The organism is Ruegeria sp. CJ3, from assembly GCF_056536725.1.
In genome coordinates this window covers 1-57,671 of the sequence record NZ_JBQFQE010000001.1, presented here as the reverse complement: position 1 = coordinate 57,671, position 57,671 = coordinate 1, and the positions used below count along the sequence as shown (strand labels likewise).

The 57,671-nt window shown below is 59.8% G+C and carries 53 protein-coding genes (1 of these 53 running past the window's edge); 32 read left to right on the top strand and 21 right to left on the bottom strand.

Annotated features, from left to right (window positions below):
- The 7 genes in view from ACR0J1_RS00265 to selD are tightly spaced (at most 7 nt apart) and all read left to right on the top strand, a layout consistent with a single transcriptional unit that may run on beyond the window.
- On the top strand, positions 1–382 hold the 3' end of the coding sequence (locus tag ACR0J1_RS00265) for a monovalent cation/H+ antiporter subunit A (RefSeq protein WP_480730330.1). Its footprint begins 2,495 nt before the window's first position; only the last 382 of its 2,877 coding nucleotides appear in the window; the start codon falls outside the window, past its left edge; its stop codon occupies positions 380–382.
- The gene (locus ACR0J1_RS00260; protein ID WP_480528605.1) at positions 382–741 is read left to right on the top strand and encodes a Na+/H+ antiporter subunit C; all 360 of its coding nucleotides are present in this window, start codon (positions 382–384) and stop codon (positions 739–741) included. Before ACR0J1_RS00265 ends, ACR0J1_RS00260 begins: the two co-directional genes overlap by 1 nt.
- Positions 738–2,282 carry a monovalent cation/H+ antiporter subunit D gene (locus tag ACR0J1_RS00255; RefSeq protein WP_480730332.1) on the top strand — a complete coding sequence of 515 codons (1,545 nt, stop codon included), beginning with the start codon at positions 738–740 and terminating at the stop codon, positions 2,280–2,282. Before ACR0J1_RS00260 ends, ACR0J1_RS00255 begins: the two co-directional genes overlap by 4 nt.
- Positions 2,282–2,779, top strand: a complete 498-nt coding sequence (locus tag ACR0J1_RS00250) for a Na+/H+ antiporter subunit E (RefSeq protein ID WP_480730333.1) — start codon at positions 2,282–2,284, stop codon at positions 2,777–2,779. The genes ACR0J1_RS00255 and ACR0J1_RS00250 overlap by 1 nt, the downstream gene beginning before the upstream one ends.
- The gene (locus ACR0J1_RS00245; RefSeq protein WP_480528602.1) at positions 2,776–3,048 is read left to right on the top strand and encodes a K+/H+ antiporter subunit F; all 273 of its coding nucleotides are present in this window, start codon (positions 2,776–2,778) and stop codon (positions 3,046–3,048) included. Before ACR0J1_RS00250 ends, ACR0J1_RS00245 begins: the two co-directional genes overlap by 4 nt.
- A 7-nt stretch (positions 3,049–3,055) precedes the next feature.
- Positions 3,056–3,442 (top strand): Na+/H+ antiporter subunit G, encoded by a 387-nt coding sequence (locus tag ACR0J1_RS00240; RefSeq protein WP_480528601.1) that lies wholly within the window; start codon positions 3,056–3,058, stop codon positions 3,440–3,442.
- 6 nt (positions 3,443–3,448) lie between these two features.
- On the top strand, positions 3,449–5,608 hold the full coding sequence (gene selD / locus ACR0J1_RS00235) for a selenide, water dikinase SelD (RefSeq protein ID WP_480730335.1): 2,160 nt from the start codon (positions 3,449–3,451) through the stop codon (positions 5,606–5,608).
- On the opposite strand, the gene mnmH is transcribed toward selD, so the two are convergent.
- Entirely contained in the window at positions 5,599–6,651 is a 1,053-nt protein-coding gene (gene mnmH, locus ACR0J1_RS00230; RefSeq protein ID WP_480730337.1) for a tRNA 2-selenouridine(34) synthase MnmH, read from the bottom strand. The genes selD and mnmH overlap by 10 nt on opposite strands.
- Positions 6,652–6,796: 145 nt before the next feature.
- Here mnmH and ACR0J1_RS00225 point away from each other — a divergent pair, with 145 nt between their 5' ends.
- Positions 6,797–8,449: a tetratricopeptide repeat-containing sulfotransferase family protein gene (locus tag ACR0J1_RS00225; RefSeq protein ID WP_480730338.1), complete on the top strand. Its 1,653-nt coding sequence runs from the start codon at positions 6,797–6,799 to the stop codon at positions 8,447–8,449.
- Positions 8,450–8,496: 47 nt separating this feature from the next.
- Here ACR0J1_RS00225 and ACR0J1_RS00220 read toward each other — a convergent pair whose 3' ends face one another.
- Positions 8,497–10,080, bottom strand: a complete 1,584-nt coding sequence (locus ACR0J1_RS00220) for a bifunctional metallophosphatase/5'-nucleotidase (protein ID WP_480730340.1) — start codon at positions 10,078–10,080, stop codon at positions 8,497–8,499.
- 108 nt (positions 10,081–10,188) lie between these two features.
- On the opposite strand from ACR0J1_RS00220, the gene ACR0J1_RS00215 reads away from it, so the two are divergent.
- The 4 genes from ACR0J1_RS00215 to arsC are packed head-to-tail and all read left to right on the top strand — an operon-like array spanning position 10,189 to position 12,348.
- Positions 10,189–10,527: a DUF952 domain-containing protein gene (locus ACR0J1_RS00215; RefSeq protein ID WP_480528595.1), complete on the top strand. Its 339-nt coding sequence runs from the start codon at positions 10,189–10,191 to the stop codon at positions 10,525–10,527.
- The gene (locus tag ACR0J1_RS00210; RefSeq protein ID WP_480730341.1) at positions 10,524–10,955 is read left to right on the top strand and encodes a DUF1330 domain-containing protein; all 432 of its coding nucleotides are present in this window, start codon (positions 10,524–10,526) and stop codon (positions 10,953–10,955) included. The genes ACR0J1_RS00215 and ACR0J1_RS00210 overlap by 4 nt, the downstream gene beginning before the upstream one ends.
- Positions 10,952–12,010, top strand: a complete 1,059-nt coding sequence (locus ACR0J1_RS00205; RefSeq protein ID WP_480730417.1) for a quinone-dependent dihydroorotate dehydrogenase — start codon at positions 10,952–10,954, stop codon at positions 12,008–12,010. Before ACR0J1_RS00210 ends, ACR0J1_RS00205 begins: the two co-directional genes overlap by 4 nt.
- Positions 12,007–12,348 carry an arsenate reductase (glutaredoxin) gene (gene arsC / locus ACR0J1_RS00200; RefSeq protein ID WP_480730342.1) on the top strand — a complete coding sequence of 114 codons (342 nt, stop codon included), beginning with the start codon at positions 12,007–12,009 and terminating at the stop codon, positions 12,346–12,348. Before ACR0J1_RS00205 ends, arsC begins: the two co-directional genes overlap by 4 nt.
- On the opposite strand, the gene ACR0J1_RS00195 is transcribed toward arsC, so the two are convergent.
- From ACR0J1_RS00195 to ACR0J1_RS00185, 3 genes are read right to left on the bottom strand one after another with little or no spacing between them, the layout of a single operon-like run.
- Positions 12,345–13,661, bottom strand: coding sequence for an MATE family efflux transporter (locus tag ACR0J1_RS00195; protein ID WP_480730343.1), 1,317 nt, complete (start codon positions 13,659–13,661; stop codon positions 12,345–12,347). The two genes, arsC and ACR0J1_RS00195, sit on opposite strands and share 4 nt — an antisense overlap.
- Before the next feature lie 2 nt (positions 13,662–13,663).
- Complete coding sequence (locus tag ACR0J1_RS00190; protein WP_480730345.1) at positions 13,664–14,179, bottom strand: PaaI family thioesterase; 516 nt, start codon at positions 14,177–14,179, stop codon at positions 13,664–13,666.
- A 1-nt stretch (position 14,180) separates the two neighbouring features.
- On the bottom strand, positions 14,181–14,600 hold the full coding sequence (locus ACR0J1_RS00185) for a PaaI family thioesterase (RefSeq protein WP_480730346.1): 420 nt from the start codon (positions 14,598–14,600) through the stop codon (positions 14,181–14,183).
- 117 nt (positions 14,601–14,717) lie between these two features.
- Here ACR0J1_RS00185 and ACR0J1_RS00180 point away from each other — a divergent pair, with 117 nt between their 5' ends.
- From ACR0J1_RS00180 to ACR0J1_RS00145, 8 genes are all read left to right on the top strand, one after another.
- Positions 14,718–15,086, top strand: coding sequence for a MerR family transcriptional regulator (locus ACR0J1_RS00180; RefSeq protein ID WP_480528588.1), 369 nt, complete (start codon positions 14,718–14,720; stop codon positions 15,084–15,086).
- A 174-nt stretch (positions 15,087–15,260) separates the two neighbouring features.
- Entirely contained in the window at positions 15,261–15,662 is a 402-nt protein-coding gene (locus ACR0J1_RS00175; RefSeq protein ID WP_480529280.1) for a MerR family transcriptional regulator, read from the top strand.
- Between the two features lie 38 nt (positions 15,663–15,700).
- Positions 15,701–17,482 carry an acyl-CoA dehydrogenase C-terminal domain-containing protein gene (locus tag ACR0J1_RS00170; protein ID WP_480730347.1) on the top strand — a complete coding sequence of 594 codons (1,782 nt, stop codon included), beginning with the start codon at positions 15,701–15,703 and terminating at the stop codon, positions 17,480–17,482.
- 53 nt (positions 17,483–17,535) lie between these two features.
- Positions 17,536–17,748 carry a hypothetical protein gene (locus tag ACR0J1_RS00165; RefSeq protein ID WP_480730349.1) on the top strand — a complete coding sequence of 71 codons (213 nt, stop codon included), beginning with the start codon at positions 17,536–17,538 and terminating at the stop codon, positions 17,746–17,748.
- A 276-nt stretch (positions 17,749–18,024) separates the two neighbouring features.
- Positions 18,025–18,663: a glutathione S-transferase family protein gene (locus ACR0J1_RS00160; protein WP_480730350.1), complete on the top strand. Its 639-nt coding sequence runs from the start codon at positions 18,025–18,027 to the stop codon at positions 18,661–18,663.
- A gap of 11 nt (positions 18,664–18,674) precedes the next feature.
- Complete coding sequence (locus ACR0J1_RS00155; protein WP_480730352.1) at positions 18,675–19,886, top strand: acetyl-CoA C-acetyltransferase; 1,212 nt, start codon at positions 18,675–18,677, stop codon at positions 19,884–19,886.
- A complete protein-coding gene (locus tag ACR0J1_RS00150) occupies positions 19,886–20,374 on the top strand; it encodes a cupin domain-containing protein (RefSeq protein ID WP_480730353.1) in 489 nt (162 codons plus the stop codon). The genes ACR0J1_RS00155 and ACR0J1_RS00150 overlap by 1 nt, the downstream gene beginning before the upstream one ends.
- A complete protein-coding gene (locus ACR0J1_RS00145) occupies positions 20,367–22,568 on the top strand; it encodes a 3-hydroxyacyl-CoA dehydrogenase NAD-binding domain-containing protein (protein ID WP_480730354.1) in 2,202 nt (733 codons plus the stop codon). Before ACR0J1_RS00150 ends, ACR0J1_RS00145 begins: the two co-directional genes overlap by 8 nt.
- Before the next feature lie 46 nt (positions 22,569–22,614).
- Here ACR0J1_RS00145 and ACR0J1_RS00140 read toward each other — a convergent pair whose 3' ends face one another.
- Complete coding sequence (locus ACR0J1_RS00140; protein ID WP_480730356.1) at positions 22,615–23,310, bottom strand: Hint domain-containing protein; 696 nt, start codon at positions 23,308–23,310, stop codon at positions 22,615–22,617.
- Between the two features lie 412 nt (positions 23,311–23,722).
- Here ACR0J1_RS00140 and ACR0J1_RS00135 point away from each other — a divergent pair, with 412 nt between their 5' ends.
- The gene (locus ACR0J1_RS00135) at positions 23,723–24,736 is read left to right on the top strand and encodes a hypothetical protein (RefSeq protein ID WP_480730357.1); all 1,014 of its coding nucleotides are present in this window, start codon (positions 23,723–23,725) and stop codon (positions 24,734–24,736) included.
- A 3-nt stretch (positions 24,737–24,739) separates the two neighbouring features.
- Here ACR0J1_RS00135 and upp read toward each other — a convergent pair whose 3' ends face one another.
- The 7 genes from upp to ACR0J1_RS00100 all read right to left on the bottom strand — a co-directional run bounded on the left by upp (position 24,740) and on the right by ACR0J1_RS00100 (position 31,180).
- Positions 24,740–25,372, bottom strand: coding sequence for a uracil phosphoribosyltransferase (gene upp, locus ACR0J1_RS00130; protein ID WP_480730359.1), 633 nt, complete (start codon positions 25,370–25,372; stop codon positions 24,740–24,742).
- Complete coding sequence (locus ACR0J1_RS00125) at positions 25,369–26,355, bottom strand: adenosine deaminase (RefSeq protein WP_480730361.1); 987 nt, start codon at positions 26,353–26,355, stop codon at positions 25,369–25,371. The genes upp and ACR0J1_RS00125 overlap by 4 nt, the downstream gene beginning before the upstream one ends.
- Positions 26,352–27,563, bottom strand: coding sequence for a phosphopentomutase (locus ACR0J1_RS00120; protein ID WP_480730362.1), 1,212 nt, complete (start codon positions 27,561–27,563; stop codon positions 26,352–26,354). Before ACR0J1_RS00120 ends, ACR0J1_RS00125 begins: the two co-directional genes overlap by 4 nt.
- A complete protein-coding gene (locus ACR0J1_RS00115) occupies positions 27,560–28,867 on the bottom strand; it encodes a thymidine phosphorylase (RefSeq protein ID WP_480730364.1) in 1,308 nt (435 codons plus the stop codon). The genes ACR0J1_RS00120 and ACR0J1_RS00115 overlap by 4 nt, the downstream gene beginning before the upstream one ends.
- Positions 28,868–29,284: a cytidine deaminase gene (locus ACR0J1_RS00110; protein WP_480730366.1), complete on the bottom strand. Its 417-nt coding sequence runs from the start codon at positions 29,282–29,284 to the stop codon at positions 28,868–28,870.
- Positions 29,285–29,358: 74 nt separating this feature from the next.
- On the bottom strand, positions 29,359–30,456 hold the full coding sequence (locus ACR0J1_RS00105) for a cupin domain-containing protein (RefSeq protein ID WP_480730368.1): 1,098 nt from the start codon (positions 30,454–30,456) through the stop codon (positions 29,359–29,361).
- A complete protein-coding gene (locus tag ACR0J1_RS00100; protein ID WP_480734483.1) occupies positions 30,425–31,180 on the bottom strand; it encodes a hypothetical protein in 756 nt (251 codons plus the stop codon). Before ACR0J1_RS00100 ends, ACR0J1_RS00105 begins: the two co-directional genes overlap by 32 nt.
- A 96-nt stretch (positions 31,181–31,276) precedes the next feature.
- Between ACR0J1_RS00100 and ACR0J1_RS00095 the strand changes: the two genes are divergently transcribed.
- The 3 genes from ACR0J1_RS00095 to ACR0J1_RS00085 all read left to right on the top strand — a co-directional run bounded on the left by ACR0J1_RS00095 (position 31,277) and on the right by ACR0J1_RS00085 (position 37,334).
- A complete protein-coding gene (locus ACR0J1_RS00095) occupies positions 31,277–33,550 on the top strand; it encodes an NADP-dependent malic enzyme (RefSeq protein ID WP_480730372.1) in 2,274 nt (757 codons plus the stop codon).
- Positions 33,551–33,844: 294 nt separating this feature from the next.
- Positions 33,845–35,734 (top strand): propionate-CoA ligase PrpE, encoded by a 1,890-nt coding sequence (prpE, locus tag ACR0J1_RS00090; RefSeq protein ID WP_480730373.1) that lies wholly within the window; start codon positions 33,845–33,847, stop codon positions 35,732–35,734.
- A 160-nt stretch (positions 35,735–35,894) separates the two neighbouring features.
- A complete protein-coding gene (locus tag ACR0J1_RS00085; RefSeq protein ID WP_480730375.1) occupies positions 35,895–37,334 on the top strand; it encodes an amidase family protein in 1,440 nt (479 codons plus the stop codon).
- 252 nt (positions 37,335–37,586) lie between these two features.
- Here the strand turns inward: ACR0J1_RS00085 and ACR0J1_RS00080 are convergent, their stop codons facing one another.
- Positions 37,587–38,348 (bottom strand): NAD kinase, encoded by a 762-nt coding sequence (locus ACR0J1_RS00080; protein WP_480730376.1) that lies wholly within the window; start codon positions 38,346–38,348, stop codon positions 37,587–37,589.
- Between the two features lie 168 nt (positions 38,349–38,516).
- Between ACR0J1_RS00080 and glyA the strand changes: the two genes are divergently transcribed.
- Positions 38,517–39,812, top strand: coding sequence for a serine hydroxymethyltransferase (gene glyA, locus ACR0J1_RS00075; RefSeq protein WP_480730378.1), 1,296 nt, complete (start codon positions 38,517–38,519; stop codon positions 39,810–39,812).
- A 792-nt stretch (positions 39,813–40,604) separates the two neighbouring features.
- Positions 40,605–42,086 (top strand): hypothetical protein, encoded by a 1,482-nt coding sequence (locus ACR0J1_RS00070; RefSeq protein ID WP_480734484.1) that lies wholly within the window; start codon positions 40,605–40,607, stop codon positions 42,084–42,086.
- Between the two features lie 235 nt (positions 42,087–42,321).
- Here ACR0J1_RS00070 and ACR0J1_RS00065 read toward each other — a convergent pair whose 3' ends face one another.
- Positions 42,322–42,696, bottom strand: coding sequence for a hypothetical protein (locus ACR0J1_RS00065; protein ID WP_480730382.1), 375 nt, complete (start codon positions 42,694–42,696; stop codon positions 42,322–42,324).
- An 89-nt stretch (positions 42,697–42,785) separates the two neighbouring features.
- On the opposite strand from ACR0J1_RS00065, the gene ACR0J1_RS00060 reads away from it, so the two are divergent.
- On the top strand, positions 42,786–43,544 hold the full coding sequence (locus ACR0J1_RS00060; RefSeq protein ID WP_480730384.1) for an alpha/beta fold hydrolase: 759 nt from the start codon (positions 42,786–42,788) through the stop codon (positions 43,542–43,544).
- On the opposite strand, the gene ACR0J1_RS00055 is transcribed toward ACR0J1_RS00060, so the two are convergent.
- The 6 genes from ACR0J1_RS00055 to ACR0J1_RS00030 all read right to left on the bottom strand — a co-directional run bounded on the left by ACR0J1_RS00055 (position 43,545) and on the right by ACR0J1_RS00030 (position 52,494).
- On the bottom strand, positions 43,545–43,730 hold the full coding sequence (locus ACR0J1_RS00055) for a hypothetical protein (RefSeq protein ID WP_480730385.1): 186 nt from the start codon (positions 43,728–43,730) through the stop codon (positions 43,545–43,547).
- An 85-nt stretch (positions 43,731–43,815) separates the two neighbouring features.
- Positions 43,816–44,208, bottom strand: a complete 393-nt coding sequence (locus ACR0J1_RS00050; RefSeq protein WP_480730387.1) for a rhodanese-like domain-containing protein — start codon at positions 44,206–44,208, stop codon at positions 43,816–43,818.
- 87 nt (positions 44,209–44,295) lie between these two features.
- Complete coding sequence (locus ACR0J1_RS00045; RefSeq protein ID WP_480730389.1) at positions 44,296–45,639, bottom strand: HlyD family type I secretion periplasmic adaptor subunit; 1,344 nt, start codon at positions 45,637–45,639, stop codon at positions 44,296–44,298.
- Between the two features lie 3 nt (positions 45,640–45,642).
- A complete protein-coding gene (locus ACR0J1_RS00040; RefSeq protein ID WP_480730390.1) occupies positions 45,643–47,565 on the bottom strand; it encodes a type I secretion system permease/ATPase in 1,923 nt (640 codons plus the stop codon).
- Between the two features lie 424 nt (positions 47,566–47,989).
- The gene (locus ACR0J1_RS00035) at positions 47,990–49,933 is read right to left on the bottom strand and encodes a type I secretion protein (RefSeq protein ID WP_480730392.1); all 1,944 of its coding nucleotides are present in this window, start codon (positions 49,931–49,933) and stop codon (positions 47,990–47,992) included.
- A gap of 131 nt (positions 49,934–50,064) precedes the next feature.
- Positions 50,065–52,494 (bottom strand): beta strand repeat-containing protein, encoded by a 2,430-nt coding sequence (locus tag ACR0J1_RS00030; protein WP_480730394.1) that lies wholly within the window; start codon positions 52,492–52,494, stop codon positions 50,065–50,067.
- Between the two features lie 614 nt (positions 52,495–53,108).
- Here ACR0J1_RS00030 and ACR0J1_RS00025 point away from each other — a divergent pair.
- From ACR0J1_RS00025 to ACR0J1_RS00005, 5 genes are all read left to right on the top strand, one after another.
- Positions 53,109–53,870, top strand: a complete 762-nt coding sequence (locus tag ACR0J1_RS00025) for a helix-turn-helix transcriptional regulator (RefSeq protein WP_480730396.1) — start codon at positions 53,109–53,111, stop codon at positions 53,868–53,870.
- On the top strand, positions 53,863–54,360 hold the full coding sequence (locus ACR0J1_RS00020; RefSeq protein ID WP_480730397.1) for a hypothetical protein: 498 nt from the start codon (positions 53,863–53,865) through the stop codon (positions 54,358–54,360). The genes ACR0J1_RS00025 and ACR0J1_RS00020 overlap by 8 nt, the downstream gene beginning before the upstream one ends.
- A gap of 226 nt (positions 54,361–54,586) precedes the next feature.
- Positions 54,587–54,847: a hypothetical protein gene (locus ACR0J1_RS00015; protein WP_480730399.1), complete on the top strand. Its 261-nt coding sequence runs from the start codon at positions 54,587–54,589 to the stop codon at positions 54,845–54,847.
- 16 nt (positions 54,848–54,863) lie between these two features.
- Entirely contained in the window at positions 54,864–55,751 is an 888-nt protein-coding gene (locus tag ACR0J1_RS00010) for a tyrosine-type recombinase/integrase (RefSeq protein WP_480730400.1), read from the top strand.
- Positions 55,752–55,807: 56 nt separating this feature from the next.
- Positions 55,808–57,259, top strand: coding sequence for a hypothetical protein (locus ACR0J1_RS00005; protein WP_480730402.1), 1,452 nt, complete (start codon positions 55,808–55,810; stop codon positions 57,257–57,259).
- Positions 57,260–57,671 lie beyond the last annotated feature (412 nt).

Below are 57,671 nucleotides of genomic sequence, written 5' to 3'. Positions count from 1 at the left end.
TGCGTTCCTGATGCAATACATGGCCAGCGGCTATACATGGGCCATCGAACGGCAGCGGTTCTACTACCACGGCTCGATTGGCTGGGGCGTGCTGATCGCGGCGGCCACCGGTCTGGGCGCGTGGTTCAATGAGCGTCCATTCTTGACCAGCGATTTCGGCTATCTGCACTGGCCACCGCTGGAAGAGTTCGAATGGGCCACCGCCATTCTGTTCGACACCGGCGTGTTCCTTGCGGTTCTGGGCGCGGTGATGCTGGCGCTAGACAGCCTGTCGCGGTTCGCATGGCAGCCCGGTATGGCACAAGAGTTCCCGATGGATATCAATCCGCTGCGGGACGACCCTCCGGAAGAAGACAAAGACAACGAGAAGGAGCCCGCCTGATGGAAGCGCTCGTAGCCTCTGCCGTAGGCGTGATGACCGCTGCCGGGATCTTTCTGATCCTGCGTCGCCGCACCTTTCCCGTCATTCTCGGCCTGTCACTGCTGACCTATGCGGTGAACGTGTTCCTGTTCGCAACCGGACGGCTGGCGCTGGATGCACCCGCCGTTCTGAACAAATACGAAGAAGTCCCCTATACCGATCCCCTGCCGCAGGCGCTGGTGCTGACGGCCATCGTGATCTCGTTCGGGATGACGGCAGTGATCGTCATGATCGCGCTCAGCGCCTATCTGTCCTCAAAGGATGACCATATCGACATGACCGCAAGCGACAGCGTGGACGCGCCGGGAGAAGACGCATGAACCACTGGATCGTTGCGCCGGTCGTTCTGCCCGCAATTCTGGCCCCCTTCATCATCATGGTCCTGCGGTACCATCTGGACCTGCAGCGCATCTTCTCGGTCGCCGGTGTGGTCGGGCTGCTGGGCATCGCGCTGACCATCACCGCGCAGGCTTCGGGCGGTGATATTCAGGTCTATGAACTGGGCGACTGGCCCGCGCCCTTTGGCATCGTGCTGGTGCTGGACCGGTTGTCGGCCATGATGGTGACCCTGACGGCGCTGCTGGCGCTGCCGATTGTGCTGTATGCCATTGCGTCAGGCTGGGATGACCGGGGCAAGCATTTCCACGCGCTGTTCCACTTTCAGCTCATGGGCGTATGCGGCGCCTTCCTGACCGGCGACGCCTTCAACCTGTTCGTGTTCTTCGAAGTACTGCTGATCGCGTCCTACGGTCTGATGACTCACGGCGGAGGCGCGGTGCGGCTGAAGGCGGGCGTGCAATACGTTGCCTATAACCTGCTGGGCTCGACCCTGTTCCTGTTTGCGCTGGGCACGATCTATGCCGTGACCGGCACCCTGAACATGGCCGATATCGCCGTGCGGGTGGCCGAATTGCCCGCTGACGATACCGCCCTGCTGCGGGTTGGTGCGGTGCTGCTGCTGCTGGTGTTCTGCATCAAGGCCGCCGTTCTGCCGCTGCATTTCTGGCTGCCCGCCAGCTATGCCAATGCCCCTCTGCCAGTGGCCGCTCTGTTTGCAATCATGACCAAGGTGGGAGCCTATTCGATCCTGCGGGTCTATACGCTGGCCTTCGGTCCCGATGTTGCCGTGACCAAGGGGCTGGTCGGCGACTGGCTGCAACCCGCCGCCCTGCTGACGCTGGCCGTGGGTACAATCGGCATCCTCGGCGCGCAGCATATCGCGCGCATGGTGGCGTTCTGCGCCATTGCGTCGATGGGGACATTGCTGATCGCCATTTCGCTGTTCACTGAGGACGCCACCGCCGCCGCGCTGTATTACATCTTCCACTCGACACTGGCGACCGCGCTGCTGTTCCTTGTGGCCGATCTGGTGATGACACGTCAGGGCGGTGCCATCGCGCCCAAACCCCCGATGCCGCAAAGCGGACTGATCTCGGCGCTGTTTTTTGTCGGGGCCATCGCGCTGGCTGGGATGCCGCCACTGTCGGGGTTCATCGGCAAGCTGCTGGTGCTGGACGCCTCGCGCGATGCGCCGGATGCCAATGCGATCTGGGCGGTGGTCCTGATCGGGTCGTTCGTCACCATTGTCGGTCTGGCCCGCGCCGGGGCGCTGATCTTCTGGAAAAGCCACGATGCCCGGTACACCCCCGAACCAGGCCCCGACAACGACCAGGGGACCCGGTCGCAGGCAGCCCCCGAACCTCAGCCCGGGCTGGCCTTCACCGCCATTTTCGGCACCGTTCTGGGCCTCGTCCTGCTGACGTTGTTCGCTGGCCCCGCGCTGGACTATGCCAGCAAGACCGCCGTGCAATTGTTCACTCCGGATGACTACATCTCCGCCGTTCTGGGAAGGGAAGAGTAATGAAGCTGCTGCACCGGATATTTCCTCACCCGCATATGACCTTTCTGCTGACGATTGTGTGGATACTGCTGGCGAACAGGCCTTCGCTGAACTCGCTGGTGTTCGGGCTGATCCTTGGGATCATCATCCCCTTCATCACCCAGCCATACTGGCCCGACCGCCCCAAGCTGCGCAACTGGCCGATGGTGGTGGAATACATGCTGGTGGTGCTGGGGGATATCGTGATGGCCAACATCACCGTGGCCCGCATCATCCTGTTCAAACGCGACGCAGACCGCAGTCCGAACTGGGTCTGCGTCCCACTGGAACTGCGCACGCCCGAGGCGATCACCGTGCTGGCCGGAACGATCACAATGACCCCCGGCACGGTCAGCTGCGACCTGTCCGCCCAAGGCCACAACCTGCTGGTCCATTGCCTTGACGCGCCCGACCCCGACGCAGTGCGCGACGAGATCAAAAACCGCTATGAGCGCCGTCTGATGGAGATTTTCGAATGATCATGACCTATGCCATCTCGTTTGGATTTGCCTGTTTCGGAGCCGCCATCATGATGTGCCTGTGGCGGATCATCACCGCCGACGGGGTGGGAACCCGCGTTCTGGCGCTGGATACGATGGTCATCAATACTATCGCCCTGATGATCCTTTATGGCCTGAAACTGGGCACCGAGATTTTCTTCGAGGCTGCGATGATCATCGCCATGCTGGGTTTTGTCTCAACCGTGGCCTATGCGCGCTTTATGCTGCGCGGCAACATCATCGAGTGAGGGCGGCATGGAGACCATCTTTGAACTGCTGATTGCCTTCTTCCTGATCGTCTCGGGCATTTTCGGCTTTGTCGGATCGTTTGGTATGATCAAGCTAAAGGACCCCATGTCGCGCCTGCACGCGCCGACCAAGGCGACCACGCTGGGCGTGGGCGGAGTGCTGCTGGCCTCGATCTGCCATTCGGTCCTGATCGAACAGCATCTTTCCCTGCATGAGCTGCTGATCACGCTGTTTCTGTTCCTGACCGCGCCAATCACAGCCCTGTTCATTGCCAAATGGCACATTCACCGCCATGAAAAGCCCAGCGATCTGCCGGACGCGGGCGAGGATGAGCTTTGGGCCACCCATGCGGTCGAGCAGGTCGAGGACGTCCCCGACCACAGCACGAACTGAGAAGCCATGCACACACCTCCGCTGCCCCTGACCCGCGATCTGGTTCTGATAGGCGGAGGCCACACCCACGCGCTGCTGCTGCGCAAATGGGGCATGAACCCGCTGCCCGGCGCGCGCGTCACGGTGATCAATCCCGGCCCCACCGCGCCTTATTCCGGCATGCTGCCGGGTTTTGTCGCCGGTCACTATGACAGGTGGGAGCTGGATATCGATCTGGTCCGGCTTGCCCGCTTTGCCGGGGCGCGCGTCATATTGGGCGCGGTTGACGGCATTGATCCCGACGCGCGTCAGGTCCACGTGCCCGGTCGCCCGCCGGTGGCGTTTGACGTGGCCTCGGTCAATGTGGGCATCACGTCCGACATGCCCACCCTGCCGGGTTTCGCTGAACACGCGGTTCCGGCCAAGCCTCTGGGTCCCTTTGCGGCGCAATGGGCCACCTATCTCGCCGGGTCCGGCCCGGCAGCGATAGCGGTCATCGGCGGCGGTGTCGCGGGCGTCGAACTGGTCATGGCGATGGCGCACGCCCTGCGCAGCAAGGGGCGCTCGGCGCAGGTTACCTTGATAGACAGTGCCTCGGCCCTGACTGCGACAGTTCCGAAAGCCAGCGCAACGATCCGACAGGCGATGCAGGACCTCGGGATCGAGGTGCTTGAGCAAACGGCGATCAAGCAAATCTCGGCCGGGCAGATCGAACTGATCGATAGCCGGACGATTCCCGCCGATTTCATAACCGGTGCAGCTGGCGCGCGACCCTACGAATGGATGTCCAACAGCGGTCTGGATCTGCACGACGGCTATATCCGCGTGAACGGCTATCTGCAGTCCAGCGATCCGGTCATTTTCGCCGCCGGAGACTGCGCTCATCTGGCCGAAAACCCGCGCCCCAAGGCCGGAGTGTATGCGGTGCGTGAGGCCCCGGTTTTGTTCGACAATCTCAGGGCCGCCTTGGGTGCAGGTCGAATGCGCCGCTATTCGCCGCAGAAGGATTACCTGAAACTGATCTCGCTGGGCGGTAAATCCGCGCTGGCCGAACGGTTGGGCACCTCGTTCAGCGGCCCCCTGATGTGGAAATGGAAGAACCACATCGACCAAAGTTTCATGAACCGCTTCCGCGACTTGCCGCAGATGCAGCCCCCCGCCCTGCCCCGGCTGCGCGCCGCCGGGATGCACGAGGCGTTGGGTGACAAGCCGATGTGCGGCGGCTGCGGTGCCAAGATCGGGCGCGGCGCGCTGCAGGCTGCGTTGCGAGACTTGCCCGCGCCGGACAGGCCGGACGTGACGCCTCTGCCCGGGGATGATGCGGCTTTGCTGACGACGGGTGGCGTGCGGCAGGTCGTGACCTCGGACCATCTGCGCAGCCTCACCGACGACCCGGTGCTGATGACACGGATCGCCGCCGTCCATGCGCTCGGCGATATCTGGGCCATGGGGGCGCAACCGCAAGCGGCTACCGCGACGATCATCCTACCCCGTATGTCGGCAGAGTTGCAGCAGCGGACCATGGCTGAAATCATGGCCGCCGCCAGCGACGCAATGCGCCACGCCGGGGCCGAGATCGTCGGCGGCCACAGCTCTCTGGGCGATGAGATGACCATCGGGTTCACCGTAACCGGCCTGTGCGAGGCAGAGCCGATCACCTTGGGCGGCGCACAGCCCGGCGATGCACTGATCTTGACGAAACCCCTGGGCAGCGGCGTCCTGATGGCCGCCGAAATGGCTGGACAGGCCGAGGGGGCCTGGGTCGCCGCGGGTCTTGCACGGATGGTGCAGCCGCAAGGGGACGCGTCGCGTCTGCTGCAGGATGCTCACGCCATGACCGATGTCACCGGCTTTGGTCTGGCCGGCCACCTTCACGGCATGTGCGAGACCTCAAGCTGTGGCGCAACACTGGATCTGGGTGCGATCCCGGTGATGGAGGGCGCGCTGGAGTTGAGCCAACGGGGCATCCGCTCGACGCTTTATCCCGACAACCGCGCGATCACGCCCGACCTGCCCGACGGGGGCAAGGCCGACTTACTATATGATCCGCAAACCGCCGGTGGCCTGCTGGCCGCGGTCCCGGCAGATCGGGCCGGGACCCTGTGCGCCGCGCTGCAGGCAGCGGGCTATCCCGCCGCCATCATCGGGCATATAGATCGGGAGCACGGATTGCGGCTTCAAAGCTGATCCAATACCTGCGCAATCTGCGCAGCTGTGGCCGACAGGCCCTTGTCGTCAAGCGCTGGGGCTTCGATCTCGGCAAGAATGCCCGCTGTCCGGGTCCGGCTGGATTTGGCATAGGCCGGGTCATAATGCTGTTCCATCAAGGCTTGCGTCAGCGCCCGTTTGTCCCCGGCGTCGATCAGGGCCAGCCAACCATCCACCACCTCATGCCCGCGATGATGGCGCAACGGCGACAGCCGCTCGCGCAGGCGGTCGCTGTCGGACAATATGTCATCGTAGGCCGCCACCAGATAGGTCGTTCGCGCGCTGATCGAGGCCGACACAACCACCCTTGGCGCGGCCCGCATAGCGGCCCAAAGGCTGGGTGGCAGGATCAAGCCGCCGATCTTCGAGGATTCGGCCTCCACCACAACAGGACGGGCAGGATCAAGTGCGCACAGCGCCCGGGCCAGCACCGACTCGAACGCCTTCTGGCTGGGTTGGCCACCCGGCATCTGACCCAGCAACGAACCCCGGTGATTGGCCAGCCCCTCAAGATCTAGAACCTGAACGCCCTGCCCCTGCAGATGCGACAGAAGATCGGTCTTGGCCGTGCCCGTGTAGCCATCCAGCGCCACCAGCCGATGCGGCAGCGGATCTTCATAGAGATACCGGTTCACCAGCCTGCGATAGGTGCGATAACCGCCATCGACCACCTCGGCCCGCCAGCCGATCTGCTGCAGCATCCACGTGAACGAGCCCGACCTCTGCCCGCCGCGCCAGCAATAGACCAGAGGCCGCCAGCCGCCTTCGTGGTGGCTGAGGCTGGTTTCGATATGGTTTGCGGCGTTGCGAAACACCAATGCAGCACCCAGTTTGCGCGCCAGAAACGGGCTTTGCTGAACGTAAATCGTACCCACCCGCGCGCGTTCTTCATTGTCCAGAACAGGCAGGCTAATGGCTCCGGGCAAGTGATCCTCGGCAAATTCCGCCGGGCTGCGCACGTCAATAACCGCGTCGAAACCATGGGTGTAAAGCTGCGGCAGGTCGGAAAATGTCAGAGCCATATCAGCGGTCTAACCTGTGCGCGGGAGAAAGGGAAGAACACCCTACCGCTGCAGCCCGGCAGAGCATCGGTTGCAAACCACTTGCGCTTGGGCCATGAACCAACGGCATTTGGCATCCAGGGACATCGGGAGCAATCGGGCTGAGATGGCACAGAAACAGGTGAACCCCCTCAAGAACAAGGCGCTGAACGATCTGGAGGCGGGCAAGTTTCCTCAGGCACTCAAAAAGGCGCAGCTTGGGATCAAGAAGTTCCCGGGGGATGCCGACTATCACGCGATTGCGGGTTTCGTACTGACCGAGATGAAGCGGTACAAACAGTCCATTCCACATTTCGCTGAGGCCGCCCGGATGAGCCCCGGCGATGCGCAATTCGCCGAAAACCTGGCAAATGCGTTGATGCAGACGGGCCAGATTCCGCGAGCGCTGTCTTATGCTGAACACAAGCTTCGGCAGTTTCCCAACAACCGGGAATTGCTGCGCGTGATCGACGAAATCCAGCTTAAGGGGCAGAACTGGCGGATGATCATCGATCATGCCTCGCAAAAGCTGCAGAAGGATCCCGACAATGCCGACCTGCTGTCGGCCCGCGGCCGCGCCTATGGTCGCATCGGCTTTGTCGAACAAAGCACGCAAGATATCGCACGCGCCTATGCGCTGGCACCGGCGAATGAGGATATCGCCCTGCAGCAGGCCATCGACCTGCATCAGGCGGGCAACAAGGATGGTGCCGACGCGATCCTGTGGGGTCTGTTCGAGGCCAACTCCAAAAGCGCGCCGGTCCTCTATCAGTTGTCATCAGGCGCTGACGACAGCCGGATTGCAGACCTGGCCAAGGCCGTCGACGCGGCAATCGCGACAAGCGATCACGTCGATCAGGTGCTTGAATTTGCAAAGGCAAATCTGACGGCACGCAGCGCCGGCCTGGATGCGGCCTTGCCGCAGTTTGCACGCGCCAACGCGGCCCAGAACAAGGCCAATCCCTACGACCCGGCCACCGAAGAGAAGATGTATCAGGCCATCCGCGACCTGTTCCCCACAGACGCGTCACCTGCGTCGACCGAGGTAACTGCGGGCCCCCGGCCTATCTTCGTTGTCGGCCAGCCCCGTTCAGGCACCACGCTGATGGAGATGATGCTGAGCGTCGCCCCAGACATCGCCGGATGCGGCGAACTTAGGCTCGCTGCCGACCTGTCGCGACCGGTCCTCGAGTCGGGCAGCCCCTTCGATGCAGTTGCTGCTGCGGAATTTGCTCAGCACTATCGCAAGCTGATGCCGCCCCTGCCCGATGGGGCCACAGCCTTTGTCGACAAGATGCCACATAACTATCAACAGGTCGGCTTCCTTCTGTCCGCCTTTCCCGATGCCCGGGTGATCAACATGGTGCGGGATCCGCGTGATGTGGGGTTGTCGAAGTGGACCCGACGCTTTCCGGCACCGGGTATGCGCTATGCCTGCAACCTTGCGGCGATTGCGCACTCGGCCAATCTGTACCGGCGATACATGGCGCACTGGAACCTGATGTTCGCCGACCGCATCCTGACCGTCAGCTACGAGGGCCTTGTCACCGATCCCGACTCCCACAGCAGAACGGTTGCCGAATTCTGCGGCATCGAATGGGACCAGCGAATGCTGCATCCCGAGAGGAACACCAGCCCAGTGCGTACGGCCAGTATCGATCAGGTGCGCCGGAAAATCTCGACCGGTTCCATCGGGCGCTGGCGTGATGTGGCTGGCCACCTGCGGCCGATGTTGGACGGCCTCGACCCAGCGCTCTGGCCGGAATATGCGTTCGACTGAACGAAAAAGGCCGCCCACTGGGCGGCCTTCGACGTAATTAGGTCAGATCATTTCTGTTTGATACGGCCATCCAGATAGGGCTTGTACGGCGCATTTTCGGCCAGGTATTCGGCAGTGACATCCGCCAGATCGGGTCCGAAATCATAGGCGTTCTTGTCATCGCCCGAAAAAACGGAATAGCCGTCACCGCCGTTGCGGACATAATTGTTGGTGACCACCAGATAAGTCGCTGCCGGATCGATCGGTTCAAAACCGCCATCCTTTGCGACCATTACCTCGGTGATGCGACCTTCATTGGGGGCAACCGAGGGGTCCCATGTGAAGGTCATGCCTGCTACCTGCGGGAAGCGGCCTTTGACCTCTTCCACCTGGCTCACACCGTTCTCCAACGCATCGATGACGCCTTGCCCGCTGATCTCAAAGGTCGAAAGCGTGTTCTGGAACGGCAGCACCGTCAGCACTTCGCCCATGGTCACCTCACCTTCATCGATCGAGGCCCGCAGACCACCGGCGTTGGCAATCGCGATCTGCGCGCCTTGATCGGCAACACGCGCAAGCATTGCGTCGGCGACCAGATTGCCCATCTCACATTCCTGCACACGACAGATATCCCGAGACCCCTCGATGGCAGCGCCAGAATTAGCAACGACGCGCTGCTTCATCTCTTCAATCGGGGCACCCATTTCCGCGACGCGCGCGGCGATATCCGCGTCTGGGGTGACTGAGGCGTCAAGCAGGATCGGCTCACCCTCTGCAGAAATCAGGTTGCCATCGTCGTCGAAGGTCAGCGTGATTTCACCCAGATATTTCGAATAGGCATAGGCCTGAACAACCGGTACGTCGCCAACCATTGTCGGGTAAGCCCCTGCCGCATCTTCATCCGTGTTCGACAGCAACGTGTGCGAGTGGCCGCCGACCACCAGATCCAAGCCCGGCACTTTCTCGGCGATCTCGATATCTTTGGCCAGGCCCACATGGTTCAGCGCGATGATGATGTTCACGCCTTCTTCCTGCAAAGCGGCGACATCCGCGTTCAGGCTGTCGATCTCATCCTGGAACACGACATCTTTGCCGGGGCTGGAGGTTTCCACAGTATCCGTCGCCAGCGCCGAAATGATGCCTATTTTCTGGCCGCCAACGTCCAACACAACGTGGTTGTCCACCTTGCCTTTCAACTCAGCCGACGAGGACAGATCCAGATTGCCCGAAATCACCGGGAAACTGACCGTATCAATGAAAGCTGCCAAACCCGCAGGACCATCGTCGAATTCATGGTTGCCCACCGCCATCACGTCATAGCCGATGGCCTCCATGAACTCGGCCTCTGCAGCACCTTTATACGTGGTATAGAACAGCGAGCCCTGAAACGGATCGCCCGCATCCAGAAGCAGCACATTCTCATCGGCCAACTCAGCGCGCTTTGCGTCCACCAGAGTTTTCAGGCGCGCGACTCCGCCGAAACATTTGCCCTCGGCCTCGCCTTCGGCGTCGCAGGTCGAATCGTATTTGTTAATGGACTCGATCCGGCTATGCAGATCGTTGGTGTGCAGAATGGTCAGCTTGTATTCGGCTGCCGCCATGCCGGCTGTCAGGCCCAGAACCGCGGCCGAGGCCAGAAAACGGGTGAACATCGTGTAACTCCCTGTGATTGACGGGCGCGATGGTGCGCCCTGCGCGACAAAGAGTCAAAGGGGGAAATCCGGCTTGATTCTGCCCGCTGCGCGGGGCATCAGGACGCCATGCTGATTTACAAGATTTTTCGCGCCGACGAATGGGCGACCCTGCAGTCGCGCGGGGCGTCGGATGGTGCGCCCATCGATGTGTCCGATGGCTATGTTCACTTTTCGACCGCCGAACAGGCGGCGGAAACCGCAGCCAAGCACTTTGCCGGTGCCCAAGGCCTGACCCTGCTGGCCTGCGACGCCGACGCCATGGGCGATGATCTGAAATGGGAGGTCTCGCGCGGGGGCGCATTGTTCCCGCATCTGTATCGCCAGATTCGCATGTCCGATGTTGTCTGGGCTCGTGACCTGCCCTTTGACGGCCAAACCCACCAATTCCCGCAGGAGATGGAATGACACGCTTCGTCGACCCGGATCGCGCGCAGTTCGAGGCCTTCAAGGACCTGAACCGCGACGATCCGATCGAGATGCTCAATCTGGTCAAGTTCCGACCCAAGGCGCTCTATCCTGCAGATCATGCTCTGGCCGATGCCGCGCTGACCGGAGCGCAGGCCTATCGTAACTACGGTGCCGAGACAGCACCGATCCTTGCCCGCCTCAAGGCGTCTATCCTGTGGCGGGGCGACTTTCAGACCACTCTTATCGGCCCGCGAGACGAGGCCTGGGATGCGGTATTCATTGCCCGCTATCCCACCGCCCATGCGTTTCTGGAAATGGTGACCGATCCCGTTTACCGCGCGGCTGTGATACATCGGCAGGCCGCGGTCGAAACCTCGCGCCTGATCCGGTGCGCGCCACAAGAAAAGGGAAGCTCGTTTTGCTGAAACTGGTCGAGAAGGTCGGGCTTGGCGCCCTGCACCGCTTTGATCCCGAAACCGCACACACACTATCGATCAAAGCGCTGTCGCATGGCCTTGCGCCGACCGCCGGGCTGGTCACGTCTGAGCGGCTGCGAACCAGTATCGCCGGGCTGGACCTGCCCAACCCGGTGGGTCTTGCAGCCGGGTTCGACAAGAACGCCGAGGCGCTGGGCGCACTGTCGCGCGCCGGGTTCGGGTTCATCGAGGTCGGCGCCGTCACGCCCCGCGCCCAACCCGGCAACCCCAAACCGCGCCTGTTCCGCCTGACCGAGGACGGCGCCGCCATCAACCGCTTTGGGTTCAACAATGACGGCATGGAGGTCGTCGGCAAGCGGCTGGCACGCCGTCCCAAGGATGCGGTGATCGGGTTGAACCTGGGGGCCAACAAGGACAGCGACGACCGGCCCGGGGATTTCGTGAAGGTTCTGAATCATTGCGCCGCCCATCTGGATTTTGCCGTGGTCAACGTGTCGTCGCCCAACACCGAAAAGCTGCGTGAACTGCAAGGCAAGGCCGCGCTGAACGCCCTGCTGAGCAATGTCATCGAAACCCGCAATGCGCTGCCCCGCCCGATCCCGGTTTTCCTGAAGATCGCCCCGGATCTGACCGAGGCCGAGTTACAGGATATCGCCGATGTCGCCCGCGAAACCGGCGTGGACGCTGTGATCGCAACGAATACCACCCTGTCGCGCGACGGCCTGCGCAGCGCGCAGAAGGATCAGGCCGGGGGGCTCTCCGGTGCGCCCCTGTTTGAGAAATCGACCCGCGTTCTGGCGCAGCTCAGCCAATTGATGGGCGGAGAGGTTCCTTTGATCGGCGTCGGCGGCGTGGGCACTGCCGAACAGGCTTATGCCAAGATCTGCGCCGGTGCCTGGGCCGTGCAGATATACACGGCGATGGTCTATGGCGGGCTGTCTCTGGCCGCCGACATTGCCAAAGGGCTGGACGCGCTGCTGGCTCGTGATGGGTTCTCATCGGTCGCGCAGGCGGTCGGCTGCAAACGCGAGGACTGGCTGTGATCGAATACTGGCATAATCCCCGCTGCTCCAAATCCCGCACCGGGCTGGCGTTGTTGCAGGACAACGGCGTGCAGCCGCAGGTGCGCAAATACCTTGAAGATACACCCTCGACGGATGAGATCAGGGCGGTACTGGTCAAGCTGGGTATCCCAGCGATCAGCCTGATGCGCACGGGTGAAAAGGTATTCAAGGAACTGGGTCTGACCAAAACCTCGCCGGACGAGGCGCTGATTCAGGCGATGGCCGCGCATCCGATCCTGATTGAACGCCCTCTGGGTATTGCAGGCGACAAAGCCGCAGTTGGCCGTCCGCCCGAGAACCTGCTGGACCTGCTTTAGACGATCTGCGCCTCCAGCCGCGGGTACCTCCACCCCAACGTGATGCCGCGCGCGATGTTCAACACCATCAGCGCGGCCCAGAGCCCGTGATTGCCCATCGTGGGCACCAGCACGAACAGCGCCGCCACGTAGATCGCAACCGACTGGATCATCGCGTTGCGCATGGCGCGGGTCCAGGTGGCCCCGATATAGATGCCGTCGAACATCCAACTGGCCACTCCGACCACCGGGGCAAGCGCAGCCCAGAACAGATAGTCTCGCGCGGCGGTGCGCACCTCGGGCGAAGTCGACATAAGGTCGATCAGCGCAGGCCCCGCCAGATAGAACACCAACCCCAGCGCAGCGGCCCCGCCAACGCCCCATTGCGAGGCCATGATGGATGCGCGCCGCACCTTTAGCCGGTCGCGCGCACCGACCGCGCCGCCGACCAGCGCCTCAGCCGAGAAGGCGAAACCGTCCAACGCAAAGGCTGTGATCTCAAGGAATTGCAGCAGCACCTGGTTGGCGGCCAGATTCACGTCTCCCAAATCGGAGCCCACGAACAGAAAGGTGGTGAACGCGCCCGTCAGCAGAACCGAACGCACCATGATATCGCCGTTCACTTGCATCATCCGGCGCAGACGGCTGGCGTCGAAAATACGCGGCCAGTCCCGCCATTGATTGCCACCGAACGCATCACCACACAGCCACAAACCCAGCGCGAGGCCGGTCCATTCCGCGATCAGGGTCGCTATGGCTACGCCCTCAACTCCCCAGCCGAGGCCCAGCACGAACCATAAATCCAGCACGATATTCAGACCATTCATCCAGACCTGCAGGATGAACACCCCCCGCGTGCGCTCGACTGCGATCAGCCAGCCAGTCACCGCGTAAAGGGCAATGGTCGCAGGCGCGCCCCAGATGCGGATTTCAAGATAAGCGCGGGTCAACGCCTCGACTTCGGCGCTGGCGGGGGACAAGGCAAAGGCCCCGAGGAACACCCAGACCTGAGTGGCAATAAAGAACAGCCCCGCCGTGCCACCCAACAGCAGGCCACGCATCAACAGCGCTCCGGTCTCAGCCGTATCGCCGGCCCCGCGCGCCTGCGCAGCCAGCCCGGTGGTGCCCATGCGCAGGAAGCCGAAAACCCAATAGATCGTCGACAGGATCACCGCGCCCATGCCGACCGCGCCGATGGGGGCCGCCTGCCCCATCTGGCCCACGACACCTGTATCCACGGCCCCAAGGATCGGCACCGTTGCGTTCGACAGCACAATCGGCAGCGCGATTTTCAATACGCGCCGATGGGTGATGGGCGCGGCGGCGGCGTCCACGCTTAGACCTTTGTCGGAGGCTGCGGCATCAGGAAATGCCCCGTACCCTGCGCAAACAGCTTGGCGTGATTGTCCTGCCACGCCTCGACCCGGACCGAAGCATAGCGCCGTCCAGACCGGTTGATGAACGCCCGCGCATAGGCATCACGCGGCAGGCCCGAGCGCAGGTAGTCGACAGTGAAATCGATGGTCTTGGGAAAGCGGATGTTTTCGTCGGTCAGAATGTCCTCGGCACCGATCTCGCCGCTTTCGATCCTTGGGAACATATGCTCCCAACTCAGAGTGATGACAGCGGTGACTTCCAGAAAGGCCGCCGTTACGCCCCCGTGGATGGCGGGCAAGAATGGATTGCCGATCAGTTTTTCGTCAAAATTCAACACGCCGGTCAATTCATCCCCGCGTCGGTCAAAAGTGATGTTGAGAAACCGGATATACGGCACGCCTTCGACCAGCGCGGTCAGCGCGGCGTCGCGGCGGTGCTTGACCACCTGCATGGGTTCGGGACGGGGACGCGCCATGTCAGTTGCCCTCCACGGTGAACGCGCCCGAGGCGGTGGCAACAGGCCTGTCGCTGTCGTCGTCTGTTGCGGTTGCGCGCACAAAGGCCACGTTGCGGGTTATGTGATAGCAGGTGGCGCGGGTGCGGATGTTCTGCCCCGGCGTTGCGGCGCGCATGTAGTCGATGCGCAGATCGATGGTCGCGGTGCCGCCGGGGGCAGATGGGTGACTCATCACAGCCGCACCGCAACAGGTGTCCAGCATGGCCGACACAGCGCCACCATGGATCACCCCGGTGCGAGGATCACCAATAAGCTGTTCGTTGTAGGGCATCGAGATTTCGGCCTCGCCCTCTCCGATATGGGTCAGATCGAGCCCCAGGGCCTTGGCGTGCGGAATCGCCTCGATGAATTGCCGCGCTAATGCTGTCTTGTCGACCATGGGGTTGGGTCCTGTCCTTGTATCTGCCTCTTTATGGGCCTGCCTTTGCACCAAGGGCAAGCCTGCCTGTTGCGCTTGCCGAAGCGACACCATAGGTTGCAGCCAAGGAGACCCCGAATGTCCGACACCCGTTTGTCATTCAAAGAAATGTGCGCCGAGTTCGACGTGACCCCTCGCACCCTGCGCTATTACGAATATATCGAATTGCTGCAGCCTGACCGCGAAGGTCGGGCCCGGTATTATGGCCCGCGCGAATGCGCCCGGATGAAGTTGATCCTGCGCGGCCGCAAGTTCGGTTTCCCACTGGAAGAGATTCGCCAGTGGCTGCTGATTTATGAAGATCAGGGCAACCAGGCGCAGATGGCAACCTTCATCGAGATGGCCGACCGCCAGATGGAAGAGTTGCGCCAGCAGCGTACCCAGTTGGATGAGGCGATGGACGCGTTGCAGCAGTTGCGCGACCAGACGGTTGAACTTCTGAAGTAGCCACCTGCCCCTACGGCAAGAAAATTACCTGAAATCGCCCCTTACGCGACCGGATGTTACGTCAACCCAATTGTGACGCAGCGTCCGGATTACGTAAACGTCACTTGTGTGTTGTAAAACGTTCATCGACTGCGCAACTCAGTGCTCATGACGCCAGTGATGAGAGTTTACGACATGACCGAAGACCTGATGACCATACGTGAAATGTGCGAGACCTATGACGTCACGCCCCGCACTTTGCGGTTTTACGAGGCCAAAGAGCTTTTGTTTCCGATCCGCGAGGGTCAGAAACGGTTGTTTACCAAACGCGACCGCGCGCGCCTGAAGCTGATCCTGCGCGGCAAGCGCTTTGGCTTCAGCCTGGAAGAAATCCGCCAGCTGCTGGATCTGTACCATGTGGGCGACCAGCAGGTGACGCAGATGTCGCGCACCTATGAGATCGCCTGCGAACGTCTGGCCGACATGGAGTCGCGCCGCGAGGAGCTGACGCAGGCCATCGACGAGTTGAAAGAGCAGTTGCGCTGGGGCGAGAAAGTTATCGCCTCGATGAAACAGGAAAAGAAGGCGGCTGAATAAGCCTGACCTTTCGGACATATGAATTAAGGGAGCTTCACATGCCCGTCTACACCGCGCCAACCAAAGATACTCAGTTCATTTTGCATGACGTTCTCAAGGTCTCGGAGTCCGATATCCCGGGGTACAATGAGCTTGATGCCGACTTCACCGGCGCCGTGCTGGAAGAGGCCGGCAAGGTGGCCACCAACGTGCTGCACCCCCTGAACGTGGTGGGCGATACCGAAGGCTGCCGGTTGGAAAACGGTGTGGTGTATACGCCCACGGGCTTCAAGGACGCGTTCGAGCAGATGAAGGAAGGCGGCTGGCCCGGTCTGGACATGCCCGAGGAATATGGCGGCCAGAACATGCCCTATGTCATCGGGACGGCCGTGGGCGAGATGTTCTCGGGCGCGAACCAGGCATTTGTGATGTATCAGGGCCTGACCCATGGTGCGGCCTCGGCGATTCTGGCGCATGGCACGGATGAGCAGAAGAATACCTATCTTCCCAACATGGTCAGCTGTGAATGGACCGGCACCATGAACCTGACCGAACCGCATTGCGGCACCGATCTGGGCCTGATGCGGACCAAAGCGGAACCGCAGGGCGACGGCAGCTACAAGATCACGGGCCAGAAGATTTTCATCTCGTCCGGTGACCACGACATGGCCGACAACATCATCCATCTGGTGCTGGCGAAAATCCCCGGCGGCCCCGAGGGCATCAAGGGTGTCTCGCTGTTCATCGTGCCGAAGTTCATCGTCAACGAAGACGGCTCGCTGGGCGAACGCAACGGCGTCTCGGTCGGCAAGATCGAAGAGAAAATGGGCATCCACGGCAACTCGACCTGCGTCATGAACTATGACGAGGCGACCGGCTGGCTGCTGGGCGAGGAGCACAAGGGCATGCGCGCCATGTTCACCATGATGAACGAGGCGCGTCTGGGTGTGGGCATGCAGGGGCTGTCTCAGGCCGAGGCTGCGTATCAGAATGCACTGGAATATGCCAAGGACCGCCTGCAGGGCCGCGATGTAACCGGCGTGAAAAACCCCGACGGTCCTGCCGACCCGCTGATTGTACACCCCGACATTCGCCGCAACCTGATGGATCAGAAAAGCTTCACCGAAGGCGGGCGCGCCTTCATCCTGTGGGGGGCGAACATGCTCGACAAGGCGCACCGGTCGGGTGATGCCGATGCGGACGGTCTGATCTCGCTGCTGACGCCGGTGATCAAAGGCTTCCTGACGGATGAAGGCTATGACATGACCGTTCAGGCGCAGCAGGTTTATGGCGGGCACGGCTACATCGAAGAATGGGGCATGTCGCAATACACCCGCGATGCCCGGATCGCGATGATCTATGAGGGCGCAAACGGCGTTCAGGCTCTGGATCTGGTGGGTCGCAAGCTGGCGCAGGATGGCGGCAAGCACGTCATGGCGTTCTTCGAGATGGTCAAAACCTTCTGCAAAGAGAACAGCGGCAAGGATGAGAGCTATGACAAGGCCTTTATCGAACCACTGAAAACCGCGTCGAAGGACCTGCAGGCCGCGGGAATGTACTTCATGCAGGAAGGCATGAAGAACCCCAACAACGCTCTGTCGGGCTCTTATGACTTCATGCATATGTTCGGCCATGTGTGCCTGGGCCTGATGTGGGCGCAGATGGCCAAGGCCGCTCAGGACGCTCTGGACGGCGGTGCCTCAGACAAAGCGTTCTACGAGACCAAGATCAACACCGGGCGCTTCTACATGGCCCGCCGCCTGCCCGCGACTGCGATGCATCTGGCCCGCATCCAGACCGGTGCGGACACGGTGATGGCACTGGACGCGGCGAACTTCTGATCTCAGTGTGGGCTCGGGCGTCGCAACCCGAGCCCAATTCCGAAGGAGGCACAATGCCAAAACGCTTTCGCCTGACCCGCAGGTTCCCCGCCGCCATGACCGAGGACGGCTATCGCAAATTGCGGGTGTTCGCCCGCGAGGCCGGGTTGGATGAAGGCGAGGCGCTGTCGTTTCTGTTCGAGAACTTCAACAGTGTGATCAACCAAGAGAACCTGACCCACCGTCTGCGCATCTTCAATTCCGAACTTGAGGCGCGCAAGAGGTGAACGTTGAACGCAAATCAACCGGTATCGCGGGCTTCATGCGCGGATGCCTCCGGCGGGAGTATTTTTGAAAAGATGAAGATGGGATACGTCCCGCCACCGGGCGCACTCGCCATCAGGACAGGGACGACTTCACCTTTTGCGGTCATCGGCTCTCCAGCCTGTACAGCAAGACTATCAAGACAGAAGGTCGTCAATTGAACGTTACGAAAGCAACTCCATCTTTTGATAAATACTCAAATCCGGCCTAACCACACGCGCCACGGGAGGGGCGTTCGCATGACCATCAAATTGCATTGTTTCGGAGAAAGCGGAAACTCCTACAAAGCCGCGCTGGCGCTTGAGATGTCGGGGCTGGATTGGGAGCCGGTCTTTGTCGACTTCTTCAACGGCGCAACACGCACGCCCGAGTATCGGGCCGACGTGAACGAGATGGGTGAAGCGCCCGTTCTGATTGACGGCGACTTCCGCACCAGCCAATCGGGCGCGATTCAGGCCTATGTCACCGAGAAATCCGGTAAGTTTGGCGGCAAGGACCGCGATGAAAACTATGAAATCTTCCGCTGGGTCTTGTGGGACAATCATAAGCTCAGCTCGGTGGCCGGAATGACGCGATTTCTGTGCAACTTCCTGCCTGAAGAACACCGCAATGCTGATGTCATCGCCTTCAACCAGGGTCGCCTGAAGGCTGCCTATGCCGTTCTGAACAACCACCTTGGGGGCCGCGATTGGATCGTTGGCGACGGCGTGACAAATGCCGACATCAGTTGCTGCGGCTATCTGTATTATCCCGAACCCTTCGGTTTCGACCGCACCGAATGGCCCCATATCGACGCCTGGCTGACGCGGCTCAGCGAACAGCCCGGCTGGAAACACCCCTATGACCTGATGCCCGGCAACCCGTCGGATCGAGCTTGAGGAGAAGACCCATGACCGAAGCCTATATCTACGACGCCCTGCGCACACCGCGTGGCAAGGGTCGCAAGGATGGCAGCCTGCACGAGGTGACCTCGGTGCGCCTGTCCGCCCTGACACTGAACGCAATGAAAGAGCGTAACAATCTGGAAGGTCACGCTGTTGAGGACGTGATCTGGGGCAACGTCACGCAGGTGATGGAGCAAGGCGGCTGTCTGGCGCGCTCGGCCGTTTTGGCCTCGGATCTGGATCAGTCGATCCCCGGTCTGGCGATCAACCGGTTTTGCGCCTCGGGCATGGAAGCTGTGAACCTCGCCGCGAACCAAGTCAGGGGCGGCGCCGGCGAAGCTTACATCGCAGGCGGTGTTGAGATGATGGGCCGCGTGGCCATGGGCAGCGACGGTGCCGCGATTGCGGTTGACCCGACGCTGGCGATGGAGACCTATTTTGTGCCGCAGGGTATCTCGGCCGACATTATTGCCACCGAATACGGGTTCAGCCGCGATGATGCTGACGCGCTGGCCGTTGAGTCCCAGAAACGCGCTGCGGCGGCCTGGGAAGACAATCGGTTCGAGAAATCGGTGATCTCGATCAAGGATCAGAACGGCCTAACCATTCTGGACCGCGATGAATACATGCGCCCGGGTACCGACATGCAGTCGCTGGGCGCTTTGAACCCATCCTTCGCGATGATGGGTGAGCAGATGCCCGGTTTCGACAAGGTGGCGCTGCTGAAATACCCCCATCTTGAGCGGATCAACCATATCCACCACGCAGGCAACAGCTCGGGCATTGTGGATGGTGCTGCGGCTGTGTTGATCGGCAACAAGGAATTCGGTGAGAAATACGGCCTGAAGCCGCGCGCCCGCATCAAGGCGACCGCCAAGATCGGCACCGACCCGACGATCATGTTGACGGGTCCGGTTCCGGTGACCGAGAAAATCCTCGCTGACAATGGCATGAAGATCAGCGATCTGGACCTGTTCGAGGTGAACGAAGCCTTCGCCTCGGTCGTGCTGCGGTTCCAGCAGGCGTTTGATGTTGATCCTGCACTAGTGAACGTCAACGGCGGCTCGATCGCGATGGGCCACCCGCTGGGCGCAACCGGGGCGATGATCATCGGCACCCTGCTGGATGAGCTGGAGCGTCAGGACAAGGAAACAGGCCTCGCCACCCTCTGCATCGCGTCCGGAATGGGTGCGGCGACTATTATTGAGCGTGTCTGATGCCGAAGATTGATCTGTCCAAAATCCCGTTCCGAAACGGGTCCGGTTATCCCGGCAAACTGGCGCGCGCAGGCGACGACCGATACGTGCAACCCTTGGGTGACGCCAACGGCCTGACCCAGTTCGGGGTCAACATCGTGCGGCTGGAGCCAAACGGCCTGTCCTCGCTGCGTCATTACCACATGGAGCAGGATGAGTTCGCCATCATGCTCAGCGGTGAATGCACCCTGATCGACGATGATGGTGAACATCAGATGCTACCCGGCGATTGCGCCGCATGGCCGGCCGGTGAGGCCAACGGCCATCACCTTGTGAACAGAACCGATGCGCCCGCGACATTCCTTGTGGTGGGCACCCGGACCCCGACCGAGACCGGCTATTACAGCGACATAGACATGATGGTGAAGTTCGACCCCGAGGGTTTCGCCTTCACCCGCAAGGATGGCAGCCCGCTGACGGCTGACCAGATTGGAGATGACAATGACTGATTTCACCCTCAGCAAAGACGCAGACGGCGTCGCCTTCATCACTTGGGACGCGCAGGGCAAATCCATGAACGTCCTGACCCGCGAGGCGTTTCAACTGGTCAGCCAGTTGATCGATCAGGCGCTGGAAGATGACGAGGTCAAGGGCATCGTGATCACCAGCGGCAAAGAAGGGTCCTTTGCGGGCGGCATGGATCTGAACACGCTGGCGACAATTCGCCAGGAAGCAGGCGATGAACCAGCGCAGGCGTTGTTCGATTTCGTCATGGGCGGCCATCATATCCTGCGCAAGCTGGAACTGGCGGGGATGGACCCGAAGACCAAGAAGGGCGGCAAGCCGGTGGCCTGCGCCATCAACGGCACTTGTGCGGGGATCGGGACCGAGATCGCCTTGGCCTGCCATCACCGCGTCATGACCACCAATCCGAAATCCAAGATCGGCCTGCCGGAAATCATGGTCGGTATCTTTCCCGGCGGCGGCGGCACCATGCGCTATAGCCGTATGGTAGGCGCGATGGCGGCGGCTCCGGTGCTGCTGGAAGGCAAGATGATGGACCCGAAGAAAGCCAAGGGTGCGCAGCTGATCGACGACGTGGCAGATGATCCGGTTGCGGCGGCGAAAGAGTGGGTTCTGAACGCGAAAGACGCCGATCTGGTCAAGCCTTGGGACGCCAAGGGCTACAAGATGCCCGGCGGCGCGCCTTATCACCCAGCAGGGTTCATGACCTTTGTCGGGGCCAGCGCGATGGTGAACGGCAAGACCCAAGGCGCGTTCCCGGCGGCCAAGGCGCTGCTGAGCGCGATCTACGAAGGCGCGCTGGTCGATTTCGACACCGCTCTGCGGATCGAGGCGCGGTGGTTCACCAATGTCCTGATGAACCCCTCCTCGTCCGCCATGATCCGGTCGCTGTTCCTGAACAAGGAAGCGTTGGAGAAAGGCGCGGTGCGGCCCAAGGATGTGCCTGATCAGCGGGTCAAGAAGATCGGCGTTCTGGGCGCGGGCATGATGGGGGCGGGTATCGCTCTGGTCTCGGCGCAGGCCGGGATGGAGGTTGTTCTGATCGACCGCGATCAGGAAGCCGCCGACAAGGGCAAGGCCTATTCCGAGGCTTACATGGACAAAGGCATCAAGCGCGGCAAAGCCACGCCTGAGAAAAAAGAGGCCCTGTTGGCGCAAATCACCGCCACCCCTGATCTGGAGCACCTGAAAAGCTGCGACCTGATCATCGAGGCGGTGTTCGAAGACCCCAGCGTCAAAGCCGAGATGACTAAAAAGGTCGAGGCTATCATCCCCGAAGATTGCATCTTTGCCTCGAACACCTCGACCCTGCCGATCACCGATCTGGCCAAAGCCAGCGTGCGGCCCGAACAGTTCATCGGCATCCACTTCTTCTCACCCGTTGAAAAGATGTTCCTGGTCGAGATCATCAAGGGCAAGGAAACCGGTGATCGCGCCGTCGCTAAGGCGCTGGACTACTCGCGCCAGATCCGGAAGACACCGATCGTGGTCAACGATGCGCGCTTCTTCTACGCCAACCGCTGCATCATCCCCTACATCAACGAAGGTGCGCGCATGATCACCGAGGGCGTCAGCCCCATCCTGATCGACAACGCCGCGCGTCAGCTGGGCTTCCCGGTGGGACCGATCCAGCTGACCGACGAAACCTCGATTGATCTGGGTGCCAAGATTGCACGCGCAACCAAGGCGGCGATGGGCGATGCCTATCCCGAAAGCCCGTCGGACGATCTGATCTTCTGGATGGAGGAACAGGGCCGTCTAGGCCGCAAGGCCAATGCGGGCTTCTTCGACTATGACGACAAGGGCAAGCGCGTCGAATACTGGAAAGGCCTGCAAGACAAGTATCCGCTAGCCGCCCAGCAACCCGATCTGATCGAAGTGCAAGAACGTCTGATGTTCGCACAGGTTCTCGAAGCAGTCCGAGCGCTGGAGGAAGGTGTTCTGGAAGACATCCGCGAAGGCGACGTGGGCGCCATTCTTGGCTGGGGCTTTGCGCCGTGGTCCGGTGGCCCGCTCAGCTGGCTGGACATCATCGGCACGCCCTACGCTGCCGAGCGGTGTGATCAACTGGCCGAGGCCTATGGTGAGCGTTTCGCCTGCCCGCCGCTCCTGCGAGAGATGGCCGAGAAAGGTCAGAGCTTCTATGGCCGCTTCAATCCCGAAGCGCAGGCCGCGTAAACAACTTGATACAGGCGCATGACACCATGCGCCTGTACCCAAAAAGTCAGGCCATCCATTCAGGCCGCAGAAACAGGGCCGGTGCGTTCGGACGCCCCGGTCGCCCCGGTCGACGTATCCCCGACGGGGGGCGGATCGGAAAGATGGGTTCCTGCGGAATAGGCGCAGGCAACGCCCCCAACGGGTTGGCAAAGGGTGAAATATCGCCTTTGATTGCAACCGCTTCGATCAACAAGTCCGCGTCCTCGGCATCCGCAACCTGATAGGCGCTTTCCGGCCCCAGCGCCGCCACCATCCGACCCGCGGGGCAATAGGCCTGAAACCCGCCTTCGATAAAAACAACCTCGTCCTGATCGAAGAACAGCGCGGTCACATCAAAGGTCTGCGCCGGTGTCTGTGACTGCAGCCGCCCCACCCCGCTGAGCATCCGCGCGGGCACGATCGAGATCCCCTTGACCCCCAGCCCCAGCTTGCCCTGATCAAGCGCCATGCCCTGTTCAGGCATCAGCCAGACGGGCCGCCCGTTATAGGCCGCGCGCGACGGGACAAGCACCGGCAGATGCTCGGCCCGCCGCTCGTCCCCGGGCACCACGATGCGGTCGACGCAGACGCGCCGCACTTCCTGAAATCCATGATCCAGCGTCCGCACCAGATCACCCGCAACCAGCGTTTCAACCGGCTTCCAGCCGCCGGTGGTTGCAACCTTGGTTCCATGCAGCAAACCACCGCGGCGCGCTGACATAGATTTCCCCGAAAAGGCCTCTTGGCCTCTGTCTTCACGTTTCGAATACCCCGAAACACTCACTACTTCCAACACGTGCCGTCCCCCTTTTGGCACCTTCAAACAAACAGAAGGGTCCAACTGTTGTGCCTTACAGGGACTTAGTTTCGCCACATTTGAGGCCAAATCAGGCCAATTTCGCCGCATTTGGCACTCAACTCGCAAACAAACCGACATTCCAAGCCAGCTTTGACCGCTCTGTGGAAACGATCACCATCAATTTCATTAACAGACCCGCAGCGAATCCCTGCAGCCCGCGCCGCGACGAACGGTCGGCGCTAAATTTGACCTCCCCGAACAGGTTAGAGGTTTGCGCCGCCGGAATTCAGCATGTTAAGCTTGCCGCAAAACAATATTCGAGCAGCCTTACCCGATGACCGCACTCAAACAGTACCAGCGGATCGAAGCCACCGGTCTGTGGCGCGCCACGCCCGACGAGCAGCGGCGCGAGGTCGTCGTCTCTATTGGCGAGGCCACGCTGACCATCTCGGATTTCAACGACCGGGCGCTGACACATTGGTCTCTCGCCGCTCTAGAACGGCAAAACCCCGGCGCGTATCCGGCGATCTTCAACCCCGATGGCGATCCGGGCGAGACACTGGAACTGCCCGAAACCGAGACCACGATGATCGAGGCCATAGACCGCCTGCAACGCGCCATCGACCGGGCGCGTCCACATCCCGGGCGTCTGCGCTGGCTTAGCGTCGCCGGAGTTGCCGTGGCTGTTGTCGTCCTGCTGCTGCTGTGGCTGCCCAGTGCATTGCAACGCCATGTCGTCGCCGTCGTCCCCGAGATCAAGCGGCAGGAGATCGGCGATACGATCTTGCACCGGATCGAGCGGGTGTCGGGCAAGGCCTGCACCTCGACGGATGCACAGGACTCGCTGGACCGGCTGGCGCGCAGGACGGGCGTGCGGCAGATCGTGATCCTGCCCGCTGGTTTGCCCGACAGCCTAAGCCTGCCGGGCGGCACGGTCCTGCTGAACCGGGCGTTGGTCGAGGACCACGAGGACCCCGCCGTCGCGGCAGGTTATGTGATCGCGGCACGGGCACGCGCAGTGCAGCGCGATCCGCTTGATGATCTGCTGGATCGGACCGGCCCCACCGCCGCCTTCCGCCTGCTGACCACCGGCGAACTGACGCCGGACATTGTGGATGCCTATACCGAAGAGGTACTGTCCCAACGCCGCCCCGCAATCGCCGATAGTGACCTGCTGGCGATGTTCGCACAGACCGCCCTGCCCTCGACGCCATACGCCTATGCCCGCGATATCACTGGCGAGACCGTTCTGGGCCTGATCGAGGCCGACCCGATGGCGGGGCGTACTCTGGAACAGGTCCTGCCGGACCGCGACTGGGTCCGGCTGCAGAATATCTGCGGGCAATAGCGCCTATTTGGTGCCGAACATCCGGTCTCCGGCATCGCCGAGCCCGGGCATGATGTAACCCTTCGAGTTCAGCTCACGGTCCAGCGCCGCCGTGACGATATGCACATCCGGATGCGCCTCTTTCATCCGCGCAACGCCTTCGGGTGAGGCCAGCAGGCACAGGAACCGGATATCTGTCGCCCCGGCCTGTTTCAGCAGATCAATCGCAGCGGCCGAGCTGTTGCCCGTGGCCAGCATCGGATCAACGGCAATGACCAGCCGATCCTTCAGCCCTTCGGGGGCCTTGAAGTAATACTGCACCGGCTCCAGCGTCTCTTCATCGCGGTAAAGGCCGACAAAACCCACGCGCGCCGAGGGGATCAGTTCCAGCACCCCGTCCAACATCCCGTTGCCGGCCCGCAGGATCGACACCAGCGCCAGTTTCTTGCCCGCCAGAATGGGTGCGTCCATCTCTTCCATCGGGGTTTCGATATGGCGTGTGGTCAGCGGCATCTCGCGCGTGACCTCATAGGCCAGCAACAGCGTGATCTCGCGCAGCAACTGCCGAAAGCTGGCGGTCGACGTACCCTTATCGCGCATGAGCGTCAGTTTGTGTTGCACCAACGGGTGGTCGACGACGGTCAGGTGTTCGCTCATGAGTTCTCCAGTCTTTTCTTGACCCGCGCGCGGGTGTCTTCATCACAGAATGCCGCATTCAAAGCAGTCTGGTTCAATTCGGCGAAGTCTTCGGCCTCCCAGCCGAAGGCTGCGGCCAACATCTCATATTCGCGGCGCATTGTGGTGTGGAAAAATGGCGGGTCATCGGTTGAGACCGTGACCTTTACGCCCGCGTCGCGCAGCTTGGCAATCGGATGGGCAGCGAAATCGGGAAACAGACCCAGCACGACGTTCGAGCCCGGACAGACCTCAAGCGTTACATCCCGGTCGACCAGTTCGCGGATCAGGTCCGGGTCTTCGTAGGCGCGCACGCCATGGCCAACCCGTTCAACCCCCAGATCACGAATGGCGTCCCGCACGCTGTCGGGCCCGCCAAATTCTCCGGCATGGGTGGTCAGCCGCAACCCGGCCTCTCGGGCGCAATCGAAAGCCCAAGCGAAATCGCCTTGCGTATGGACGCCTTCATTGCCGCCCATGCCAAAGCCTGTGATCCAGTCGCCAACTGTCTCAGCGGCGCAAAAGGCGCTGCGCTTGGCCTGTTCCGGGCCGAAGTGGCGCACGCAGGTCACGACCCCGCGCAGGGTGATGTTGAACTTGCGCTCGGCCTCGTCCGCGGCGTCCTGAATGGCGGTCAGATAATCGCGCCATGCGTGCAGATCGCCACCGCCGCAGAAGTCGGGGCTGAGGAAGGTCTCGGAATAAACCACGCCATTCGCAGCGCTTTCTTCGAGGATCGCCAGCGTCAAACGGCGGAAATCTTCGGGCGACGTCAGCACCTCGCAGGCGGCCTCATATACGCTGAGGAAATGAGCGAAGTCGCGGAAGTCGTAGGAGCCATCGGGCTTGAAAATCCCGCTGAGATCCACCTTCTTTTCATGCGCCAACTGGCGGATGAAAGCGGGCGGGGCTGCGCCTTCGTGATGTAGGTGCAATTCGATCTTGGGCAGGTCGGCAACGGTCATAGAAAGCTCCGTCCCGGTCCTTGCGCCGGGATGTTCAGATGGTGTGCGATGCTGGCCGCGACATCGGCAAAATTGATCTGGCCGATCTCGCCCGCGCCGTGCCCGGCCACCAGCACCGGCACCTGTTCGCGCGTGTGATCGGTCCCGGTCCAACTGGGGTCATTGCCGTGATCTGCGGTCAGCAGCAGCAGGTCTCCGGGGCGCAGATTTTGCAGGATCACCCCGATCTCGCGGTCGAACCACTCCAGAGCACGGGCATAGCCGCTGATATCGCGGCGGTGACCATAGAGGCTATCGAACTCGACGAAATTGGCGAAGGTCAGGCTGCCCTCTTCGGCCTCATCCACCAGATCAGACAGGTGCCGCATCAGGTCTGCATCCGAACCTTTGCGCAGCGTATCGATCCCCTGCATCGAGAAGATGTCGCCGATCTTGCCCACCGCATGAACGCGATGGCCAGCGTCCTGCGCCCAGTTCGTCAGCACCGGCGCGGGCGGCAGGATGGCGAAATCCTTGCGGTTGGTGGTGCGGGTGAACCCATCTTCTGCCGATCCCACGAAGGGCCGTGCAATCACGCGACCCACTTTCATCTCATGCAATTGCGGCGCAAGCGTTCGGCACATATCCAACAACCGGTCGAGGCCAAAGCGCTCCTCATGCGCGGCGATCTGGAACACGCTGTCGGCAGAGGTATAGCAGATCGGCCAGCCGGTACGCATATGCTCGGCGCCGAGGTCGGCGATGATGGCCGTGCCCGATGCGTGGCAATTGCCGAGGATTCCGTCGGTTCCTGCAGCCTCGGCAGCGGCCCGGCTGAGATCATCGGGAAATGCGGGCTTGGTATCCGGGAAATAGTGCCAATCCCACGGCACTGGCAAACCCGCCAGTTCCCAATGGCCCGACGGTGTATCCTTGCCCGGCGAATACTCCCGCGCACAACCCCAGAGCCCCGCTGGCGTGGCGCTCAACCCCGGCGCTTCCACGCCCGAGGCCAGCCGCACCGCAGCCCCCAGACCCAGCGCATCGAGATTGGGCAGATGCAAGGGGCCCGAACGCCCGTCCTCGGCGCGCCCCTCGGCGCAGGCCTGCGCGATGTGGGCCACTGTGTTCGCGCCGGTATCCTGTGCGGTGCCGTTGAAGAACTGATCGGCATCCGGTGCGCCCCCGATGCCGACCGAGTCCATCACCACAAGGAAAGCGCGGCTCATGCGCTGATCCTTTCATGAACATGCGGCGGTCGGTCCACGGGCGTATCGCTGATCGTCACGGCATTCAGCACCGCCTGCGACGCCTGCCGCGCTGCGTCTTCGCGTGCGGCATGGACCACGGCCAGCGGTGCGCCTTTCTGGACCTTCTCGCCCAACCGTAAGATGCCAGACAATCCGACCGCCGGGTCAATCTCATCACTTTCAACCTGACGCCCGCCGCCCAGCGCAACCACGGCAAGGCCCAGCGCCTCACCATCAATGGCCGAGATATAACCATCGTGTGGTGCAGGTACTTCCTGAATCACGTTGGCCTCGGGCAGGAACCGCGCCCATGTGTCGACGAAATGTACCGGGCCTCCGACAGCGGCCATCATCCGGCCAAACCGTTCAGCGGCACGGCCATCGCGGATCACCTCAGCGATCTGCGCCGTGCCCTCTTCGACCGAGGCGCACATCCCCGCATCTGCCATCAACACGCCGCCCAGTTCGGCAGAGATATGGGCCAAGGGCGAATCCTGTCCGCTGGTCATGACCTGCATCACCTCGGCCACTTCCAGTGCGTTGCCCAGCGCCGGGGCCAGCGGTTGGTTCATATCGGTTATCACGGCCGAGGTCTTGCACCCCGCCGCATTGGCCGTCTCAGTCAGTGCCTGGGCCAGCCTGCGCGCATCTTCGAGCGTTTTCATGAACGCACCGCTGCCCACCTTGACGTCCAGCACCAGCGCATCGGGGCTGGCGGCCAGTTTCTTGGACAAGATGGACGCCGTGATCAGATCGAGGCTTTCCACTGTCGCCGTCACGTCGCGTATCGCATAGAGCCGTTTATCTGCTGGCGCGATCTGGCCCGTGGCGCCCACAATCGCGGCCCCCGTGTCTTTCAGAACCTGCGCGAGACGGCTTTGACCGATCTGGGTTGTCACGCCGGGAATAGCCTCAAGCTTGTCCAAAGTGCCTCCGGTATGACCCAGCCCGCGCCCCGAGATCATCGGCACATAGGCCCCGCATTCCGCCAGCGCCGGGGCCAGCACAAGGCTGACGCAATCCCCGACGCCGCCGGTGGAATGCTTGTCGATCACCGGGCCGTCCAGATCCCAGTGCAGCACCTCGCCACTGTCGCGCATGGCACGGGTCAGATCGGCCCGCCCCTGCGCGCCCAGCCCGCCCATGCAGACGGCCATGGCAAAAGCCCCCGCCTGTGCATCGCTGACGCCCCCATCCGCAAGGCCTTGCGCGAACCAGTGCAGTTCCTCGCCCGAGGGCACCTCGGACCGGCGCAGCTTGGCAATGATCGAGCGAGCGTCCATTCAGTTGCCTTCCATATGCGCAGCTCCAAAGGCGCCGGGCAGAAGATCAGCAATAGTCGTGCGGGTCTCAACACCGTCGACGGTTGCCATCGTGACCACAACATCGCCTTTGCCGAATTCGGCCAGTTTCTGACGGCAACCACCACAAGGCGGCACCGGCTGCGAGCTGCTGGCGACCACATAGACCTCGGTCAATTCCGTCTCACCAGCGGCGACCATGGCGGCGATGGCCCCGGCCTCGGCGCAGGTGCCTTCGGGATAAGCTACGTTCTCGACATTGCACCCGACATACATCTGGCCCGAGCCTGACCGGACAGCGGCCCCAACCTTGAAATTGGAATAAGGCGCATGGGCGTTTTCCCGAACGGCGCGCGCGGCATCTTTCAGAGACATGGGCGATTCCCGATTTTTGATCACTTGGTCAGAATACCGCACCCTACAGGAAATCGCCGGGGGATTTGAACCCCCGCACGGCGGTTATCCACAAGCTTCTAACCCAGCGTGGTGTTGAAGGTGCCGGGCAACGTGACCTCAAGCAATTCGATGTCATCAGATGGATCGGACAACCGGGTCCGCATACCCGGCGGAATGACGAATGCATCGCCCTGTTCCAACCGGAAGGGATCGCGCCCTTCGCCTTCCAACGTCACCTCACCGTTCATGACGAACGTAAAGTGGATATCCGTATCATGGCTGGCCCATTCCGGGTCGCCCTGCCCCCGGCGCACAACCTGCACCCCGGCGACACCTTTGGTGTTCTCGGCAATCGTCGTATCGCGGCAGATGTATCCCGGCAGGCGGAAGGGCACCCACGCAGCATCCTTGGCCTGATTGTAAACAAACCGTTGCCCCTGCCATTCGCGATCCGGGCGATAATGCGGCGTGGGCAGTTCCATCTGGTGGTCGATCTCGGTCACATGCTCAGCGGGCACTCCGATCTCGATCACCTGCACATTGTCCGAGGCCTCCAGCACCCGGTGGCGGATTTCGGGTGGCTGGATGAAGCAATCCCCGGCGGTCAGGCGCATCTTGTCGCCTTGGTCCTCATAAACCACATCGACCCAGCCATGAATGCAGAAGATCAGCTGAAACCCGACCTTGTGGAAATGCACCATATCCGGCACCGGGCCACCATCGGGAATGCGGATATGGCTGGCAATGATCGAGCCACCCAGCCGATCCGGCACCAGATCGCGATAATGCATTCCCGCCCGCCCGATGATCCACGGGGCCTGATCCTTGAGGCGGCGCACCACATAGGAATGCACCGTCTCGGGCATCACCATCGGCGGGTTCAACTCCTCAATCTCAACCCGGGTGCCATTCGGCGCAACCAGGCTGCGCTGACCATCGGCAAACTCATCCGGATCCTCGGTCAGAATGCGCAAGGTCCCTGCGGCCTCGGGCGCGTCCTTTTCGATCCGCAGCCGCAATCCATGCCCTGAAAACACCCCGACCCGAGGGTCGTCGGCGGGATAGATCATGTCCATCCGCATCCCCAGAACCTTGGTGTAAAACGGGATATCGTCGCGCAGTTCCTGTGTCGGCAGGCGAATCTCAGCGCGGGTCTGGCTTTCGGTTTGGGTCATTTGGCATCTCTTCGGTCTTCGTTTTCGGCCATCCGATCAGAACGGCAGTCAAAATACCAACCGAAAAGTACATCTCGAGCGTTTCTTCCAGAACAAACAACCGCGTCGCCATCGTGGCCGAGAGGCTGGCGTCGAAAAAGCCACTGACTTCTTCAAGAAGCTGCGCAATCACCGCAACGGTACCAGCCAGCAGAAAGATCAACATGAACGGAGCCCGCTGTCTGAACGCGCGCCAGCCGTTGGGGATACCATGCCAGACGGCGCCTCCGATCACGACAATCGCCAGAACAATCCTGACCACCGTCATATCCAGCAGGGTATCCAGACTGCTCAACAACATGAATGGCAAGCTGCCCTCGGCATAAATGTCTGCCTCCAGCTCTCGTTCCGCCAGCAGCAGACAGACAACGCCGATATATAGGCGTGTAACCCCGCGATAGCGGACGAGTGCTGCCAGCCCTGCGGCAAACAGTGCGGCAGCCGAAAGCGTTTCGATCAGGCCCCCTTCCTGATTGAAAGCCGATGCCTGCTGGGGCCAGACCGCCACTGCACATAACAGCAAGACGGCCAAACCCAGCCCCACCCGAGCAATCAACGGGCCTGAACCAGCTGAGACCGGTTGCGCTTGAGAATCATCTTTATAGCTCATGCTCGGGCCTTGCCGCCTTTGGTTGCTCGTTTTTTGAGAATTTTCGCAATGTAGAAGTTTTGTGACAGAATTCAACTTACGTGTCCGTGAAGCCAAAACTGACGCAGCGTAGCCAAGCCGCAAGAAATGGTTTAACGATCAAACAAATTCTGAAACGGAGTTGAATCGCCGATGTCTGACACACCCAGCCTGCGGCAGGCCGCCCTTGAATATCACGCCCATCCCAAGCCCGGAAAGCTCGAGATCAAAGCCACCAAGCCCATGGCCAATGGCCGGGATCTGGCCCGCGCCTACTCTCCGGGCGTGGCAGAGGCCAGCCTTGAAATCAAGGCCGACCCGGCCAATGCCGGACTTTACACATCGCGCGGAAATCTGGTGGCGGTCGTCTCGAACGGCACCGCAGTTCTGGGGCTCGGCAATATCGGGGCCCTTGCCTCGAAGCCGGTGATGGAAGGCAAGGCGGTCTTGTTCAAGAAATTCGCGAACATTGACTGTTTCGACATCGAGGTCGACCAGCCCGACCCAGAAAAGCTGGCCGAGATCGTCTGCGCGCTGGAACCTACCTTCGGCGCGATCAACCTCGAAGATATCAAGGCACCCGACTGTTTCATCGTCGAGAAGATCTGCCGCGAGCGGATGAACATCCCCGTCTTCCACGACGACCAGCACGGCACCGCCATCGTCGTCGGTGCCGCCGCCAAGAACGCGCTGCATGTGGCGGGCAAGAAATTCGAGGATATCAAGATCGTCTCGACCGGTGGCGGCGCGGCGGGCATCGCCTGCCTCAGCATGTTGGTCAAGCTGGGCGTCAAGCGCGAGAATATCTGGCTGTGCGACATTCACGGGCTGGTCTACGAAGGCCGCGCCGAGGATATGAACCCGCACAAGGATCAGTTCGCGCAGAAAAGCGACCTGCGCACGCTGGACGATGTGATCGGCGGGGCCGATCTGTTCCTGGGGCTTAGCGGGCCAAATGTGCTCAAGCCGGAAATGGTTGAGAAGATGGCCAGCCGTCCGATCATCTTTGCGCTGGCCAACCCCACGCCCGAAATCCTGCCGCAGGCCGCGCGCGAGGTTGCACCGGACGCAATCATCGCGACAGGCCGCAGCGATTTCCCCAATCAGGTGAACAACGTTCTGTGTTTTCCCTTCATCTTCCGGGGCGCGCTGGACGCCGGTGCGACCGAGATCAACGATGCCATGCAGATCGCCTGCGTCGACGGCATTGCCGAAATGGCCCGGGCCACAACCAGCGCCGAAGCCGCCGCAGCTTATAAAGGCGAGCAGCTGACCTTTGGTCCCGACTACCTGATCCCGAAACCGTTCGACCCCCGCCTTGTGGGCGTGGTGTCCTCGGCAGTGGCAAAGGCCGCGATGGAAAGCGGTGTTGCCAAACACCCGATCGACGATCTTGAAGCCTATCGGGAACGCCTGAAGCAGACCGTGTTCAAATCCGCGCTGCTGATGCGGCCCGTGTTCGAGGCCGCCGCTGCCGCCTCGCGCCGGATCGTCTTTGCCGAGGGTGAAGACGAACGTGTCCTGCGAGCGGCCCAGGCCATTCTGGAAGAGACAACCGAGACGCCGATCCTGATCGGGCGGCCGGACGTGATCGAAAAGCGCTGCGAACGGCTGGGGCTGGTGGTGCGGCCCGGTCAGGACTTTCAAATCGTCAACCCGCATAACGACCCGCGATACTACGATTATTGGAATTCCTATCACCAACTCATGGAACGCCGTGGTGTGACGCCCGATCTGGCCAAGGCTATCATGCGCACCAACACCACGGCGATTGCCGCCATCATGGTGCATCGCGGCGAAGCCGACAGTATGATATGCGGCACCTTTGGCGAATATCGCTGGCATCTCAACTATATCGAACAGGTTCTGGACGATGGTGATCTGCGTCCGCACGGTGCGCTTTCGCTGATGATCCTTGAAGACGGCCCCCTGTTCATTGCTGACACTCATGTACGCCAGCTTCCAACGCCCGCGGAGCTGGCCGAGGCCACCATCGGGGCGGCCCGCCACGTGCGGCGGTTCGGGCTTGAGCCGAAGATCGCGTTCTGTTCGCAATCGCAGTTCGGCAATCAGGCCGAAGGCTCTGGCAAGCGGCTGCGGGCAGCATTGGACATCCTCAATTCCGAGCCCCGCGACTTCATCTATGAAGGCGAGATGAATCTGGATGTGGCATTGGACCCGGAACTGCGGGCGCGCATCTTCCCCAACTCGCGCCTGCAGGGTGCGGCGAACGTTCTGATCTTCGCCCATGCCGATGCGGCCAGCGGCGTGCGCAACGTGCTGAAGATGAAAGCCAGCGGATTGGAGGTCGGGCCTATCCTGATGGGCATGGGAAACAAGGCCCATATCGTGACCCCATCCATTACCGCGCGGGGCCTTCTGAACATGGCCGCAATCGCCGGGACTCCGGTCGCGCACTACGGATAGGTCCTGCCATCAGAGCACAGCCACCGAACGACATGACCGGGCATCCATTCGGGTGCCCGGTTTGATTCTCTGCGCAAGTGTCACCAGTCTCAGTGAAAGTTTGCAGTTTTGCAGAACACGGGGTTTTGCGCTGCAAATGCCAGCCAACACGGGGTATTTGCAAAAATTTGCACCCCAGATCGCAACATTCTGCAAAGATTTTGCGATAAACTGACGCGCCGTCATTCGCATTGCTTGTCCGGTGCCCCTGAGATGCCTAACAAACTGCCAAGGGAATTTCAGGAGGAGGCCGCAATGGCGTATCAGGACGTTTACGAAAGCTGGAAATCGGACCCCGAGGCTTTCTGGATGGCGGCGGCGAAAGGAATTGACTGGATCAAACCTCCGACCAGGGCTCTATTTGACGACAATGCCCCGCTTTATGAGTGGTATCGCGACGCCAAGGTGAACACCTGCTGGAACGCGGTTGACCGCCATGTCGAAAACGGCCGTGGTGAGCAGACCGCGATCATCTATGACAGCCCGATCACGCATACAAAACGCGAAATCTCATATGTTGAGCTGCGCAACCGGGTTGCCAATCTGGCTGGCGCGCTGCGGGCCAAAGGCATTGAGAAGGGCGATCGCGTCATCATCTACATGCCAATGATCCCCGAGGCGCTCGAGGCGATGCTGGCCTGCGCCCGTCTGGGCGCGGTGCATTCTGTCGTGTTCGGCGGCTTTGCCAGCAACGAGTTGGCGGTGCGCATCGACGACGCCAAGCCCAAGGCGATCATTGCCGCGTCCTGCGGGATGGAACCGGGCCGGGTCGTGCACTATAAACCCCTGCTCGACGGGGCCATCGACCTGGCCAACCACAAGCCCGAATTCTGTGTCATCTTCCAGCGTGAGCAGGAGGTCGCGAAACTGGTCGAAGGGCGTGACGTCAACTGGCACGGTTTCCAGTACGGCACCGAACCTGCAGATTGTGTGCCGGTCGACGGCAACGATCCGGCCTATATCCTTTACACCTCGGGCACCACTGGCGCGCCCAAGGGTGTGGTGCGCCCAACTGCGGGTCATCTGGTGGCGCTAAACTGGACGATGAAAAACGTCTATGACACCGACCCGGGCGATGTGTTCTGGGCGGCCTCGGATGTGGGCTGGGTCGTGGGGCATTCCTATATCTGCTACGCCCCTCTGATCCACGGCAACACCACCATCGTGTTCGAGGGCAAGCCCGTCGGCACCCCCGACGCCGGCACCTTCTGGCGGGTGATTTCCGAGCATAAGGTCAAAAGCTTCTTCACCGCGCCCACCGCCATCCGGGCGGTCAAGCGCGAGGATCCCAAGGGTGAGTTGCTGGCAAAATACGACCTGTCCGGCCTTAATGCCGTGTTTCTTGCAGGCGAACGCGCCGATCCCGACACGATCACCTGGATGCAGGACGCGCTGAAGGTGCCGGTGATCGACCACTGGTGGCAGACCGAGACCGGCTGGGCCATCGCCGGAAATCCGCTGGGGATCGAAGAACTTCCGATCAAGCTGGGCTCGCCCGCGAAACCGATGCCGGGCTATGAGGTGCACATCCTCGATGAAGGCGGCCACGAGGTCAAAGCTGGAGAGTTAGGCGCGATTGCCATCAAGCTGCCGCTGCCCCCGGGTACCTTGCCGACCCTTTGGAACGCAGAAGCCCGGTTCAGGAAATCTTATCTGGATCATTTCCCCGGTTACTACGAGACCGGCGACGCGGGGATGATCGATGAGGACGGGTACCTCTACATCATGGCCCGCACCGATGACGTGATCAACGTCGCGGGCCACCGTCTGTCGACCGGTGGGATGGAAGAAGTTCTGGCCGCCCATCCCGATGTCGCCGAATGCGCCGTGATCGGCGTATCGGATCAGTTGAAGGGGCAGATGCCGGTCGGGTTCCTGTGCCTTAATGCGGGTTCGGACCGCAACCACGACGATGTCGTGACCGATGTGGTCAAGATGGTTCGCGATAAGATCGGCCCCGTTGCCGCGTTCAAGAAGGCGGTTGTGGTGGATCGGTTGCCCAAGACGCGGTCGGGTAAGATTCTGCGCGGAACGATGGTGTCGATTGCCGATGGCAAGGAATACAAGATGCCTGCCACGATCGACGATCCGGCCATTCTGGACGAGATCACCTCGGCACTGCGTACGATCGGGTACGCCCAGTAAAGTATGCTGTGCGCCTGGCGGCGCGCCCGACCTGCGCTGACGCGCCTGTGCGAGGCTCTGCCTCGCGCTCCGGGATATTTATGGCCAGATGAAGGATCCCCGGTTTGCGGGCCTTGTCATTGGGGTTTGTCCGCCGCAGGTTGATGCGGGGAGGATCAACATGACGGACAAGGATATCTGGCGGCTGAGTGCGACAGAACTGGCCGCGCGGACTCGCGCGGGCGATCTGAGCGCGGAGGACGCTGTTCAGGCTGCGCTGGATCGGATGGGTCAGGTGAACCCGGCTCTGAATGCGATTGTCGAGGACCTGAGCGTGGAGGCGTTGGAGCGAGCCCGGGCGCTGGATTCGGCGCGCGCGGACGGCGTTGAGATAGGGCCATTGCATGGGGTGCCGGTCACGATCAAGGTCAATGTAGACCAAAAGGATCATGCGACCACCAATGGTGTTGTTGCGCTGCAGGACGCGATTGCGCCCGATGACGCGCCGGTGGTTTCGAACCTGCAACAGGCGGGTGCCGTTGTGATCGGGCGCACGAACACGCCCGAGTTCTCGTTTCGGGCCGATACGGACAATATCCTCTATGGGCGGACGCATAACCCCTGGGGGCGTCATATCTCGCCGGGCGGATCATCCGGTGGGGCTGGGGCTGCTGTCATGGCCGGGATCGGTGCGTTAGCTCACGGCAATGACATCGGCGGCAGTCTGAGGTTTCCGGCAGCAGCCAACGGCGCGGTCACGGTCAAGCCGGGGTTGGGGCGTGTGCCGGCGTGGAACCCGAGTCAGAAGGTCGAGCGGGGATTGCTGGCGCAGTCGATGTCGGTTCAGGGGCTGATCACCCGGTCGACCGCCGATCTGCATCTGTCGATGCCATCCCTGGTCGCGGCTGATCCGCGCGATCCGTTTCACGTTCCGATGCCATGGCGCGGGGCGACGTTGGACGGCCCCATCAAGGTGGCGTTTACAAAAAATACGTTTGGATACGACCTGCATCCTGATGTGGACAAGGCGCTGGATGCGGCGCGGGAGGCTTTGGCCGATGCCGGTTATCTGGTGACCGAGATTGACCCGCCGGATGTGTTCGAATGCGGGCGGCTGGGCTATCGCGCGCTGATGGGCGAAGTGCTGACGATGATGAAAGATGATATCGAGGCGGCTGGTTCGCAGACAATACAGGATATCTTTGAGGTATATTTTCAGGAGTTCCCGCCAATCACCGGTCACGAATTGATTCAAGCGCTGGCGCAACGCAGCCATTATGCCCGCGAATGGTCGCTGTTCCTGCAGGAATACCCGCTGGTCCTGTCCCCTTTCCTGCCGCAGCCGTTCTTCAAGCCGGACCGCGATACCGAAGGGCCAGAAGGTGTGCACGAGGTGCTGGGCTGTGCGGTCTATTCCTATGCGATGAATTTCCTCGGGCTACCTGCCGCCAGTGTTCCGGCGCGGCTGACTGATCTGCCAAACGGTCCGCAGCCGATCAACATCCAGATCACCGCCCGGCGCTGGCGTGAAGATATGGCGGTCGATGCTGCCGCAGCGATTGAGGAACGGGTCGGCCAGATGGCTCCGATCCTGTGGGATAAGATGGCATCAGGCACATAGGTGCAAAAATAGACCCCGGGGTTTTGTGCCCGGGGTCCGCATACTAAAATATGCCCGGATATTTGATGACGAGCGTAGCACCACCCACCCTCGCCAGCGCACAAACTGCGCAATCATTCGAAAACACCGTTAGATGGCCACTCACTTCCACCTGGGCGTGTTCTCCGGGCTATTTGAAGTTAACAAATGGTTGCGCGCGCTCCTGTGAACTGGTTCACACAAATGAGGGGAATTCTCTCGAGATACTCACGTTTACGTGAACTGTTCGGAGATCAGCCTTTCTTCCAAGCCGTGACCGGGGTCGAACAAAATGCGGTGCTGTACGCTGGGTTCCGACCTGATCTCGACCCAGTCGACGCCGGGAAAGGATACGGAATCGGCCGCGACGATGACGGGGCGCTTGTCGGGCTCAATCACCTCGAACCTGACCTGGGCCATCTTCGGCAACAGCGCCCCACGCCAGCGGCGGGGGCGGAAGGCAGCGATCGGCGTCAGTGCTAGAACATCCGCGCCGATGGGCACAATCGGGCCATGCGCGGAGTAGTTATAGGCCGTCGACCCCGCTGGGGTGGACAGCAGCGCGCCATCGCAGACCAGTTCGGCCATGCGGACCCGTCCGTCAATGCTGATCCTGAGGCGCGCGGCCTGCGGGCCAGCGCGCAGCAGCGATACCTCGTTGATGGCCAGTGCTGTGTGCTGTTGGCCCGACTGATCCATCGCGGTCATGCTGAGGGGGTTGATCACCTCTTCCTCGGCCTCAGCCAGCCGCGTCATCAGGTCGGTTTCCGAATACTCGTTCATCAAAAAACCGATCGTTCCACGGTTCATCCCGTAAACCGGCGTGCCGAGATGTTGAACCCCCTGCAGCGTATGCAGCATGAAACCGTCACCGCCCAGTGCGACCACCACCTCGGCGTCGCGCGGCGCCACATTTCCATAACGGGCCACCAGAGCATCCCGCGCGGTTTGCGCCACCTGGGCGTGGCTGGCCAGAAAAGCGATTCTCTTGGTCATCTGATGCGGTTTCCGGTGTTGCACATTTGGTTCCGAAACAAACACACCTTTCCACGTTAGACCAGAGTTGACGCCGCAGCGGGCCAATTCGTCGCTTTACAGCCTTTCTCCGGCAATCGGTTTCCGATAGGAAATCCACCAGATACACCCCAGCCATGCGGAGCGCACATGAACGCCAACCTTCGTGACACCGGTTTCTTCACCCAGTCCCTTGCTGATCGTGACCCCGAGCTGTTTGGCTCGATCACATCCGAGCTGGGCCGTCAGCGCGACGAGATCGAGCTGATCGCGTCCGAGAACATCGTCTCTGCCGCCGTGATGGAAGCGCAGGGCTCGGTCATGACCAACAAATATGCCGAGGGCTATCCGGGTCGCCGCTACTATGGCGGTTGCCAGTTCGTCGACATCGCCGAAAATCTGGCCATCGACCGCGCGAAAGAGCTGTTTGGCTGTGGCTTTGCCAATGTGCAGCCGAACTCGGGCTCTCAGGCGAACCAAGGCGTGTTCCAGGCACTGATCCAGCCCGGCGACACCATTCTGGGCATGAGCCTCGACGCCGGTGGCCACCTGACCCACGGCGCGCGTCCGAACCAGTCGGGCAAGTGGTTCAACGCGGTGCAATACGGTGTGCGCCAGCAGGATAACATGCTGGACTATGATCAGGTTGAGGCGCTGGCGAAAGAGCATAACCCCAAGCTGATCATCGCAGGTGGTTCCGCCATCCCGCGTCAGATCGATTTCGCGCGTATGCGTGAAATCGCTGACATGGTTGGGGCCTACCTGCATGTCGACATGGCGCACTTCGCCGGTCTGGTTGCGGCAGGCGAACACCCCTCGCCCTTCCCGCACGCGCATGTGGCCACCACCACCACGCACAAGACCCTGCGTGGTCCGCGCGGCGGCATGATCCTGACCAACGACGAAGATATCGCCAAGAAGGTGAACTCGGCCATTTTCCCCGGCATTCAGGGCGGCCCGCTGATGCATGTGATCGCTGGTAAGGCCGTGGCCTTTGGCGAGGCGCTGCAGCCCGCGTTCAAGGATTATATCAAGCAGGTCGTGATCAACGCGCAGGCGCTGTCGGATCAGCTGATCAAAGGTGGTCTGGACACCGTGACCCACGGCACCGACACCCATGTGGTTCTGGTTGACCTGCGTCCCAAGGGCGTCAAGGGCAACGCGACCGAGAAGGCCTTGGGCCGCGCCCATATCACCTGCAACAAGAACGGCGTTCCGTTTGATCCGGAAAAGCCGACCATCACCAGCGGCATCCGTCTGGGTTCGCCCGCCGGAACCACCCGTGGCTTTGGCGAGGCCGAATTCCGCCAGATCGCGGATTGGATCATCGAGGTTGTGGACGGTCTGGCCGCCAATGGTGAAGACGGCAACGCTGAGGTCGAGGCGAAGGTGAAGGCCGAAGTCGCCGCCCTTTGCGCCCGCTTCCCGCTGTATCCAAACCTCTGAGCCAAAACGCTGAGATAGAAACCCGCGGCTTTGGTTGCGGGTTTCATCGAAGGGTTTCGTCCGAGGAGTTCTTTGAGAGGCGTCTTGTTTTTCTGACAGGCGGATCAATGACCACGATGCGGGACAAACCGATCCAGCAGAGCGCTGGCGGTGCTTTACCGCCATTGTGTATCCACTGGCCAATGATTGCTTCGGGCCCTTTGCCTACCAATCCTCTTCTAGCCCCCTAGAATCGTGACATTATGCTGTTTACGAGACGGGAGATTGGGCATAGAAGTGGGACGCTCGTGGTTCGTGTGAATAGCAAACTCAACTCGACAGATATGTCTTGATGCGTTGACGAATCTGATCCTCCTGCGCGGCACGCTAGGCTACATCAGGTTCGACAATGGCACGGGGTTGATCGCTCAGAAGGTGCGGGAATAAACAGCGGCGGTTGCAGCCAAGACAGCTTACGAAAAATCAGAGGCACCCTGGAAACACTGTTGCGGCCAAAGCTTCAACGCCCGGATCCACGACGCACTTCCGAGTGGCGAAATCTAGTGCAGCCTGAAGGAGGAGAAAATCCCGCTCAAGCAAGGATGCATCCACGACAACAAATTCAGGACGCGCTGAGCATTGGGTACAATCCGCCCGCGTCGGAAGGCATCGTCCCTTAGGGCGAAACGCCCGCGACGCAACAACAAGCACCCAGTGTACGCAATATGATCACACTCAACTCAAGGTTGTTCTTAAAGATAGAGAGCATAAAGCTCACCGCGTAGCTTTTAAGCTCTAGGAGATATTGGAACCGTGACGACTAGACTGTGCCATTGGCCATTTTTGCTCATCATCATGCTCATTGTGATTTTTGTGGCTCTTTCATCAATTGTAGCTTTTTATAATATTCCATATTATAATTCGATAGACGAAGGGCACGTGTTACTTTGGGTGGACTTGGCATTTACAGGTGATGTGCCGCTTCGAATATTTTACGGTCCAGTGATTTTCTACTGTATACTCGTGACCGAGGTTTTTCTTAGCCCCTTCTTTCTCGATAACGTACAGCCAAGCTTGGCATCAGAAGGTGGTAGAGCGGCGCTTTTCTACAATCATTACAGATCAGAAGTTCTGATGTATGCGGGGAGGTTGAATTCGATTATATTCCTTGTGATCTCGCTAGTACTTGCTTACGCGCTTTCACTTAAAAAAACACAGAATGCTGTCCTTAGTATTGCGATAGTGGCTTGTTTTGCGCTTCAACCATTCCTCTTCAAATTTTCTGCAACCATTCAGCCTGAGATTATCTCGGTAGCTCTATTGCTTGCCCTCGTTCTTACCACTGATCGCCTCTTGTCGCGCGGCGCAATAACACTAATCAACGCTTCAGCAATAGCGATCATCCTCTCGCTTCTCGCCGCAACCAAGCTTCATTATATCGCGTTTTCAATGTTTCCAGTTCTCGCTGTTTTTGGCTGCTTCGGCTTGAGGGAAGCATTCAAGGCGTCAATCATGATCGGCTCACTGGTAGTCGTGCTTACGCTCGCCCTGTACCTTCCCTTGAGATCTCCTGCTGAAATCATCGATCTGATAGAGTACGCTTCCCAATACTACGACAATAAGAGCTTAAGCGTTCCTTTTGGACAGGCTGTTTTGCTCCGGACGCTCTCATTCTGGCAAGCTCTTGTCCTGATTGCTTTCACCCTCTGGGTTTTGAGATTTAGGGCCTCTCCTATTGCAATTGCTTTCCTCATAACCTCGATATTTATCCTGGCCTACTTTTCAACAAAGCCCTTCGCGAACATGACTAATCTTGTATTTCTTAACGTACTTGTTCTTGTTCTGGTCTTAGATATGCTTTCAGTTGACTATAGGCGAATGCTTCCGGACAAGCTGCGTGGTTTCAAGCTAACCGGTATTTTTATTAGTTTTCTTCTAGTGGTAATACTGGCATCATCCTATCCTTACGCAAAATGGGTGATTGAAAGAACGTCCTACGTTGAAAATAGGACTGTTCCTGTAGTGACTGAGATTTTCTCATCCGATCAAGCGGTCTTCGTGGACAGAAGGCTTCAGATGTATCCGGATAGTAGTTGGGTCGATGCAACGTACCTTCCTGAAACTGTACCGGGTGGTGACGTGAAGCCTGCAGTTCCGGGTCGCTATATTGTTGCCGAAAGGTATCCCTCTTTGGAAGAATGCGCTTTGCTTCATGAAGTCGACGGTCAGGCTGCCGGGAAAGTGAACTTCTTTCTAAAAAACGCTGTTCAGGTGTTTATCTTCCAATGTCCGTAGGCTTGGTGTCAGGGAGTGCCGACTATTGGATTGCTTTCAGCCCATCTTGTAGAATGCTACACGATCGACTGATGAGCAGTTTGGGCTCAAAGCTGCCATCTGACTCAAATCATCTGATGCCCACCTCCCGAGACCGGGGGGGTGATGGTACGGAACTTGCGGAGCTCTCGTTTCAACATTCTCAACATAGGCTGGGCCACATGAGGCACCGTTCTTCTGGTGAGACAAGCCGGACTCAGATAAAACCACGCCAGCGCAGCAAGACGACCGCCAGCGCTGCCAGCGCGATCAGCCCCAAAGCCAGCGAACCCAGAAAGCTCAGAAACCAGCCCAAGCGTCTGTCGGCCAGATTGATCCCGTTCAGATGGGTCTGAACCTCGTCAGACGCTTTCTCAAGCTTCGGCATATCCAGAACCATCCGCAGCTTTGGGTGTTCGGCCATCTGCTCGGCACGGGCTAGCACCATGGCCTGTTTATAGACCTTGCGCGGCAAGCGTCGCTTGGCGCGCTTGACCGAGGCGATCAGCGTTTTGTCCTTCACCCCAAGCTTTTTGCGCAGCAACCGGATGGTCTGCGAAATCTGCGTCTGGATATCGATTTCCTGCGTCATCTGCGCCTCCTGACGGGATAATCTAGCCCTCTGCCGCGCGGGCGACAATGGGGCTGGTTGTTCCGCCCGGCGACGCGTATCACAGGGATATGCTGAATACGATCATCCATGGCGACCCGACCGACCACCCGCCCCTGCTGATTGCCCATGGCCTGTATGGCTCGGCCCGGAACTGGGGCGTCATCGCGCGGCGGTTGTCTGACGAAAGACAGGTGATCGCAGTCGACATGCGCAATCATGCCTACAGTTTCTGGAACGATCAGCATGGCTATCCGCAACTGGCGCAAGATTTGGCCGAAGTCATCGACAACGTCGGAGGCCTGGCAGACGTGGTGGGTCATTCCATGGGCGGTAAGGCCTCGATGGTGTTGGCGCTGGAACATGGTGACCTGGTGCGCAAACTCGTCGTCGCGGATATCGCGCCGGTCACCTATGGGCACAGCCAGATGCCCTTCATCGAGGCGATGCGCGCGGTGGATATGTCGCACGTCCAGCGCCGCTCGGACGCCGAGGCACAACTGGCTGACCTAGGCGTCGAAAAATCGCTGCAGAGCTTTTTCACGCAGTCGCTGGACGTCGAAGGTGGGCGCTGGCGGCTGAATCTGGATGTCCTGGCCGATGAAATGCCAAAGATCATGGGATTTCCCGAGATGTCGGGCCATTGGGACGGCCCCACGCTGTTCCTGTCCGGTGCCGCGTCAGATTATGTCCTGCCCGAGCATCGCGACCGGATTCGCGCCCTTTTTCCCGCTGCCAGATTCGCCAAAATCCCCGGCGCGGGGCATTGGCTGCACGCCGAAAAACCCCGTGAATTCGAAGCTGCCGTCAGGACCTTCCTGAACGTCTGATCACGCGCCTTGGTAGAGCCGCTTGGCCACCAGCCATGACGCGGGTGCCGCGACGATCGCCCCTGCAACGGCGGCATAGATGATGGCCATCGCGCTAACCATCCCTGCCGCCAGAACGGCGATCACGGCGGTTCCGGCAAGGGCGGTGGCGATCAGTGAATATAGCATGGCTGCAAGGCGTATCATGGCCGGCTGTCCTGTTTGGTAACACTCGGCCATCACATTACAGGAATCGCATATAACCCGCTTTGACCTGTGTCAGATCAAAGGCCTACATCCCCGGATCAACCGGTTCGACGGTATCACCGCCGCCGTTTACCCAATCCGAAAATCCACCCATGTTATAGACCCGCTGATAGCCCATATCCTTCAGCAGCTTTCCGGCCAGCGCCGCCCGGCCACCTGACGCGCAGTGCAGGATAATAACGCGATCCTTGCGCAATTCAGGGTCATAGGATTGCAGGTCAGGGTCAGCCCGGAATTCCAGCATACCGCGCGGGATGTGATGCGACCCCACTGCCCGGCCCGTCTTTTCCAGCTCGGGCGCGTCCCGAATATCCAGCAGCAGTGCCCCCTGCGCCAGCAGCTCCTGCGCCCTGCCCGCATCAATTCGTTCGACCACGGCGTTGGCGGCCGCCATCATCTCTTTGACTGTCAAAGGCATCCAAGCCCCCTTCTGCAGATTGAATCTGCAGAAGGCTAACATGCGGAATTTGGAAGATGTAGCGGTTACAGGATGTGGACCGTCACATTAATGTTCCCGGAACGCGCGCGACATGCTGTCGACCACGGGCTTTGCGATATAGGCGGCAAAGGTGCGTTCCTCGGTCTGGATCATGATCTCGGCAGGCATCCCCGGCGTGGGCACGAAGCCCCGCACACGGCTCATCTCATCCGTGGTCAGCGAGATACGGGCCAGATAGACCTCTTGCGGCATACCGGCGGAATCCTCGACCAGCGAGTCAGCCGAGACGTAGTACACCTCGCCCTCAAGCACCGGGGTGGTCCGCTGGTTGAGCGCCACCAAACGTACAGTTGCCATTTGCCCGGTCACCACGCTGTCGATCTCGGTCCGCGGGATTTGTGCCTCGATGATCAGCGGCGCATCGGCGGGCAGGATCTCGGCGATTTGTTCGCCGGTTTCGATCACACCGCCCGGCGTGTGGTGATGCAGGCGCACCACCGTGCCAGTCACAGGTGCGCGTACGACGGCGCGGTCCAGAACGCTGCGGGCCTGACGAGCCTTTTCGCGAACACTTTCCAGATCGGCCTCGATCACGCCAAGTTCGTCCAGAGCGGCCTCACGATACGCGGACCGGGTGCGCAGTATCTGTTCTTCGTATTTCAGCAGCATCTGGTTGACCTCGGCCGTTTCAGCCTGCAGCCGGGCCAACTGACCCTCGGCCTCGGCCTGCACCCGGCGGATCGTGTTCAGATCGCCCTTGCGCACCAGACCCTTCTCGAACAGCGCGTTCTTGGTGTCGTATTCCTCCTGCAGGATGTCCGAGCGGCGCTGCATGCTGGTCAGTTGTGCTTCAAACCCCGTGGCGCGGATTCTCAACGCCTCCATGTTCCGCTGCAACAGGGCGATGTCGTTCAGCAGCGTCTTACGCGATACGTCAAAGCTCAGTTTTTGGTTATCGAGGATGGTCATCACCTCAACATCATCAGAGGCGTCCTGCAACGCGGTCGAGAATACCAGCTGTTCCTTTTCGCTATGTTCGGCCAGCAACCGTTCGGTCATGGCCTGAAGGCGAATCTTGCGGATGAACAACTCACGCTCGTTGGCCTCGGCCGAGGTCTGATCCAGCGTCATCATGATCTGACCGGCCTGAACCGCCTCACCTTCCGCGACGAGGATGTTTTCGATGATCCCGCCCTCAAGGTGCTGCACGATCTTGTTGCGGCCAGTGGCGACAAAGCTGCCCTGTGCGATGACCGCCGCCGCCAGTGGGGCGCGGAAGGACCAGACACCGAAGCCGCCAAAACAGACAATCAGCATGACCAGACCGATCACGATGAACTTGGTGATCGAGCGCGGAACCTCGGCATACCACAGGCCGGGATCATCCTTGTGTACTACAAGCTCGTTCATGGCTTATCCCCCATTGCCCTGAATTTCAGGCGGCTGCTGTCGCGGGCCGTTCAGCTGTTGCAGGACCTGTTCGCGCTGACCAAACAGCGCCACACGTCCGTCGGTCAGCAGCATGATCTTGTCGACCACGTTCAGCAGGGTCGGCTTTTGCGTGATCACGACCACGGTGATTTTGCTTTCCTTGGCCTGCTCAATCGCCCGTGCCAGCGCCTTATCGCCCGCCACATCAAGGTTCGAGTTCGGCTCATCCAGAACCACCATCCGCGGGTTGCCAAAGAAGGCGCGCGCCAGCGCGATGCGTTGTTTCTGACCGCCCGACAGCGGTGAGCCATCTGCGGCCACCACCGTCTCATACCCCTGCGGGAGTGTCGCGATCATGTTGTGGACGTCGGCCAGCACGGCGGCGTCGTGGATTTGTTCGTCGGTCGCATCCGCACGCATCCGGCCGATATTGTCCTTGATCGTACCGGGGAACAGCTGCACGTCCTGCGGCAGGTATCCGATGCTTTCACCAAACTGGCGCGGGTCCCAGTTGCGGATGTCCATCAGGTCCAGCCGCACGCTGCCCGAGGTTGGCAGGATCGAACCCACCAGCGTTTTGCCCAGCGTTGTCTTGCCCGCACCGGAATTGCCGATGATGGCCAGCGTCTCGCCTGGGTTCAGAGCAAAGGTGATCCCGTTCAGAACCACCCGCTTGGTGCCGCCGGGCACGTAAAGCAGGCGTTCCACATCCAACCGCCCTTCGGGGCGCGGCAGGCGCAGTTTCTCGTATTGCAGAGCCGAGCTCGACAGCAACGCCTTAATCCGACCAAAAGCTCCACGGGTCAGCAGGAAGGTGTTCCACCCCTCGATCGATCCTTCGATTGGGGCAAAAGCACGACCCGCGATGATCGAGGCCGCGATGACCATGCCACCGGTGATCTCGCCCTGCAGGGCCAGATAGGCGCCCCACCCCAGAATGCCGATCTGGGTCAGCAGACGCACCGCGCGCGATATGGCGGCGAAGATCACGTTGCGATCCTGTGCCTTGACCTGCCATGTCAGCGATTGCGCGGTATCTCGACCCCAGATACGCACGGCCTCGGGAATCATCGCCAATGCGTTGATGATCTGGCTGTTGCGCGACATCGAATCCAGATGCTGATTGGCCAGCGACTGGGCCTGATTAGCCTTGGCAAAGGGTTTTGCTGTGAGTTTCTGGTTCACCAGCGCAATCACCATCAGGATCAGCGCAGTGGTCACAACGATCATGCCAAGCTGCGGATGCACCAGAAAGATCATCAGGATGAACAGCGGTGCAAAAGGCACATCGAGGAAGGAAATCAGTGTGCCCGAGACCAAAAAGCCCCGCACCTGCTGCAAATCGCCCAGCGTCTGATACTCGCGCCCATTGCCGTGCAGCGAGGCATGAGCTGCCGCGCTCAGAACCGGGGCACCCAGACGGGCCGCTACCTCGACCGCCGTGCGCATCAGCATAAAACGGCGCACCGCGTCGAAGGCCGATTGAAAGATCACCGCCCCCGCAACGATCGCGGTCAGCATGATCAGCGTATCCAGCGAGCGGCTGGTCAGCACCCGGTCGCTGATCTGGAACAGATAGATCGGGATCGCCAGGATCAGGATGTTGGTGGCGCAGGTCAGCACCAGCACAAAGGCCAGATTGCGCCAGATCGCGCGCAGCGAGGTGCGCAGCGTTTTCTGAAAATCCTCGGGCGGGGTGCGTTTGTGGAAGGTTTGGGGTGGCCCCTTGCCGTCGCCACCGCCCGTCTCCGAGCGCATCAACGGTTCGTTCGCCTTGGCCTCGATCGTGGTGCCCATGCGGTCTTTGCCGCCAGTCGGCGCAGAGGGGGTCATGCGCGCAGTCGACTGAGCGGCGCATTCACGATCCGGGGTTTCAGCATCGGCCACCCCATTGTCGCTGCCCACCGGATCCTGATCTTGCGCGGGCCGCGACGACGCGCGCCGAAGGGGAGAGCCAGCGCGCGGTTGTGACTTGGGATCTGTCTGCTGTGCGTGCCTCTCACCGGTGTGGTCCGATTGTGATTGTTCTTGGGGGGGCGCTGGCTGCGACTCCCGGCCTTTTTGACCTTTCTCTGCCTCTTCGTCAGCCAAAGCGGCCGCTGCGGGGCTGGGCTGAGAGTTCGGCAAGCGCATCTCCTTGGTCAAACGCAGCCGTGACAATAGCGCGGCGGCATCATCCTGCTTGGGTTTCACTCCCTGATCTTTGTCGTTCAGGGGCAAGGGACGCCCGCCTCCATGCCGATCCAACGGACTGGCAAAGCGGGTTCGGCGCGACGAAAAAACGATCGACATAAATTAACCCTCGGGTCACTCGTAACAAACAGGAAAATCAGGCCAGCATGGTCTGCAGGCCGTCAGAGGCACTCATCGCTTCACTTGGTGTCAAATCATTGCCTGCTGGACCGATGCCATCGCCGTGACCGGGCATTCCGATCTCGTCCATCAGGGCCGCAATCGCCTCGTTGGTCATCTCGGCGATCTCCTCGTTGGTCGGCATATCAATCAGGCTGGCCTGGTGCAGCAGCAGATCCGAATAAGACCCGTCCTGCGCCATGACGACCGAGTCCACACCGGCCTTGGTCACGTTTGCCGCATTCAGCAGCGCATTGCTGCCCGCGATCACCTCGGTCTCGTCCGCGTTGGGGCCATGCAGGTGAACATCATCCTGATCCGCGAGTATCGTCGATTGCTCGACCACATTCACCTGCAACAGCGACCCATCGACCTTTAGAACGCGCATCTGCTCCATGCCGGCAAACATGGGATCGTTCATCAGCGCATCTTCCAGCGCCTCCATGTCCGATTCACCCAGCGCCATGGCCTCGGCCATCGGTGCCTGCATGGCTTCGTGCGTGTCTTCGCCTTCCGTGGTCAGAGACACCTGATTCATCACCAGATTCTCGTCCGAGCCGTCAATCGGCTGATGCAGGCCGCCGGTGACGATGTCATCATCCAGCAGGACCAATGTCTGCATGAAGGTGTCAACGGTGATCATGTCACCGTCGATCATCACCAGATCGTAGTAGCTACCCAGTTGCAGAATGCTGGTGACGTCCACCATTTCGTTATCGCCCAGCGCATAAAGCGTGGTCGACGCCGAAATCTCGGTTTCGATATGGTCGATATCCGTCGCGTCGATGGTCTGCTTGACGAAATTCGCCACGATCAGGTCGCCGTGAATCCAGTCGACATGCACAAGACCCGGCGCGTCCTCGCCGCCCTCGCCTATCCAATGGGCGGCGTTTCCTTCGACCTCGATCGACGACGACTGGACCACGTTGGTGCCCGAACCGCCATGGGTGCCTTCATCCATGTCCGACACAACCGCGACCTGACTGACCATCGTCAGCTCGATCGACTTGCCACCAACCGCGATGTAGGGGGCGTCGACCCAGGCAACGGTCGCGGACACTTCGTTGATTGCCAGATTGCCGCCGGCGATCACGGTGTGGCCATCTGCATATTCCGGGCCGTCGTCCTGATCCCATTCTGCGGGCAGCGGATCGGGGCCGGCCTCTTCGTCGTCCTCTTCTTCGGTCTGATGGTGTTCCGGCAGAAGATCGTCCCAGACTGGGGCTTCATCTACGTACTCACCATTGACGATCACGCCCATCGCGTCCTCGCCGTGGAACTGGTAAACGGTTGCGCCCTCGACCTCGACCTGGATCGGGGAAAGCATCTCTTGGGCCATTGCCTCGACATATTCGACCGACAGGTAGTCAGAGATATTGAAGGACGGGGCCGACAGCCCATGCATCGAGGTCGCAACCTGCGCCGCAGCCTCGGCCTGTGCCATCAGTTGCCCTGTATCGCGGAAGTCGCCTTCGCCAACCACATCGTTGTCACGCAGATAGATCGACTGGAACGTATAAGTCACAGCCGATCCGATCAGCTCAGTCACGATCTGAGGTTCAAGGATAATTACATTCTGGGCGGCCTCTGCCAGATCACCGTCAGGCAGCGGCGGACCAAGGGCCGGAGGCGGCCCAAGTGCGACGACCGTCGGAATAGGCGGACCGTCGGGTGCGGGTGGAAGTCCAGGAGTGGCGGGGGGGGTGTCAAACAGATAAGATAGCGGACCGTACTTGCCCGGATCCAGATCCAGATCGGCCTTGATCTGGATTTTGGTGGGATCTTCCAATTCATCCAGCTCTGCCTTGCGGCGCAGGGCGGTGAACTCTTCGTACTGATCCCTCAGACGGGCTTGCTCAATCGTAAGATCAAAGGTTCCAATAAAGTGTGCAATCTTTTCGGTAACACTATCGAATGACATTTCGATGATCCCTTACCCCCTTACCGGCCAGAAATTTCCGGTTCGGGATTTGCTGGGCCGGGGCCACTGGATCGCGGCCCCGGCGTTTTCATTGGAACGGGGGCCGCTAATTCGGCCCCCGAAAGGTTGACTTATACGTCGGTGTCGTCGCTCGAGTAGGACGATGTCATCGAACCACCAACCATGGTCGTATCGACCGAGTTACCAAGCACGTTGGCACCCATGACGATCGACTGGTTGAAGGCCGAAGTATCGACCACAGCGGCTGCCGAGGCATAGGACTCGCCGTTGACGATACCGTCGCCACCGTTGTCCGAACCCCAGGTACCGGCGTTCCCGCCTGCACCACCTGCGCCAGAGTTGGCACCCGATGCTTCACCGCCGGTGTTCATCGCACCATTGGTTTCGCCACCGGTCGAGCTGCCCATGACCGCGCCGCTGGTTCCACCAGCTGCGGTTCCGGCACCACCGGCACCACCTGCACCGGACATCGCCGAACCCGTCGCGCTGCCACTTCCGGTCGAGGTCGCGTCGTTATCCGACGCCGCCGCACCACCGTAACCTGCAATCGCTTCGGCCAGGCTGTCAGCCGATCCGTCGGTTTCCGCAGTTGACCAGACCTGGCCTGCACCACCGGCACCAGCCGTGTTGGTCGCATCCACAGCACCCGCACCGCTTCCGGCCGAGCTGGACGTCGGCGAGGTCGTACCACCTGCGCCACCGGCGCCGTCAGCAGTACCCGAACCCGAACCCGCGCCCGAAGCCGCGCCGTTGGTCGAGTTGCTGCCGCCCATTCCACCGGAACCATCGGTGTCCTGGTCGTTGTTGGTCGTACCGTTGATGTCGCCGGATGTCTGATCGACATCAGCTGCACCAGCTGTCTGGTCTCCAACGCCCTGTGCTGCCGCATCGGTGTCGACGAAGCCGCCACCGGCACCACCGGAGCCGCTGCCGCCAGTACCCGTACCACCGGTACCCGTACCACCAGTACCAGTACCACCTGTGCCGGTGCCACCTGTACCCATGCCGCCAGAGCCCATGCCGCCAGTACCTGCGCCACCGGTTCCGCCGTCTCCGCCGTCACCGTTCGCATTACCGCCGCCACCTTCTTCGGCAACTTCCTCTTCTTCCTCAACCGGGTCCAGTCTCAGGAACGGGAAGCCAGCTTCTTCAGTGCCGGTGTTGCCACCGATTCCGTCGCCGCCATCGGCGCTACCACCAGTGCCGCTACCGCCAGAGCCGCTGCCACCGGAACCGCTGCCACCAGAGCCGCTGCCACCGGAACCGCTGCCGCCCGAGCCGCTGCCACCGGAACCGCTACCGCCGGAACCGCTGCCACCATCGGCATCATTGGCACCCAGCGCGCCTGCGCCGGCCAGACCCAGACCCAGATTGGTGCCACCGGTCGTGCCGTCTGCCTGGTTACCACCAGAGCTGGCGTTGTCCGACGAACCGGTATTGTCCGCATCGCCGTTACCGCCGTCTGCATTGCCGGTTGACGCATCAGTACCGGCCAGACCAAGACCCGCACCCAGCGCGCCCGAAGCCTGATCGCCACCATTGGCGTTACCTTCAGCATTCGATCCCGACAGACCCAGACCCAGACCCAGACCAAACGATCCTGCGTCTCCGCCTTCACCGCCGGTGCCCGCGCCGTTTGCATTGGACGAACCCGTGTTGCTTGCGGTCGACGCACCCGTCGCGCTGCCGCCATTGCCGCCGGTGCTGTCACCGTCAGCATGCGCGCCTGACAGGCCCATACCAAAGCTTGAGTTGCTCGCAGCACCCGAAGCCGCTCCGCCACCGCCGTTCGCGGCGGCATCCGCGCTGCCGGAATGCCCGCCAAACGCCAGCGAGGTGCTACCATGGGTCGATCCTGATGCAGCACCGCCATGGCTGGTTCCGCCATTGCCCGAGGCACCACCGTCCGTATTGACGTCGATACCATCTTCCGCATAGGCGTGACCGCCGTTTGCATCACCGCTCTGCGAGAAGCTACCAGTATTCGAAACGGTCGCGCCGTTCAGCGTGTCACCGTCGTTCAGGCTAGCATACTGACTGTTGATTGAAGCAAAGTCGTTGCCGGGACCATCCAGTGAGATATCGATGTTGATATCGTCACCCGGATCGTAGTCCAGATCGTCGCCAGCCGTGATCACATCACCAACATCGCCATCGACATCGTTGATGTCGACGTCAACCTTGTCGTTGTCGCGCGGTACCCATTCACCTTCACCAAAGTTGAAGTTCACAGTGTTGGTGTTCGAGTTGTCGTTGCTGTCGTCACCACCGTTGGTGTTGCTGTCGTTGCTGTTATTGATGTTGCGGTCATCACCACCGTTGACGTTGCGGTCGTCGCCGCCATTGGTGTTGCTGTCGTTGCCGCCGTTGGTGTTGGAATTGTCACCTTGCTGCTGCTGTTGCTGCTGTTGCTGCTGCTGCGCGTTGATGTCCTCAACGTCCAGAACGACCTCTTCTTCCAACTCAGGTGCGTCTACGACAGGATCCTGGTCATCGATAACTTCTTGGACGTCTGTGATCGGAGCATTTCTGCGTACCATAATAAATTCCACTTTTACTGAAGCACCGGACCGCCATTCATCTACAAAGCGGTGACAGGCGCGGTTAAAAACAGATATTACGCACAAAGCGTCAAAACGGACGCTTATGCGGCAGTTCTGGTCTTCTGTCTGGTCAGCCCCCCTTTCTCGGCTTAGCCGATTCCATCACCACAGAAATTTCGCTAAAATACGCGGGCTGCGGTCATGTCAGGTTCAAGATCACTTCGCCAATTGAAGCTCGATCATGGTTGCAGCGATGCGGGGGTGTGCATAGCTGGTCGAAAGCATTAAATGTGGCAACTCTTTGTTAAAAAGTGGGTTTTTTTGCCAATTGCCTTAAGGTTGGGCCGGACGCCCAAAAACCGCCATCACCTTAGATCGAGGTAGATTTAGTTAAGCAATTTCATACTCTTAAAAGCACCAAAAACTTCAAAGACCTAACCGAATGTTCTATAACTCAAAGCCAGAATTGTGGCGTTCTATTGCTGAAACACATACTTTCAGCTATGATAGTCTTCTAATTTGAATGATTAAGTTACCGTTTCGCACCGCCTACCTCTGTACTCTATTAAGACCTCAGAAGGTGGTGCCAGTATTAGTGAGGAATAGCGACAGTGAATATTCCATTGCAAGACGACACCCATGGTCAAATTGAATATGCAGAAGAATTGTCGATCATTTTTATTGGCAAGGAATTGTTTTATTCGAACCAGACCCTCAGAACCGTCCAAACCGAATTCGGCGTAAACGCCAAACGCTTCGAAAGCCTCGATGCCCTGTTGGCCGAGGCCGACCCGAGCGCCGCGGCAGAGCGCATCATCGTGGTCGATCAGATGATGATCGAGGATCTGCTCAGCCGACCGACCGCCTATACCAACCTGGCCCAAGCCGGCTGCCTAGCTTTCGCCTATCGCAAGCAAAGCTCGGCCCGGTTTCTGTTCGAACACTGGGATCGGGCGCAGTTTGGCGATATCGGATATCTGCCGATGAATGTGGCCCCTGACGTCTGGCGCGCCATTCTACGCCTGCTGATGCACGAAGAGTTGCACCTGCCCTGCTTCCTTGCGGACTGCCTGCCCGCAACGCAGACAGCCGTGACCGAGACGGCACAAAAACAGACCGCCGTCAGGACCCATTCGCCCGAAAAGCTGATGCTCTACTCCAAACTGACGCGTCGAGAAAAGCAGGTTCTGCGGCTGGTCTCGCAAGGCAAAAGCAATAAGACAATCGCATCCAAGCTGGGAATAACCGAGCACACGGTCAAACTCCACATGCACAACGTGTCGGGCAAGCTTGACGTCAGCAACCGAACCGCTGCGGCCCATTTCTACTTCGAGGTCGCGTCCCCCGAAGCGCGCAGCGCCTCCGTTGGATGAAGCCTTCGAAACCCGGTTTGACCGGCTCATCCTTCTGGTGGGCCGGCTCAACTATATGTGGACCAACACCGAAAGTCTGCTCATCCATCTTATTGCGGGGCTGACGGGGGCCAGCAAAGACGTGGCCGTCATTATCTTCCTGACGCTCAACACCACCCGCGCCCGCATCGACCTTGTCGAGCGCCTGGCCAAGATGGAAGGACGCCCTGCAGCGATCCGGGACCCGATTCTGCAACACACACAGCGATTGTCGCGGCTCTCGTCGATCCGGAACAAATACAACCACTGCATCTACTCGTTTGATCAGGAAAGCGGGAACCCTAAAACCATTCTGATGCGGATTGCGGATCGCAAAACGGACATCAAACTAGGCCGGGAAGACACGGTCGACGAACAGGCCATGAAAGAAATCGAGGACGTCGTAGCCCAGCTCTCAGCTGCGAACGCGGATATCTGGGCGCTGATCAAACAGCTGGGTTTCCCGGCTTGATCCGATCATCAAAAAATTGGTGCGGGCGGTGGGACTCGAACCCACACGGCACTTAGGCCTTCGGATTTTAAGTTACTGATTCCGAGATATTTTATGGCCCAATAGCACCTATTGAGGGTCCGCGAAGCCAAGAAAACAAGACATCATCGTCTCGTAGCACGTCCTGAGACCTCTCGGGACCTAACCGAAACATGGCCTGAAACATGGCCTACGGAGGCGACCAAAGATGACCACGAAACTCACGCAGACGACAGTGTCGCGGCTATCGGAAGAACATCCAGCCGGCACACAGATCTATGACAGCGAGGCGAAGGGTCTGCGCCTAGTCGTGGGCAAGCACGGCCTCTCCTACAAGCACGTCGGGCGCATCAACGACGGTACCGACCGCTACGTGTCCGTCATGATCGGCAGGACGGACGAGTTATCGCTGCGCAGCGCCAGAGAGCGCTCTGCTGAGCTACGGCTGGCGCTGCGACGCGGCACTTGACCCGAGGACCAAGAAGGTGGCTGTGCCGACCATTCAGGAGGCCCTTGAGCGGTACTTAGAAGGACGGCCCGACCTGAGTGAACGAACGGCCGCATGGTACCGTCAGAAGGTCGACGGTCCACTCGGCGGTCTCCGCAAGCTGCCAGCAGATCGAATCGACCGCGAAGCCGTTAGGTCTCTTCACGAGCGGTTGACCAAGAATTCCGGCCCCTACTCCGCGAACGGTGCCATGCGAGTGCTCAAGCTGCTGTTGAACGACGTCGCCCGGCCCCAAGATCTTCCACCGAACCCAGTCACGCGCGGCGTGCGAATGAACAAGGAGCAAGCGCGTGACTGGGCAGTTGGCCCTGATGAGTTGCCTCAGCTCTGGCGCGGATTGGATGCGATGGAAGACCGTGTTCGTCGCGCCTGCTGGCTACTGATGTTGACCACGGGTCTTCGCTCTACGAACGCACGCTCGGTGAGGTGGGAACACCTAGAGGACGAAGAGGTGTTGTTCATTCCCCGAGCCAAGTCAGGACGTAGATTTCACCTACCCTTGCCGAGATTCATGATCCAAGAGCTCGGTGAGGTGCGCGAACTGACGAAGCCGCTTGAGAGCCAATTCATTTTTCCCTCAGCAACCTCTAAGTCGGGTCACATCGAGCAGATGGTTCGGTTAAAGTCATTTCCCTATGCGCCGCACCAGATGCGCCATACTTATCGAACACATGCGCTGGAGGCTGGCGTGGACTTTCAGTCGGTAACGATGCTGATGGACCATGCCAACACCCATATCTCCTTCAACTACGTGACACGAGCCCATTTGAGTAGTCATTTGCGCGAGTGTCAGGAGCGAATCTGCGCGCGTTTTCTAACTTATCGAGGAACCAATCAAAATCCTCCTCCAAACTCGGAGCTTTGAACGGTTGACCACTCCGCTCTCTGTCTTAAGCTAGACGCATTCAAAAGGAATTGTCAGTGCCGAGCACCGAGCCATCATCCGGTCTTAGAGAGCTTATTCGAACAATAGGCCGAGATATTGTAATCCTATGGATTGCATGCCTTGCGATTTTTACAGTTTATTTGGAAGTCAAAGACGCATTCAAAGAGCGGGTCGCTATACAAGCGTCATTTAATACTATGAGCATCATTCGCGCATTTAATCGTTTAAAAGAAGAAGACGTGGCGACTGAAGCTCATTTCAGAGAGTGGTACTTTGGCAGTACAATGAAATTAGAGCTATTTGATGAGTACTTTGATCGCGACATATCCGATCTTGCTCCCCAACATGGATATTTCTTCATTATAAGTGTAGCCGATTTTCCAACTGGAAACATTTGCAATCTACTGATGCATCCGCGTACTGGAATCGAAAGTAGAATGCACGATAAAATCGAGTGGATAGTCGAGCCCAATTCAGACTGCTTGGGCGATCCAGTTTATCGCGTTTTTCCCTCTACATTGGTTTATGCGCCAGAAAACAATACTGATAGGCTTACGGTCAAAGAGGTGTATTTTAACAAAATTTGGTTCACTGAACTGGATAACTTCGTCCCGTCCTTTCCTGATTTATTCGGTAAACCATTCAATTACTGCGATCTAACCGAATACTGTCGAAATGACTCTTTCGAATTAACTCCCGCAGACTCAAACTTAGCCTATTATTCAGATGAACGGATGCATGACGAATTCAAGATTGATATTGTTTCACTTCTTACGCCAGTATTCAAAGCAAGAGTAGGTAAAGAAGTTATCGATACTCATAATAACGCCGAACCTCTTTCACAACAAGAATTCGCTGACGCTTGGGATCGAGAACAAGCAAAACTCACATTCTTTAATTCCAGAAGTAGTTCCAAGTTTCTGGAACAGGATGTTCGAACACTAGCTATTCCATTCATAGCCATTTTGGTGGTGCTATACCTCGTCAACAGCATTACAGTGCGCGCGTATCAAGTCAAATTTTCGGAACCTGCGTATGTTGCCTCTAAGGGTCTGCTACTGGGTCCAGTTGCAATTTGGAACATCCCACACATGACCCTCAAAGTTGCAATGATATTCTCTCCTCTATTCGCAACCGTTTTGGTCGGATTGATTTTTCAAGATATTTTTCGGCTACCCTTGAATTCTAATGTCTTCGTCAACCCTTTAGACGGCATGACTTTGGAAACAACTCCCAGAGTCGAAGCAGGGCGATCAATACTTTTTCATAACCTACCGTTAGTTTTCTTTAATGTGACACTCTTACTTTGGGCACTGGCACTGTTTTCCTCGCTTGCGGCCACGATCCTTCTAGCGCGTGCTGCGTTTGATTTACCAAAAATCCGGTGTTCATTTTCCGGTGGCCTTCTGAAGCTACGCAGCCTTTTTTCAGGCATGATCTCTGAGGTCTTAAAAATGTTCAGTGGCTCCAAAAAACGAAAACGTTGAGCCTCACGGCACATGATTTGCCCAACCCTTAGGCTATTTCAAAAAAGCACCCACGCTACTGAGCGGCTTCGAAATAGTGGTAGTTCGCGTACAAGATGCTTTGATCGCAACGAAAGTATACCCCGACCGCTGGATTTGTGCTACCTGTTCCTAGACTGCTTAATGTTTGCGAGATTGTCATGAGCGACCCCAGATTGACTATTGCGTTTAGTTTCATTGAAGAAATTATGCAAAACCTCTCCGCGAAAGATAAGGTGCGGCTTTTGATAGGGTTGCTCAATGCAGGCGACCCCGGCAGTTCGTCTCTAATAATGGTACCCACTGTCTGACGTCAGCCCTTATGGGTCCAAATAGGGTCATTTGCTAAGAGAGTGTTTGTCGCTCATCGTCACCACCGAGGAGTGGAAGATGA

What these genes read in the sequence shown, in the direction of transcription:
- selD (WP_480730335.1), top strand. Translation starts at nt 3,449, where the DNA reads ATGCACACACCTCCGCTGCCCCTGACCCGCGATCTGGTTCTGATAGGC.
- ACR0J1_RS00180 (WP_480528588.1), top strand. Translation starts at nt 14,718, where the DNA reads ATGTCCGACACCCGTTTGTCATTCAAAGAAATGTGCGCCGAGTTCGAC.
- ACR0J1_RS00210 (WP_480730341.1), top strand. Translation starts at nt 10,524, where the DNA reads ATGACACGCTTCGTCGACCCGGATCGCGCGCAGTTCGAGGCCTTCAAG.
- ACR0J1_RS00120 (WP_480730362.1), bottom strand. Translation starts at nt 27,563, where the DNA reads ATGAGCCGCGCTTTCCTTGTGGTGATGGACTCGGTCGGCATCGGGGGC.
- ACR0J1_RS00150 (WP_480730353.1), top strand. Translation starts at nt 19,886, where the DNA reads ATGCCGAAGATTGATCTGTCCAAAATCCCGTTCCGAAACGGGTCCGGT.
- ACR0J1_RS00225 (WP_480730338.1), top strand. Translation starts at nt 6,797, where the DNA reads ATGGCACAGAAACAGGTGAACCCCCTCAAGAACAAGGCGCTGAACGAT.
- ACR0J1_RS00185 (WP_480730346.1), bottom strand. Translation starts at nt 14,600, where the DNA reads ATGGTCGACAAGACAGCATTAGCGCGGCAATTCATCGAGGCGATTCCG.
- ACR0J1_RS00260 (WP_480528605.1), top strand. Translation starts at nt 382, where the DNA reads ATGGAAGCGCTCGTAGCCTCTGCCGTAGGCGTGATGACCGCTGCCGGG.
- ACR0J1_RS00045 (WP_480730389.1), bottom strand. Translation starts at nt 45,639, where the DNA reads ATGAACGAGCTTGTAGTACACAAGGATGATCCCGGCCTGTGGTATGCC.
- ACR0J1_RS00140 (WP_480730356.1), bottom strand. Translation starts at nt 23,310, where the DNA reads ATGTCAGCGCGCCGCGGTGGTTTGCTGCATGGAACCAAGGTTGCAACC.
- ACR0J1_RS00030 (WP_480730394.1), bottom strand. Translation starts at nt 52,494, where the DNA reads ATGGTACGCAGAAATGCTCCGATCACAGACGTCCAAGAAGTTATCGAT.
- prpE (WP_480730373.1), top strand. Translation starts at nt 33,845, where the DNA reads ATGGCGTATCAGGACGTTTACGAAAGCTGGAAATCGGACCCCGAGGCT.
- ACR0J1_RS00115 (WP_480730364.1), bottom strand. Translation starts at nt 28,867, where the DNA reads ATGGACGCTCGCTCGATCATTGCCAAGCTGCGCCGGTCCGAGGTGCCC.
- ACR0J1_RS00215 (WP_480528595.1), top strand. Translation starts at nt 10,189, where the DNA reads ATGCTGATTTACAAGATTTTTCGCGCCGACGAATGGGCGACCCTGCAG.
- ACR0J1_RS00155 (WP_480730352.1), top strand. Translation starts at nt 18,675, where the DNA reads ATGACCGAAGCCTATATCTACGACGCCCTGCGCACACCGCGTGGCAAG.
- ACR0J1_RS00160 (WP_480730350.1), top strand. Translation starts at nt 18,025, where the DNA reads ATGACCATCAAATTGCATTGTTTCGGAGAAAGCGGAAACTCCTACAAA.
- ACR0J1_RS00095 (WP_480730372.1), top strand. Translation starts at nt 31,277, where the DNA reads ATGTCTGACACACCCAGCCTGCGGCAGGCCGCCCTTGAATATCACGCC.
- ACR0J1_RS00035 (WP_480730392.1), bottom strand. Translation starts at nt 49,933, where the DNA reads ATGTCATTCGATAGTGTTACCGAAAAGATTGCACACTTTATTGGAACC.
- ACR0J1_RS00015 (WP_480730399.1), top strand. Translation starts at nt 54,587, where the DNA reads ATGACCACGAAACTCACGCAGACGACAGTGTCGCGGCTATCGGAAGAA.
- ACR0J1_RS00170 (WP_480730347.1), top strand. Translation starts at nt 15,701, where the DNA reads ATGCCCGTCTACACCGCGCCAACCAAAGATACTCAGTTCATTTTGCAT.
- ACR0J1_RS00240 (WP_480528601.1), top strand. Translation starts at nt 3,056, where the DNA reads ATGGAGACCATCTTTGAACTGCTGATTGCCTTCTTCCTGATCGTCTCG.
- ACR0J1_RS00220 (WP_480730340.1), bottom strand. Translation starts at nt 10,080, where the DNA reads ATGTTCACCCGTTTTCTGGCCTCGGCCGCGGTTCTGGGCCTGACAGCC.
- ACR0J1_RS00245 (WP_480528602.1), top strand. Translation starts at nt 2,776, where the DNA reads ATGATCATGACCTATGCCATCTCGTTTGGATTTGCCTGTTTCGGAGCC.
- mnmH (WP_480730337.1), bottom strand. Translation starts at nt 6,651, where the DNA reads ATGGCTCTGACATTTTCCGACCTGCCGCAGCTTTACACCCATGGTTTC.
- ACR0J1_RS00080 (WP_480730376.1), bottom strand. Translation starts at nt 38,348, where the DNA reads ATGACCAAGAGAATCGCTTTTCTGGCCAGCCACGCCCAGGTGGCGCAA.
- ACR0J1_RS00125 (WP_480730361.1), bottom strand. Translation starts at nt 26,355, where the DNA reads ATGACCGTTGCCGACCTGCCCAAGATCGAATTGCACCTACATCACGAA.
- ACR0J1_RS00255 (WP_480730332.1), top strand. Translation starts at nt 738, where the DNA reads ATGAACCACTGGATCGTTGCGCCGGTCGTTCTGCCCGCAATTCTGGCC.
- ACR0J1_RS00050 (WP_480730387.1), bottom strand. Translation starts at nt 44,208, where the DNA reads ATGCCTTTGACAGTCAAAGAGATGATGGCGGCCGCCAACGCCGTGGTC.
- glyA (WP_480730378.1), top strand. Translation starts at nt 38,517, where the DNA reads ATGAACGCCAACCTTCGTGACACCGGTTTCTTCACCCAGTCCCTTGCT.
- ACR0J1_RS00175 (WP_480529280.1), top strand. Translation starts at nt 15,261, where the DNA reads ATGACCGAAGACCTGATGACCATACGTGAAATGTGCGAGACCTATGAC.
- ACR0J1_RS00085 (WP_480730375.1), top strand. Translation starts at nt 35,895, where the DNA reads ATGACGGACAAGGATATCTGGCGGCTGAGTGCGACAGAACTGGCCGCG.
- ACR0J1_RS00145 (WP_480730354.1), top strand. Translation starts at nt 20,367, where the DNA reads ATGACTGATTTCACCCTCAGCAAAGACGCAGACGGCGTCGCCTTCATC.
- ACR0J1_RS00135 (WP_480730357.1), top strand. Translation starts at nt 23,723, where the DNA reads ATGACCGCACTCAAACAGTACCAGCGGATCGAAGCCACCGGTCTGTGG.
- ACR0J1_RS00165 (WP_480730349.1), top strand. Translation starts at nt 17,536, where the DNA reads ATGCCAAAACGCTTTCGCCTGACCCGCAGGTTCCCCGCCGCCATGACC.
- ACR0J1_RS00060 (WP_480730384.1), top strand. Translation starts at nt 42,786, where the DNA reads ATGCTGAATACGATCATCCATGGCGACCCGACCGACCACCCGCCCCTG.
- ACR0J1_RS00250 (WP_480730333.1), top strand. Translation starts at nt 2,282, where the DNA reads ATGAAGCTGCTGCACCGGATATTTCCTCACCCGCATATGACCTTTCTG.
- ACR0J1_RS00055 (WP_480730385.1), bottom strand. Translation starts at nt 43,730, where the DNA reads ATGATACGCCTTGCAGCCATGCTATATTCACTGATCGCCACCGCCCTT.
- ACR0J1_RS00065 (WP_480730382.1), bottom strand. Translation starts at nt 42,696, where the DNA reads ATGACGCAGGAAATCGATATCCAGACGCAGATTTCGCAGACCATCCGG.
- ACR0J1_RS00105 (WP_480730368.1), bottom strand. Translation starts at nt 30,456, where the DNA reads ATGACCCAAACCGAAAGCCAGACCCGCGCTGAGATTCGCCTGCCGACA.
- upp (WP_480730359.1), bottom strand. Translation starts at nt 25,372, where the DNA reads ATGAGCGAACACCTGACCGTCGTCGACCACCCGTTGGTGCAACACAAA.
- ACR0J1_RS00190 (WP_480730345.1), bottom strand. Translation starts at nt 14,179, where the DNA reads ATGGCGCGTCCCCGTCCCGAACCCATGCAGGTGGTCAAGCACCGCCGC.